The organism is Novosphingobium sp. PhB55, assembly GCF_004368805.1.
In the GTDB taxonomy this organism is placed as follows: Bacteria; Pseudomonadota; Alphaproteobacteria; order Sphingomonadales; family Sphingomonadaceae; genus Novosphingobium.
The window spans coordinates 399,545-457,215 of the sequence record NZ_SODQ01000006.1; the positions used below are offsets into that span (position 1 = coordinate 399,545).

At 66.5% G+C, this 57,671-nt stretch carries 45 protein-coding genes (2 of these 45 running past the window's edge); 11 read left to right on the forward strand and 34 right to left on the reverse strand.

All coding sequences use genetic code 11. The features are described from left to right. From EDF57_RS17135 to EDF57_RS17145, 3 genes are all read left to right on the forward strand, one after another. A protein-coding gene (locus EDF57_RS17135) for a group II truncated hemoglobin (protein ID WP_134095134.1) crosses the window boundary here: on the forward strand, positions 1-277 show its 3' portion. Its footprint begins 158 nt before the window's first position; only the last 277 of its 435 coding nucleotides appear in the window; the start codon falls outside the window, past its left edge; the stop codon is at positions 275-277. Between the two features lie 89 nt (positions 278-366). Next, positions 367-1,041 (forward strand): 4-carboxy-4-hydroxy-2-oxoadipate aldolase/oxaloacetate decarboxylase, encoded by a 675-nt coding sequence (ligK, locus tag EDF57_RS17140; protein WP_134095135.1) that lies wholly within the window; start codon positions 367-369, stop codon positions 1,039-1,041. Beyond that, a complete protein-coding gene (locus EDF57_RS17145; protein WP_134095136.1) occupies positions 1,034-1,909 on the forward strand; it encodes an amidohydrolase family protein in 876 nt (291 codons plus the stop codon). The genes ligK and EDF57_RS17145 overlap by 8 nt, the downstream gene beginning before the upstream one ends. Positions 1,910-2,212: 303 nt before the next feature. On the opposite strand, the gene fghA is transcribed toward EDF57_RS17145, so the two are convergent. Next, positions 2,213-3,055: an S-formylglutathione hydrolase gene (gene fghA / locus EDF57_RS17150; protein ID WP_134095137.1), complete on the reverse strand. Its 843-nt coding sequence runs from the start codon at positions 3,053-3,055 to the stop codon at positions 2,213-2,215. After that, on the reverse strand, positions 3,055-4,167 hold the full coding sequence (locus EDF57_RS17155; protein ID WP_134095138.1) for an S-(hydroxymethyl)glutathione dehydrogenase/class III alcohol dehydrogenase: 1,113 nt from the start codon (positions 4,165-4,167) through the stop codon (positions 3,055-3,057). Before EDF57_RS17155 ends, fghA begins: the two co-directional genes overlap by 1 nt. A gap of 95 nt (positions 4,168-4,262) precedes the next feature. On the opposite strand from EDF57_RS17155, the gene EDF57_RS17160 reads away from it, so the two are divergent. Beyond that, positions 4,263-5,150: a LysR substrate-binding domain-containing protein gene (locus EDF57_RS17160; protein WP_134095139.1), complete on the forward strand. Its 888-nt coding sequence runs from the start codon at positions 4,263-4,265 to the stop codon at positions 5,148-5,150. Positions 5,151-5,189: 39 nt separating this feature from the next. Here EDF57_RS17160 and mdoH read toward each other — a convergent pair whose 3' ends face one another. The 5 genes from mdoH to pobA all read right to left on the reverse strand — a co-directional run bounded on the left by mdoH (position 5,190) and on the right by pobA (position 12,593). Further along, a complete protein-coding gene (mdoH, locus tag EDF57_RS17165) occupies positions 5,190-7,010 on the reverse strand; it encodes a glucans biosynthesis glucosyltransferase MdoH (RefSeq protein ID WP_132261699.1) in 1,821 nt (606 codons plus the stop codon). Next, positions 7,007-8,575: a glucan biosynthesis protein gene (locus EDF57_RS17170; RefSeq protein WP_134095140.1), complete on the reverse strand. Its 1,569-nt coding sequence runs from the start codon at positions 8,573-8,575 to the stop codon at positions 7,007-7,009. The genes mdoH and EDF57_RS17170 overlap by 4 nt, the downstream gene beginning before the upstream one ends. Before the next feature lie 84 nt (positions 8,576-8,659). Then, positions 8,660-9,835, reverse strand: a complete 1,176-nt coding sequence (locus tag EDF57_RS17175) for an efflux RND transporter periplasmic adaptor subunit (protein WP_243654002.1) — start codon at positions 9,833-9,835, stop codon at positions 8,660-8,662. Next, positions 9,828-11,024, reverse strand: coding sequence for a TolC family protein (locus tag EDF57_RS17180; protein ID WP_134095141.1), 1,197 nt, complete (start codon positions 11,022-11,024; stop codon positions 9,828-9,830). Before EDF57_RS17180 ends, EDF57_RS17175 begins: the two co-directional genes overlap by 8 nt. 387 nt (positions 11,025-11,411) lie before the next feature. Further along, on the reverse strand, positions 11,412-12,593 hold the full coding sequence (gene pobA, locus EDF57_RS17185; protein WP_134095142.1) for a 4-hydroxybenzoate 3-monooxygenase: 1,182 nt from the start codon (positions 12,591-12,593) through the stop codon (positions 11,412-11,414). Between the two features lie 141 nt (positions 12,594-12,734). On the opposite strand from pobA, the gene EDF57_RS17190 reads away from it, so the two are divergent. Further along, positions 12,735-13,604, forward strand: a complete 870-nt coding sequence (locus EDF57_RS17190; protein ID WP_134095143.1) for a helix-turn-helix domain-containing protein — start codon at positions 12,735-12,737, stop codon at positions 13,602-13,604. Positions 13,605-13,693: 89 nt separating this feature from the next. Here the strand turns inward: EDF57_RS17190 and EDF57_RS17195 are convergent, their stop codons facing one another. The 3 genes from EDF57_RS17195 to EDF57_RS17205 form a co-directional block, all read right to left on the reverse strand. Further along, complete coding sequence (locus tag EDF57_RS17195) at positions 13,694-17,122, reverse strand: glycosyl hydrolase (RefSeq protein ID WP_134095144.1); 3,429 nt, start codon at positions 17,120-17,122, stop codon at positions 13,694-13,696. 157 nt (positions 17,123-17,279) lie between these two features. Continuing rightward, positions 17,280-18,572 carry an L-rhamnose catabolism isomerase gene (gene rhaI / locus EDF57_RS17200; RefSeq protein WP_132261687.1) on the reverse strand — a complete coding sequence of 431 codons (1,293 nt, stop codon included), beginning with the start codon at positions 18,570-18,572 and terminating at the stop codon, positions 17,280-17,282. A gap of 64 nt (positions 18,573-18,636) precedes the next feature. Next, positions 18,637-20,760 carry a bifunctional rhamnulose-1-phosphate aldolase/short-chain dehydrogenase gene (locus EDF57_RS17205; protein WP_134095145.1) on the reverse strand — a complete coding sequence of 708 codons (2,124 nt, stop codon included), beginning with the start codon at positions 20,758-20,760 and terminating at the stop codon, positions 18,637-18,639. A gap of 125 nt (positions 20,761-20,885) precedes the next feature. Between EDF57_RS17205 and EDF57_RS17210 the strand changes: the two genes are divergently transcribed. From EDF57_RS17210 to EDF57_RS17225, 4 genes are read left to right on the forward strand one after another with little or no spacing between them, the layout of a single operon-like run. Further along, a complete protein-coding gene (locus EDF57_RS17210) occupies positions 20,886-22,313 on the forward strand; it encodes a carbohydrate kinase (RefSeq protein WP_134095146.1) in 1,428 nt (475 codons plus the stop codon). Beyond that, on the forward strand, positions 22,313-23,461 hold the full coding sequence (gene lldD / locus EDF57_RS17215; protein ID WP_134095147.1) for an FMN-dependent L-lactate dehydrogenase LldD: 1,149 nt from the start codon (positions 22,313-22,315) through the stop codon (positions 23,459-23,461). The genes EDF57_RS17210 and lldD overlap by 1 nt, the downstream gene beginning before the upstream one ends. A gap of 2 nt (positions 23,462-23,463) precedes the next feature. Next, positions 23,464-24,768 (forward strand): MFS transporter, encoded by a 1,305-nt coding sequence (locus EDF57_RS17220; RefSeq protein ID WP_132261680.1) that lies wholly within the window; start codon positions 23,464-23,466, stop codon positions 24,766-24,768. Further along, on the forward strand, positions 24,741-25,517 hold the full coding sequence (locus EDF57_RS17225) for a DeoR/GlpR family DNA-binding transcription regulator (RefSeq protein WP_134095148.1): 777 nt from the start codon (positions 24,741-24,743) through the stop codon (positions 25,515-25,517). The genes EDF57_RS17220 and EDF57_RS17225 overlap by 28 nt, the downstream gene beginning before the upstream one ends. A 245-nt stretch (positions 25,518-25,762) precedes the next feature. Here the strand turns inward: EDF57_RS17225 and EDF57_RS17230 are convergent, their stop codons facing one another. The 18 genes from EDF57_RS17230 to cyoA all read right to left on the reverse strand — a co-directional run bounded on the left by EDF57_RS17230 (position 25,763) and on the right by cyoA (position 45,068). Continuing rightward, positions 25,763-27,088 (reverse strand): family 1 glycosylhydrolase, encoded by a 1,326-nt coding sequence (locus EDF57_RS17230; RefSeq protein ID WP_134095149.1) that lies wholly within the window; start codon positions 27,086-27,088, stop codon positions 25,763-25,765. Between the two features lie 10 nt (positions 27,089-27,098). Continuing rightward, positions 27,099-27,968 carry an alpha/beta hydrolase gene (locus EDF57_RS17235; protein WP_134095150.1) on the reverse strand — a complete coding sequence of 290 codons (870 nt, stop codon included), beginning with the start codon at positions 27,966-27,968 and terminating at the stop codon, positions 27,099-27,101. Then, on the reverse strand, positions 27,965-28,423 hold the full coding sequence (locus EDF57_RS17240) for a hypothetical protein (RefSeq protein ID WP_134095151.1): 459 nt from the start codon (positions 28,421-28,423) through the stop codon (positions 27,965-27,967). The genes EDF57_RS17235 and EDF57_RS17240 overlap by 4 nt, the downstream gene beginning before the upstream one ends. Beyond that, the gene (locus EDF57_RS17245) at positions 28,420-29,412 is read right to left on the reverse strand and encodes an MBL fold metallo-hydrolase (RefSeq protein ID WP_134095152.1); all 993 of its coding nucleotides are present in this window, start codon (positions 29,410-29,412) and stop codon (positions 28,420-28,422) included. The genes EDF57_RS17240 and EDF57_RS17245 overlap by 4 nt, the downstream gene beginning before the upstream one ends. Before the next feature lie 79 nt (positions 29,413-29,491). Beyond that, positions 29,492-31,825: a TonB-dependent receptor gene (locus EDF57_RS17250; RefSeq protein WP_134095153.1), complete on the reverse strand. Its 2,334-nt coding sequence runs from the start codon at positions 31,823-31,825 to the stop codon at positions 29,492-29,494. 66 nt (positions 31,826-31,891) lie between these two features. Further along, positions 31,892-32,725, reverse strand: a complete 834-nt coding sequence (locus EDF57_RS17255) for a fumarylacetoacetate hydrolase family protein (protein WP_134095154.1) — start codon at positions 32,723-32,725, stop codon at positions 31,892-31,894. Between the two features lie 48 nt (positions 32,726-32,773). Beyond that, positions 32,774-33,658, reverse strand: coding sequence for a VOC family protein (locus tag EDF57_RS17260; protein ID WP_134095155.1), 885 nt, complete (start codon positions 33,656-33,658; stop codon positions 32,774-32,776). Further along, entirely contained in the window at positions 33,655-34,086 is a 432-nt protein-coding gene (locus EDF57_RS17265) for a heme-binding protein (protein WP_134095156.1), read from the reverse strand. The genes EDF57_RS17260 and EDF57_RS17265 overlap by 4 nt, the downstream gene beginning before the upstream one ends. Further along, complete coding sequence (locus tag EDF57_RS17270; protein ID WP_134095157.1) at positions 34,083-35,606, reverse strand: bifunctional 3-(3-hydroxy-phenyl)propionate/3-hydroxycinnamic acid hydroxylase; 1,524 nt, start codon at positions 35,604-35,606, stop codon at positions 34,083-34,085. Before EDF57_RS17270 ends, EDF57_RS17265 begins: the two co-directional genes overlap by 4 nt. A gap of 27 nt (positions 35,607-35,633) precedes the next feature. Next, positions 35,634-36,866, reverse strand: coding sequence for an amidohydrolase family protein (locus EDF57_RS17275; RefSeq protein WP_134095158.1), 1,233 nt, complete (start codon positions 36,864-36,866; stop codon positions 35,634-35,636). Between the two features lie 111 nt (positions 36,867-36,977). Further along, on the reverse strand, positions 36,978-37,913 hold the full coding sequence (locus EDF57_RS17280) for a LysR family transcriptional regulator (protein WP_243841118.1): 936 nt from the start codon (positions 37,911-37,913) through the stop codon (positions 36,978-36,980). A gap of 160 nt (positions 37,914-38,073) precedes the next feature. Beyond that, positions 38,074-38,625: a response regulator transcription factor gene (locus EDF57_RS17285; protein WP_132263983.1), complete on the reverse strand. Its 552-nt coding sequence runs from the start codon at positions 38,623-38,625 to the stop codon at positions 38,074-38,076. Continuing rightward, positions 38,625-39,950 carry an ATP-binding protein gene (locus EDF57_RS17290; protein WP_132261660.1) on the reverse strand — a complete coding sequence of 442 codons (1,326 nt, stop codon included), beginning with the start codon at positions 39,948-39,950 and terminating at the stop codon, positions 38,625-38,627. The genes EDF57_RS17285 and EDF57_RS17290 overlap by 1 nt, the downstream gene beginning before the upstream one ends. Then, complete coding sequence (locus EDF57_RS17295; protein ID WP_243841119.1) at positions 39,938-40,720, reverse strand: SURF1 family protein; 783 nt, start codon at positions 40,718-40,720, stop codon at positions 39,938-39,940. Before EDF57_RS17295 ends, EDF57_RS17290 begins: the two co-directional genes overlap by 13 nt. Before the next feature lie 22 nt (positions 40,721-40,742). Further along, entirely contained in the window at positions 40,743-41,120 is a 378-nt protein-coding gene (gene cyoD / locus EDF57_RS17300) for a cytochrome o ubiquinol oxidase subunit IV (protein WP_208324890.1), read from the reverse strand. Further along, on the reverse strand, positions 41,120-41,758 hold the full coding sequence (gene cyoC, locus EDF57_RS17305) for a cytochrome o ubiquinol oxidase subunit III (RefSeq protein WP_132261656.1): 639 nt from the start codon (positions 41,756-41,758) through the stop codon (positions 41,120-41,122). The genes cyoD and cyoC overlap by 1 nt, the downstream gene beginning before the upstream one ends. A gap of 3 nt (positions 41,759-41,761) precedes the next feature. Then, complete coding sequence (cyoB, locus tag EDF57_RS17310; protein WP_132261655.1) at positions 41,762-43,768, reverse strand: cytochrome o ubiquinol oxidase subunit I; 2,007 nt, start codon at positions 43,766-43,768, stop codon at positions 41,762-41,764. A 7-nt stretch (positions 43,769-43,775) separates the two neighbouring features. Beyond that, the gene (gene cyoA, locus EDF57_RS17315) at positions 43,776-45,068 is read right to left on the reverse strand and encodes a ubiquinol oxidase subunit II (protein ID WP_134095160.1); all 1,293 of its coding nucleotides are present in this window, start codon (positions 45,066-45,068) and stop codon (positions 43,776-43,778) included. Positions 45,069-45,263: 195 nt separating this feature from the next. Here cyoA and EDF57_RS17320 point away from each other — a divergent pair, with 195 nt between their 5' ends. Together EDF57_RS17320 and EDF57_RS17325 are read left to right on the forward strand one after the other, a co-directional pair. After that, positions 45,264-46,577 carry an MFS transporter gene (locus EDF57_RS17320; protein ID WP_132261652.1) on the forward strand — a complete coding sequence of 438 codons (1,314 nt, stop codon included), beginning with the start codon at positions 45,264-45,266 and terminating at the stop codon, positions 46,575-46,577. A gap of 286 nt (positions 46,578-46,863) precedes the next feature. Further along, entirely contained in the window at positions 46,864-49,314 is a 2,451-nt protein-coding gene (locus tag EDF57_RS17325) for a TonB-dependent receptor plug domain-containing protein (RefSeq protein ID WP_134095161.1), read from the forward strand. 75 nt (positions 49,315-49,389) lie between these two features. On the opposite strand, the gene EDF57_RS17330 is transcribed toward EDF57_RS17325, so the two are convergent. The 6 genes from EDF57_RS17330 to EDF57_RS17355 form a co-directional block, all read right to left on the reverse strand. Beyond that, positions 49,390-50,805 (reverse strand): TolC family protein, encoded by a 1,416-nt coding sequence (locus tag EDF57_RS17330; protein WP_166675301.1) that lies wholly within the window; start codon positions 50,803-50,805, stop codon positions 49,390-49,392. Between the two features lie 11 nt (positions 50,806-50,816). Further along, complete coding sequence (locus EDF57_RS17335) at positions 50,817-54,002, reverse strand: multidrug efflux RND transporter permease subunit (protein WP_134095163.1); 3,186 nt, start codon at positions 54,000-54,002, stop codon at positions 50,817-50,819. A 66-nt stretch (positions 54,003-54,068) separates the two neighbouring features. After that, on the reverse strand, positions 54,069-55,358 hold the full coding sequence (locus tag EDF57_RS17340) for an efflux RND transporter periplasmic adaptor subunit (protein ID WP_243841120.1): 1,290 nt from the start codon (positions 55,356-55,358) through the stop codon (positions 54,069-54,071). Beyond that, positions 55,355-55,756 (reverse strand): hypothetical protein, encoded by a 402-nt coding sequence (locus tag EDF57_RS17345; RefSeq protein ID WP_132261645.1) that lies wholly within the window; start codon positions 55,754-55,756, stop codon positions 55,355-55,357. Before EDF57_RS17345 ends, EDF57_RS17340 begins: the two co-directional genes overlap by 4 nt. Before the next feature lie 479 nt (positions 55,757-56,235). Next, positions 56,236-56,847 (reverse strand): TetR/AcrR family transcriptional regulator, encoded by a 612-nt coding sequence (locus EDF57_RS17350; protein WP_132261643.1) that lies wholly within the window; start codon positions 56,845-56,847, stop codon positions 56,236-56,238. A gap of 95 nt (positions 56,848-56,942) precedes the next feature. Continuing rightward, positions 56,943-57,671: the 3' portion of a ferredoxin--NADP reductase gene (locus EDF57_RS17355; protein WP_132261641.1), read on the reverse strand. 84 nt of this gene lie beyond the right edge of the window; the window shows 729 of its 813 coding nt (coding positions 85-813); the start codon falls outside the window, past its right edge — the gene reads right to left on this strand; the stop codon is at positions 56,943-56,945.

Below are 57,671 nucleotides of genomic sequence, written 5' to 3' on the forward strand. Positions count from 1 at the left end.
CTACCTCTCCGAATGGCTCGGCGGACCGGCGCTGTTCTCCCCGGTACGCGGCCATCCGCGCATGCGCCAGCGCCATATGCGCGTGGCGATCGACTCCGCCGCGCGCGATGCCTGGCTGCTCTGCATGCGCGGGGCCCTTGCCGAGACCGTGGCCGACGACGCGGCCCGCGCCGCCATCGACGATGCCATGGCCCGCCTGGCCGACTGGATGCGCAACGTGCCCGACAAGGAAGGGCCGGATCAGGACCCCGCCGAAACCACGATTAGCCAGAACTAATATCCTCTCAGGCCAATCCCCTTCGCCTTTCCTGCGGCTGGGGTCCTAGAATGACGGCCTGAAATTTTGATAATGCAGGAGAGCACGTGATGAGTGGTATCGTCGTCCAGAACATCGAGCGGGCCGATCCCGCGGTGATCGACGGCCTCGCCAAGTGCGGCGTCGCAACCGTCCACGAAGCCCAGGGCCGCACCGGCCTTCTCGCCAGCTACATGACCCCGATCTATCGCGGCGCGCGCATCGCCGGCTCGGCCGTGACCATCAGCGCGCCTCCGGGCGACAACTGGATGGTCCATGTCGCCATCGAACAGCTCAAGGAAGGCGACGTGCTGCTGCTCGCGCCGACCAGCCCTTGCGAGGACGGCTACTTCGGCGATCTCCTCGCCACCAGCGCCATCGCGCGCGGCTGCCGGGGCCTGATCATCGACGCGGGCGTGCGCGACGTGCGCGACCTGACCGAGATGGAATTCCCGGTCTGGTCCAAGGCGATCTACGCGCAGGGCACCGTCAAGAACACGCTCGGCTCGGTGAACGTGCCGGTCGTCTGCGCCAATGCCGCCGTGAACCCCGGCGACGTGATCGTGGCCGACGATGACGGCGTGGTCGTGGTGCCGCGCGAAAAGGCCGCCGAAGTGCTCGCCGCCGCGCAGGCCCGCGAAGCCAACGAAGGCGAAAAGCGCGAGAAGCTGGTCGCCGGCGTACTCGGCCTCGACATGTACAAGATGCGCGAGCGCCTGGAGAAGGAAGGCCTCAAGTATGTCTGAGCGGATCACCTCGTGGCATGCGGCCCCGAGCAAGCCGCTCTACACCCCGCCCGCAGGCGCCGTTGACGCGCATTGCCACGTCTTCGGCCCGATGGCTGAGTTCCCGTTCAGCGCCAAGGCCAAGTACCTCCCCGAGGACGCCGGGCCGGACAAGCTCTTCGCTTTGCGCGATCACCTGGGCTTCGCCCGCAACGTGATCGTGCAGGCCAGCTGCCACGGCACCGATAATGCCGCGACGCTCGACGCCATCGCCAAGTCCGATGGAAAAGCGCGCGGCGTCGCCGTGGTCGATCCGGCGATCTCGGATGCGGACCTCGCCAAGCTGCATGAAGGCGGCATTCGCGGCATTCGCTTCAACTTCCTGAAGCGCCTCGTCGACGATGCTCCGAAGGACAAGTTCCTCGAAGTCGCCGGTCGCCTGCCCGAGGGCTGGCACGTCGTGATCTACTTCGAAGCCGACATCCTCGACGAAATGCGCGCCTTCATCGACGCGATCCCGGTGCCGGTCGTCATCGACCACATGGGTCGCCCGGATGTGACCCAGGGCCCGGACGGCGTGGACATGAAGGCCTTCCGCGCCCTGCTCGACAGCCGCGAGGACGTCTGGTTCAAGGCCACCTGCCCCGACCGCCTCGACCCCACGAACGACCCGTGGGACAAGTTCGCCGAAGCGGTCGCGCCGCTGGTGGCGGACTATCCCGACCGCGTGATCTGGGGCACCGACTGGCCGCATCCGAACATGCAGGACAACATTCCCGACGACGGCCATCTGGTCGATATGATCCCCCGTATCGCGCCCACGGCCGAGCTTCAGCAGAAGCTACTGGTGACCAATCCGATGCGGTTGTACTGGCCGGGAGAGGTTTAAGCTGAGGGTGGGGCGAATTCCGGCCCCACAACTCCACACCTCGTCATTGCGAGCGTAGCGAAGCAATCCAGGGGCGGTCTTGCGCCGCTCTGGATTGCTTCGTCGGCTTCGCCTCCTCGCAATGACGAAGGAGTGGTGGGCGCTCGACAGCGGAAATGTACCGGCGCACGCCGCATTCGCGGTTAGCGCGCCGCTTGCGTCGGAAGACATCAAAGCCTCCACCGCAAGGAGCGCGCATCAGATAGGCGGCGCGCGGCGTAGACATTCCGAGGGTCCGGGGGATCATCCCCCGGAACTTCCCTTCTACTTCAGCCTTTCCGCATGCCAGCCAATATGCTCGGCCATGAAGCTGGAGATGAAGTAGTACGAATGGTCGTACCCCTCCTGCATCCGGATCGTCGCAGGCTGGCCAACCTCGGCGCAGACCTCTTCCAGCAGGTAAGTCTTGAGCTGCCCTTCCAGGAAGCCATCCGCCGTACCCTGATCCACCAGCAGGTCCGGCAGGCGAGCACCGTCCTCGATCAGCGCGCAGGCGTCGTATTCCCGCCAGGCCGCCCGGTCCGCACCGATATAGCCCGTCAGCGCCTTCTCCCCCCAGGGGCAGTTCAGAGGCGAGACGATCGGCGCGAAGGCGCTGACCGAACGGAAGCGTGAGGGATCGCGCAAAGCGATAGTCAGCGCGCCGTGGCCGCCCATCGAGTGGCCGGTGATGCCCTGCCGCGCCATGTCGGCGGGGAAGTGCTCGGCGATCACGGCGGGCAGTTCGATCTCCAGATAGGAGCGCATGCGGAAGTTCGCGCTCCACGGCGCCTGCGTGGCATCGACGTAGAAGCCCGCGCCCTTGCCGAAGTCGTAGCCTTCGTCGTCCGGCACGTCATCGCCGCGCGGGCTGGTATCCGGCGCGACGAGGATCACGCCGTGCTCGGCGCAGGCGCGGCGGAACTCGCCCTTTTCGGTGACGTTGGCGTGAGTGCAGGTGAGCCCCGAGAGATACCACAGCACCGGCAGCTTCGCGCCCGGAGCGTGCCCAGAAGCGACGTCCGGCACGAAGACCGAGAAGGTCATCGGCGTGCCCGTCTCGGCGGAGGCGTGGGTGTAGACACCCTGCACGCCCCCGAAGGCCTTGGCGGTCGAAACCGTCTCCATCAGAAGACGACGACCGAGCGGATCGACTTGCCTTCGTGCATCAGGTCGAAGGCGGTGTTGATCTCTTCCAGGCCCATGACGTGGGTGATCATGGGGTCGATCTCGATCTTGCCGGTCATGTACATGTCGACGATCTTCGGCACGTCGGTGCGGCCCTTGGCGCCGCCGAACGCGGTGCCGCGCCAGTTGCGCCCCGTTACAAGCTGGAACGGGCGCGTCTCGATGGTCTTGCCCGCTTCGGCCACGCCAATGATGATCGAAGTGCCCCAGCCGCGGTGGCAGGCTTCCAGCGCGGTGCGCATAACTTCGGTATTGCCGGTGGCGTCGAAGGTATAGTCCGCGCCGCCATCGGTCATCAGCACGATCTTGGCGACCACGTCCTCGCGGCTCATGCCCTTGGTGTTGAGGAAGTCGGTCATGCCGAAGCGGCGGCCCCATTCCTCGCGGTCGGGGTTGATGTCGACGCCGATGATCTTGTTCGCACCGGCAAGCCGCGCGCCCTGGATCACGTTGAGACCGATGCCGCCGAGGCCGAAGATCACCACGTTGTCACCCACCTGCACTTTGGCGGTGTTGATGACGGCGCCGACGCCGGTGGTGACGCCGCAACCGATGTAGCAGGACGACTGGAACGGCGCGTCTTCACGGATCTTGGCGACGGCGATTTCCGGCAGCACGGTGAAGTTCGAGAAGGTCGAGCAGCCCATGTAGTGGTAGATTGGCTGGCCCTTGTAGGAAAAGCGCGTGGTGCCGTCCGGCATCAGGCCCTTGCCCTGCGTGGCGCGGATCGCGGTGCAGAGGTTGGTCTTGCCCGAAAGGCACGACTTACACTGGCGGCATTCCGGGGTGTAGAGCGGGATCACATGGTCGCCCGGCACCACCGAAGTCACACCCGCGCCCACTTCGCGCACGATGCCGGCGCCTTCGTGGCCGAGCACGCTGGGGAAGATCCCCTCGCTGTCGAAACCGTCCAGCGTATAGGCATCGGTGTGGCAGATCCCGGTCGCCATGATCTCGACCAGAACCTCGCCCGGCTTGGGGCCTTCGAGGTCCAGTTCGACGATTTCGAGCGGCTTCTTGGCCTCGAAGGCGACGGCGGCGCGGGTCTTCATGGGGTATGCTCCTAAATCTCTGAAGGCCTTTGTAGGACCGCGCCTTGCTGTGATAAAGCGGCCAGTCTGAAAAGGATTATAACCATACGGGGACAATGATGCTCGGCCAGTGGGACGGGATCGAGGAGTTCGTGATCGTGGCGCGGCTCGGCAGCTTCACCCAGGCGGCCGAGGCCTACGGCGCGTCGGTCACGCATATGAGCCGGGCGCTGGCGCGGCTGGAGGGGCGCCTGCAGGTCCACCTCCTGCACCGCACCACGCGCTCGCTGCGGCTGACGGAAACGGGGCAGATCTTCCTCGAAACCTGCCGCCGCCTGATCGAGGAGCGCGACGAGGCCATCGCCGCCATCACCGCGCAAGGCGAGCCGCGCGGGCACCTGCGGGTGACGTGTTCCTATGCGCTGGGCGAGAAGTTCGTGGCGCCGCTGGTGCGCGAACTGTCGCAGGCCTATCCGGCGATTTCGGTGACGCTGGACCTCGACAACGGCCTCGTCGACCTGATCGCCGATGGCTACGATCTGGCGATCCGCACCGGGCACCTCGAAGACTCCCGGCTGGTGGCGACACGGGTGGCATCGCGCGCGCTGGTCACCCTCGCCTCCCCTGCCTACCTCGACGCGCACGGGCGCCCTGCTGATATCGCGGAGCTTTCCCGCCACGAATGCCTCGTGGGCTCGGCGGTGCAGTGGCATTTCCGGGGCGGCAAGACCTTTCGGCCGCAAGGGCGCTGGCGCTGCAACAGCGGCAATGCCCTGCTCGAAGCGGCGCTGGCCGGCATGGGCGTGTGCCAGTTGCCGGCGTTCTACCTGGGGGATCACGTCACGACGGGGCGGCTGGAGCCCGTGCTTGCCGCGCTGGCTCCGGAAGAGGAGCCGATCTGGGCGGTCTATCCCCAGCGGCGCCACCTCTCGCCCAAAGTGAGCGCGCTGGTGGCGCACTTGCGCGCGGAGCTTCCGACCAGACTGGCCAGGGCGAGCGCCTGATCGTCGTCCCGGACCCCATCCGGGACGACGCAAGGGGGCTTAGCCGATTACCAGCGGCGGCGTGCCGCCTTCTTCCACATCGTCATTGGCATGTTCGACGGGATCGTCGATCGTCGGTTCGGGAACGCGGAAATAGCCGTGCCGCTCCGCCCGCTCGCCGATCTGCTGGCTCGACGTCAGGCTGATCAGCCAGGGCGAGGCCAGCAGGCCCAGCGTCAGCGGCGAGAGCCAGAGCGCCGTCACCGGGTCGATGAAGGCCGTGGCCGCGAAGACCAGACCGAGCGCTATGTGTTCCTTCAGATCCGGCAGCACTTCGCGCACGGAAATGCGGCGGGCATCGCGCTCCTGCGTGTTCCAGTGCGCGGGGATGCCCAGGGCCAGGCCGAACAGCGCCTTGACCTGCATGACCATGGTCACCGGCGCCAGCAGGATCGCCAGCGGCACTTCCAGCGCCACCGAGCGCAGAACGCCGCCGAAGCCGCCGAAGCTGCGGCGACGCGTCCTGTCGGCCAGAACCCAGATCGTGCCCATCAGCTTCGGCCCGAACAGCAGCAGCACGGTCAGCCAGAGCACGCTCGGCGGCGTGCCGACGCCGAGGAGCTGCCCGCCCTTGCTGGCGGCCGCCTGGACGATCGAGGTGATGAGCAGCAGCAGCCAGCCCGGCGAGGTGAGATAGGCCGAGGCGCCGATCAGCAGGTGCAGGCGGCTGGCCCAGTGCAGGCCAGAGGCGTCGAGCAGGCGCATGTGCTGGAGGTTGCCCTGCATCCAGCGCCGGTCGCGGATGGCGTGATCGACGATGGTGGGCGGGAATTCCTCGTAGCTGCCGTCGATCATCACCATGTGCACGGCCCAGCCGCGCCGGCGCAGCAGGGCGGATTCGAGCATGTCGTGGCTGAGGATGTGCCCGCCGAACGGCGGCTTGCCCGGGAGTTCCGGCAAGCCGCAGGAATCCGCGAAAGCCCGCGTGCGAACGATGGCGTTATGGCCCCAGAAGTTTGATTCCGCGCCCGACCACCAGAGCAGCCCGGCCGAGGCGATCGGCCCGTAGGCTTCGCTCGCGAAGCGCATCCAGCGCTGGAACACGGTCTGCGCATTGATGATCATCGGCACGGTCTGGAGCAGGCCGATCGAGGGCCGCTCCTCCATGATCGCCGCCATGCCGACGATGGCATCCCCGCTCATCAGCGAATCGGCATCGAGGATCAGCATGTTCTCATAAGCGCCGCCGAAGCGCTGGACCCATTCGGCGATATTGCCGGGCTTGCGCGCGATGTTCTTCTCGCGGCGGCGATAATAGACGTTGATCGGCGCTTCCGCCGCGATCTCGCGCCAGGCCGCTTCCTCGCGCTTGCCGTGGAAGGCGTTGGAATCGCTGAGGACGAAGAAATCGATCCATTCGGCCGCGCCCGAAGCTGCGATCGAATTGGTCATGGCCCGGACGCGGCCGAAGGTGGCTTCCACGCTTTCGTTGTAGACCGGCATGAGCACGGCCGTGCGATGGCGCAGCGAGGAGGCAGGGCTGGGAATCGCGGTGAAACCGGGATGCTTGCCGCTGATGAGCTGCAGGAAACCGATGGTGGACGTGACGAAGCCGAAGGAAATCCAGCAGAACAGCGGCACGAAGAACAGCAGCAGGATCACTTCGATCACGTCCAGCCCGTCGCGGGAGAACGCGAAACGCACTTCGCTGGAGGCGGCCAGGCCGATCGTGGCGGTGAGCGCGATCAGCAGCAGGCGCTTGACCAGCATGCCGTGCGGGCTGGTCGGCACGGCGATGGTGCCGGGCGCGATCCCGTCGAGATCCTGGACCGGCATGGCCAGTGGCGCTTCGGGCGGGAGCGGATGCAAGGCGCGGTTCATGGCTGGACTCCCTGGATCACCGTTTCACTGAGCGCCTGCTCCCCGCGCTTCAGATATACCCTGAATTCGGGCGAGGGGACAGCGGAAGGCCGCACGTCCAGCGTCACGCGCCAACGCCCCTCCTGCCCGGCCACCGGATAGGCGGCGGAATGGAGCAGAGCCTTGGCGGGAAGATTGGTGTCCGCCGTCACGCCGCTGTCGCGCGTCAGGCCCTTCAGCGCCGGCCCTTCGAAATCGAACACGAACTTGCGGGCTTCCTGCGTTGTCGGCGTGTCGCCCGGTCGTCCCGCCGCACCTTGCCAGCTATCGACGCAGCGCGCCGCTGCGCCTGCACCCGTGGCGACACTGGGATCCTGCGAGGTCCAGGTGAGGCGATAAGAGAAGTCGCGGCTCTGCCCTGCCCTGGCGGGTTGGTCGGAGACCCAGAAGGCGGCGATATTGTCCTGCGTCTCGGCATCGGTGGGCATGCGGTAGAGCATCACGGTGCCGGCGCCCCAGTCGCCCTGGGGTTCGATCCAGAGCGAAGGGCGGCGGTCGTAGAAGGCCCCGTCGTCCTGGTAATGGTCGAAGGCCTGGTCGCGCTGGAGCAGGCCGAAGCCCTTCACATGGTCCGCGCGCATGGCATTGGTGCGGTTCACCGAGGGGTTGGAGAGCGGCACCCAGATGCGCTCGCCGCTCCCGGACCAGAGCGCAAGACCGTCGGAATCGTGGATCTCCGGGCGCCAGTCTCGCCGCTTGGCGGAATCGGACTGGTCGTACCAGAACATGCTGGTCATGGGCGCGGCGCCCAGCCGCTCGATGTCGCGGCGGAAGAAGAGCGAGACCCTAACGTCCTGCGTCACCGCCGCGCCGGACGCGCCCTTGCGGCAATCGAAGGCATAGGCGCCGGTGAGACTCGGTCCGTCGAGCAGCGCATGGATGCAGACGTGGTCGGCGCCGAGATTCTCTATCCAGAAGGCCGTGAAGGAGGGAAATTCCTCCGCCTTGGGCAGTCCCGTGTCGACGGCGATGCCGCGCGCCGAAAGGCCGTACTGATCGCGCGAGCCGGACGCGCGGAAGTAGGAAGCGCCGAGATAGGCCATCCAGTCCGAATGCTGTTCGGCGGTCATCACGCGGAAACCGGCGGGATCGCCCTGCTTGCCGCCCACGAACAGCCCTCGGGCATCGATCAGCTCGCGCGCGGAGCCGCCCTCCACCAGATGCAGCTTCACCGCATGGGGCGACGTGCCGCGCGCGGTGGGAAACAGGCGGACATTGCCGCCGAGCGCCTGGGCCTGGCCATATGTCAGCTTGCCCACGGCATCGAAGTCGGCCACGGCGTGGGGCGAGGTCTGCGGCTCGGCCCAGGAACGGGCGGCCAGGGCGCGGGCCTGCTCTACCAGGATATCCCAGGAAAACGGCTTGGGCGCGGCGAATTTGGGTTGCACCGCAGCCTCGGCCAGGCGCGGAAAGGCGGCAAGACCCGCCATCAGCGCCAGGAGCCCGGAAAACTCACGGCGAGCCAGCGAGCGTTCCGTAACGGGAACGCCGGCTTCCAGCCCCACTTCTGGGCTCTCGCCCCTCATGTTCGTTCGGTTCATGCGGTCAATACGCATAGACGAAACCAAAGTTTCGTTGCGCAGCAGGGGTCCCTCTATTGTTTCGCGCGATCACTTGCCCGGCGGGTTGCGCCATCCGATGATGACTTCGTCGCCCGGCTTGAGATCGTTGGCGAAGACTTCGGTGCGCTTGCCATCGCCGGCGCCCGTGGAAACATAGACCCGGCGCGGTTCTCCGTCCGGGGAAACGAGATAGATGCGCGCCCTGCTGCGATCGGCCGAGTTCTCCGGTTCGAACGTCAGGGCGGCATCGGGCACCAGCATCACGCCCTTGCGCGCCGGCAAGGCGATCTCCACCGTGGCGGCCATGCCGGGGCGCACCGTTTCGGCGGGCTTTTCCAGCGTGAAGGCCGCGCGGCGCGATCCCGGGGCATCGGCGCGGTCCACCAGCACGCGGGCGAGCGTGGCCTGCTGCACTGCGTCCGGCATCGCATCCAGCCGCACGCGGGCGAGCGTGCCGGTGCCGATCTCGGCATTGCCGGCCTTGGCGAGGGGCACCTCGATCTCCAGCGTCTCGTCGCTGGCGGCCAGCGTGAACAGGCGCATGCCGCTGCGCACGCGCTGGCCGGTGCTGATATTGCGATCGACCACGAAGCCCGAGAACGGTGCGCGCACCACGGCGGCGGCCAATGTCTCGCTATGGGCCTTGAGGCTGCTCCTGGCCGCGGAAAGTCGCGATTCCGCTGCGGAAACCTCACGCGTCGCGCGGTCGACGGCAGCGCGGGCGGTCTCCAGTTCATTGATGGCGGGAACGCGGTGGCCGGAGCGGCGCCATACGTCCTCGAAGCGGCCCAGCCGCCCCGCCGCGTCTTCCCGCGCGGCGCGTGCGGCGGCAAGGTCGGATTCGGCGGCCGAGACCAGCGAGCGATCCGCCGCCATCGTGCTGCGCAGCGGTTCGGCGTCGATCGTGGCAAGGACCTGCCCCTCCTCGACCCGCCCACCGGCCGGCACGCCCTCGGCCGAGACCGTGCCATCGAGCGCAGCGGCCAGGACCACTTCCCCGCTGCCATGGATGGTGCCGCGTTCGGACACGAGCGGAACCACGTCGCCCTGTTCGACCATGGCGGTGTAATAAGGAGAATCCGTGCCGCTCAGAAACCGCACGAGCAGCAGGATCGCGGCAATCGCCGCCACCGTGAGCAGCGCAAGGCTGAGCATATGCCCCCGGCCCCGCCGGGCGCCGGCTCCCAGGAAAGTATCGAGCGCACCCGCTTCGGCGTCAGTCACAGGCCGCAGTCCCCATCGGCGGATCGAGATCGGCGGCCGACCAGCCCCCGCCTTCCAGCTTGTGCAGGCGGATGATCGCCGCGGCCCGGTCTGCCTTCAGGCCGACGCGCGCCTCGTCGGCGGCCAGGGCGGCTGCTTCGGCCACATAGAGTGTCGCGAAATCGCCGAAACCGGCCTTGTAGGCGGCGCGGGCATCGGTGACGGCGCGTTTGGCCTGCGCCGCGGTATCGTCCAGCCCGGACTGGCGGGCGTCGAACGCCGCCATCGCCTGACGGTGCGACGCGATCTCGGCGCGGGCGCCCTGCTCGGCCTTGTCCAGCTTCTGCAGGGCCTCTCGCAAGGCCGGCGCGGTCTCCGCGTCTTCCGGCGCGGCGCGCGCGGCGTCGAGCTGGGCCTGAGTGATGGAATCGCGCGCCAGGCTGGCTTCGAGGCGGCTCTGCAAGGCCAGTAGGTCGGCGCGGTGAAGCGGTGCGTCTGCGGGCAGCGCGGCGCCGGGCGCCAGCGCCGGTACCGGCGCGCTTTCGCCCAGCGCGGTCAGCAATTCGGTATCGGTCATCCCCGTCAGCCCGGCGAGATTGGCCCGCGCGGCATCGAAACGCGCGCGGGTGGCGGCAACGTCGGCATCGACCACGCCGGCCATGCTGTTGCCCAGCCCGCCGTCGATGGCCGTCACCAGACCGGCCTGGCGGCGGAATTCGGCGATCACGGCATTGTCGCGGAACTGGTCGAGCCGCTCGGTGCGCAGGACGAGGATCTGCTGCAGGCGGCGCACCTGCACATAGGCGAGCGCCACTTCGGTCGCGCGGTCGGCGCGGGCCTGCGCATAAGCATAGGCCCAGGCCATGCGCGCCGCGTCACGCTCGGACGACTGGTCCTTGCCGACCAGCGCGCGCACTTTGCCCGCCAGCCGCCGGGAAGCGGCCGCGTCGGTCTCCTCCTGGGTGTGGAGACGGGCGGCGCGGCAGGCCAGATCGGTATCGGCGGCAATGCCGCGCTCGATGAGGTTGATGAGCAGCGGATCGCCGCCGTTCTTCCACCAGTCGCCGTCGGCAGGCGCCTCGACCGCGGGCGCGATCGTCAGGTTGGTGTGGGTTTCCGGCACGGCAGACGTGGCGCACCCGGCCAGCGCACAGGCCAGGACCAGTACGAGGGGGCCGCCGCCGCGGCGCAAGACAGTGTGGTTTCGCACATGGGCTGCGATAGCAGCAATGTCCGCAGAGGCAATCGTGCTGCGCATGCGAAGCCACCAACTTCTTGTGCCAAGGGGCAAAAACGCATCAATCCGGCCGCTGTGGACGACCTCCCGGCCTCCAGCCGCTTTCCGAACCATTTCCCGTTGTCCCCTCAATGCATTTCGGTCGAACGCTGCCGAAACGCATGGAAGTGCTTTGGGTTGTCGAAGGTTGCGAAAAGAAGAAATTGCAGGAGATCGGTAACCCCCTGCATCCGCGATACCATAGGTGCCGTCTGGAAAGACAAAATGTGGGCAGCGGCAGGCCGCGCCCTGCCAATAACCACGCGCCGGGTCTGTTCGGAAAGGCCCGGGGCGCGCCCCGGGCCTTCCTCGCGCCTGTTGTCAGACCGGCAAGCCGACGTAGTTCTCGGCAATCACCCTCCGCGCGTGTTCGCTCGACGCGATGTAATCGAGTTCAGCCAGTTGCATGCGGCGTTCGAACGGACCGTCTTCGGGGAAGCGGTGCATCAGCTTGGTCAGCGACCAGCTGAACCGTTCCGAAGCCCAGACCCGGCGCAGCGCCTTGGCCGAATAGCCCGCGACGGCATCGTTGTCGCCCGATTGGAAGAAGCCGGTCAGGGCCTCGCAGGCGTAATAGACGTCGCTGGCGGCAAGGTTCAGGCCCTTGGCGCCGGTCGGCGGCACGATATGCGCGGAATCGCCGCAAAGCAGCAGGCTGCCGTGGCGCATCGGCTCGAAAACGAACGAGCGCAGCGGCGCGATGGACTTTTCGATCGAGGGACCGCGGGTGATATGCGCGGCAGCGTCCGGGCCGAGACGGATCGCCAGTTCATCCCAGATGCGGTCGTCGCTCCAGTCCTCCAGCTTCTCGGTCAGCGGCACGTCGATGTAGTAGCGGCTACGCGTGTGGCTGCGCTGCGAGGCGAGCGCGAAGCCGCGTTCGTGGTGCGCGTAAATCAGCTCATGATTGCAGGGCGGCACGTCGGCCAGGATACCGAGCCAGCCGAAGGGATAGACGCGCTCGAAAGTCTGGCCGACACTGGCGGGGATCGCTGCGCGCGAAGGGCCGTGGAAGCCGTCGCAGCCGACGATGAAGCGCGCGTCGATGCGGTGCTTGGCGCCGTCTCCGGAACCCCCTGCCTTGTAGGTGAGGTAAGGTGCGTCGCTCTCGATGTCGTGCAGCGCGACATCGGCGGCCTGGTAGATCACCTCAAGCCCGCGCTCTTCGCTCGCTTCCATCAGGTCGCGGGTCAGTTCGGTCTGGCCATAGACCATGACCTGCTTGCCCGTGAGCGCCTTGATGTCGATGCGGATCAGACGCTCGCCATCGGCGAGGTTGAAGCCGTCGTGCGGCAGGCCTTCCACCTTCATGCGCGCGTCGAGGCCGAGGCGCTCCATCAGCGCGACCGTGCCTTGTTCGAGCACGCCGGCGCGAATGCGCGAAAGCACGTACTCACCGGTCTGGCGCTCTACCACGACGCAGTCGATGCCTTCGGCCCGCAGCAGATGCCCGAGCAGGAGTCCGGCCGGTCCGGCGCCGACGATGGCTACTTGAGTGCGCATGATCGCTATCTCCCAATCCATGCCTTGCGGGCTCTCTCGCCGAAACTTCGGGGAGCACCGCTTCGCCATCCGGATTGACAGGACGCGCGGGTTGGCGGAATGCACCGGACGGCCTTTCTTACGGTACTTTCGAGACACGCCATGACAACAGCCCGGCCCGTTCCCTCTTACGTCCTTTACGGGGAGGACATCCCCGATAGCTCACCGGAATTCGGGCATATCGAGACGATCGCTGCGCGAAGTTCCCTGCATGACTGGGAAATCGCCCCGCATCGCCATGTCCGCGGAGTACAGGTCATGCTGGTATCGAAGGGACAGGTCACGCTCACCATAGACGACACGACCGAGACGCTGGAGGCCCCCTGCCACATCGTGATTCCCGCCGGCAGCATCCATGGCTTTCGCTTCCGGCCCGAGACGATCGGCTATGTGCTGATGCTCAGCAGTGGTTTCGCGGAGCGGCGAAGCAGTTCCGGCGACCCCTTGCTCCACGCCGCAACCCATGGCCGCTTCGCGCCGACGCCGGTGGAAATAGTGAAGCGGGTGGAATTCCTCTGCGCCGAGATGCTGGCGATCCCACAGGACTGGCGGCGGCCGAACGCGCTGTTCCTGTCTATGGCCGAAGCGGTGCTGCGTTCGCTGCTGCCGGAAGATGAAGCGGCGGACGAGGGCAGCGGCGACCAGCGCATTTCGCACTTGCGCCACCTCGTCGAACTGCACTTTCGGGACCAGTTGCCGCTGGGCTGGTACGCCGAGCGGCTGGGCATGACCACGCGCACCCTCACCCGCCTGTGTCGCGCCAAGCTGGGCTGCTCACCGCAGGAACTGCTCCACGCCCGGCTCGCCCTGGAGGCGCAGCGGCTGCTCTGCTTCGCCAATGCCAGCGTCGTGCAGGTCTCCAACGAACTCGGCTTTTCCGATCCTTCGTACTTCTCGCGGTTCTACCTGCGGATGACGGGGCATCGGCCGCGCCTGGACAAGTCCACGCATGCGCATGGGAGTGAAGACTAGAGGAAAAGCAGGGGAGCATAGGCCCCCTGCAACGCGCAAGTTCGACATTCCCAAGTCCTGGAGGATGATCCCCCAGGACTTCCTCTTCCTCACTTGCCCAGAGTAACCGGCCCGATCAGCCCCGAAGGCCGAAGCGGCGCATCGGCGCGATACGTCGGCATCGCCGTCCAGGTGATCGCCTTGGCGCCCGGTTGAGCGTCACCGACCAGCCGGTTGACCCAGAGATTGGCCACTTTCACCTCGATGGTGTTGCTGCCGCTCTTCACCGCCTTGCCCACGTCGATCCGGTAAGGCGCATGCCAGACCGCGCCGACCGGCTTGCCGTTCACCGTGACTTCCGCCAGATCGCCCACCTGCCCGAGATCGAGCCAGAGCGGTTGCCCGGCCTTGGCACCCCTGGGCAGCGTGAAGCTGCGCGAATACGTCGCTTCTCCGGAGAAGTACTTCACGCCCGCTTCCGCGTTCCGTTCGAGCGGAGCCAGCTTCGCCATCTCGATCGAGGCCGGCGCGCCGCGGTCTGCCTGGAAACGCACGGTCCAGCCGTCATCGAGCGAGGCCAGGGTCTGCGCCGGCCGGGCGGGGAGCGTCAGGCTCTGCTTCGCGGCGGCCTTGCGGAACACCACGAAGAGGGCATCGCCTTCGACCAGCGAGAGCGGCACGATGGTTTCGCCGTTCTCGATCCGGTAGCCGACCGGCTCGCTCGTCCCGGTCTCGGGATGCCAGAGTTCCGGTGCCTTGCCGGTGACGCGGAAGTGCGCCTCGATGGACTGGGCGCCCTGGGGGTTGGAGAGGTAATAGATTTCGCCTTGCGCGTCGCGGCGGTGGACGAAGGGGATCTTCGCACCCGCCTGCGTACTGGTGAACCGAAAGTCCGGGGCCACGCCCAGCGTCTTCAGGGCACCTTCCACATCCTTGCCGGCCATTACGCGGCCCTTGCCCACCGCGGCATCGCCGCTTCCGGGCCAGAGTTTCGCCACCAGTGCCGACCACTCGCCGTCCCTGACGCTCGCCGCGCCGCCCATCATACTGGGCGTTGCGGTCGGCGCGTCGCCGATCACCGTGGCCCCGCCTTCGACGAGCGCGGCCAGCTTCTTCAGTGCCCCCAGCGTCATGCGCTGCGAGGAACCGCCGAGGTAGATCGCCCGGTACCGCGCCCCGCTGGGCGCGACGACTTCGCTGCCGTCGTTGGAAAGCAGCCCGGTCAACGCGTCGAAGCTCAGGAAATCGTAGGCATGCGAAACCGGGGCATCGGCCACCGGCTTGTCGCCATAAAGCCCGGTCAGCGGCGCTTCTTCGCCGTAGAAATAGGCGACGTCCGCCACGTTGCGCCCCGCCTGAAGCAGCAGCGAGGAACGCGAGATGTAGTCCACCCAGGGTTTCGCCATCTCGCCCCAGCTTTCCATCCGGTTGAAATACTGGCCGAAGATGAAGAGCGAGAGGCCGGGCTTCTTGTCGTCGACCGGAACGTGCACCGAGGTATGGACAACCGGGCGGTTGACCCCGTTCACGAACTCCATGTCGATGAAGCGCTTGAGGTCCTTGGGCGCGAAAGCCCAGGGCGACATCGAGGCGGTCATCGATTCCGCCGCGACGAGGTTCTGCCCATAGAGATGCGCGACCGAGGCGGCACCCTTCATGTCGGCGATCAGGGTCTGGCGCGGGCCTTCATCGCGGAAGGTCCACATCGCGGCCATCGGGATATCCGTGTGGCTGCGCATGGTCATGTCGTCGCCCAGCATCGGGCGCTTGTCCTCCAGCGCCTCGCCATAGACCTTCAGGCCGTTTTCATGCGCTACCTTGGCGACTGTGCCATAGTGCTCGCTGGCCAGCAGGTCGGCCAATGTGCGGCGATAATCGTAGAGGAACTTGTCCGCCTGCGCCCGCGAGCCGACCAGCACGCCGGTCAGGGTGGGCAGCCAGGGCCGGGCGTCATAGCCGCGCAGGCGCTGGAATTGCTCCAGCATTTTCGGCGTCCAATTCGCCTCGCCCACTTCGATCGAGTCCGTCAGCAGCGCGCGCACCCCGCGCTGGCCGATCATGTCCGGCCCGGCGGCTTCCTTGTACAGGCCAAGGTAGTGATCGAGATAGCGGCGCACGGCGTCACCGTCGAACTTGTCGACCTCCAGCCCGGTCGCCTCGGGCGGTGCTGGGTGGTTGGTGGTGCCGAGCAGCGAATAGCCCATGCGCAGCACCCGCCAGCGTTGACCCTTGGGGAGCGCCGGGGCCTGCCAGTCGAGCGTACCATCGGCCTTGAGCTTGCCCGTCAGGTCCAACACGCTGTCAGGCGTAACGCCGGTGGCGCCGTCCTTCGGCTCTTCCAGGGCGTAATAGTCGCGGCTCATCACGAAGCCGGCCTTGGTCTCGAAACGGTCGACCTTCGCCCCTGCGGTAAGCGCGAAAGTGCCCACGATCAGCGGCTTTTTCGCCAGCATCGCGCCGACGCCGTCGAACAGCCCGCCCATGGCAATGCCCGGCGCCGGCGAGCCGAGCCCGCCGTCAGGCTTGCGGGGATTAAGCACCAGCCGGAAATGCGCGGCAGTGACGGTGGGGAAGCTGACGGTCGTCGGCACCGCGCCAAGCGTGAGCGTGGTGATCGGCGTCCATGCCTTGCCGTCGGCGCTCGATTCCAGCGTGCCGGTGAAAGCGGCTCCGGCGAACGGCACCGTCACCTCTGGCACGAAGATGGTCGCGGAACCGATGCTTGCGGGCCTGGCATAGTCCAGCCGCAGGCTCGGCGCCTCGCCTTCCTTGCGGGCGAGCGTCACGCCCTTGCCGATGTCGCTGTCCGAAAGCGCGACGGCGGAAAGCGCATTGCCCAGGCCATCGGCTGCCCGCGGCAGCGCCAGAGCGGGCTCGGCGGCCTCCGGGAAAGCGAAGACGCCCACCTCGCCGTAGTAGGACGGACCCGGCGGGGCGGGATGGCCGGAGATCATTTCCTCGATCGAAAGCGCGGCGCCAAGCGCCTGGTACGGGCCTGTGGCCGAAGGCGGCGCGGCCAGCTTGCCGGAGAAACGCTGCCCGGCCGACACGGAGGTCTCCGACCAGACCAGCTTCTTCAGGCCGTCCTGCGGCTGCACCCAAGGGCCGCCGGTCTCCGACCAGCCGGGCGAAGCGGCGATGGCGAGTTCGAGGCCCTGGCGGTCCGCCTCATGCGCGGCAAAGCGGAAGGCGTCCTTCCACTCGGGCGTCATGTAGACGAGGCGATGGTCGACCACTTGCGGGGTCTGGAGATTGGCGTCGAAGTTCTGGAGGCCGCCGATGCCGACCCGCTTCATCCAGGCCATGTCCTTGGCGATACCGTCCTTGGAGATATTGCCGTTCATCCAGTGCCACCACACGCGCGGGCGGGCGGAACCCGGCGGATCGCGGAACTGGTCCTCCAACGGGGCGGCGGACGGTTCGGCAGATGTTGCAGCGGGGGCAGGCCCCTGTTCCTGCGCAAGGGCCGGCACGGCGACAAGCGTCGCGGCCAGTGCAGTTGCGGAGCACAGCACGGTACGAAGTGAATGGATCGGCATAGTCCCTCCCGGATCCAGATGGTTGTCGGATTTATCGTTGTGATTGTTTTAGTTTTGTTTTTGCCCTCGCCGCCGGGACGTGATGTCCCGGCGAGGAGAGGTTTCCGGGGAGGCTTGCTGCCCCTGTCCCGGCGGTATTTTCAGGTAGTGTGAAGTCTCAGACGATCCCGGCGCCCAGGCCCACGGCCTTGCGTTCCTGCGCCTTGCGGTCGCGCCAGCGGCTTTCGCGGTAGGCGCCCAGCACATCCGCCGCACCGCCCGCCTCCACGCGCGCCTTGGCCAGGATCGGGCTGACATCGACATTGTAGGCCCGACGCAGCGCCTGGAAGGCCATCATCGTGTCGTTGGCTTCCTGCGAGAGATGCAGCGCCTCGCGGTCCACGAGCAGAGCCTTGGCGTAGCACGAACCGATGGCTTCGGCGGAGGACAGCATGGATTCGATCGGGTCGGTCACGTTGTGCGACTGGTCGATCATGTAGCTGGGCTTGAAACCGTCACGCGGGGCCAGTTCGGCCTCGACCAGTTCGTTGAACACCAGGAACAGCTGGTGCGGGTTGATCGAGCCGGAATCGAGGTCGTCGTCGCCGTACTTGCTGTCGTTGAAGTGGAAGCCGCCCAGCTTGCCGAAGCGGTGGAGGCGGGCCACGATCTGCTCGATGTTCACGTTGGGCGCGTGATGGCCCAGGTCGACGAGGCACTTGGCCTTGGGGCCCAGTTCCTGCGCGGCGAGGATCGACGAACCCCAGTCGCTGATGACGGTGGAGTAGAACGCCGGTTCGAACATCTTGTGCTCGAGCAGCATGCGCCAGTCGTCCGGCAGCGCGGCATAGACCTCAGCGGCGGCGTCCAGATAGCGGTCGAGGCTGCGGCCAAGGTCCTGCTGGCCGGGGAAGTTGGTGCCGTCACCCACCCACACGGTCAGGTCAGTGGAGCCGAGCTGACGGCCGATCTCGATGCATTCGATATTGTGCTCGACGGCCTGCTGGCGGGTCGCCTCGATCGTCGAGGAGAGCGATCCGGTGGCGTAAGAGTGGGCCTGGTCTTTCTGGTCCTGGAAGGTGTTGGAGTTTACCGCGTCGAAGCCGAGGCCAAGGCTGGCCGCTTCTTCGCGCAGCGCCTTGTAATCGCTCACCTTGTCCCAGGGGAAGTGCGGCGAGACGCGCGGGGTGAGGCGCGAAAGCTGGTTGATGACGGCGCAGTCTTCCAGCTTCTCATGGATATTGGTCGGTTCGCCCGCGATGGGGAACTTGGCGAAGCGAGTACCGCCCCGGCCCGCGCCCCACGAGGGGACCGCGACCGAGAAGGCGGCGACCTTGTCCTTGATCGCGTCGATGGCGATGCCCGAACGCTCCAGCTTGCGGCCGAGCGAGGCATATTCGTCCTCCAGCGCGTCCGCCGCGCGGGCATTGGCTTCGGCGATCAGTTCATCCGAAATCGGCAGTCTGCTCATTCTTCTATCCTCTAGCCCGTGCGGGGGAACGCGCCGGTTCGCGCCTTCCCCCGATACATATCTCTTAGCGCGTGAACGCCTGCGCGTTACCCGCATCGACATTGATCATGTTGCCGGTCGATTTCGCCGACTGGTCGCCCGCGAGGAAATAGACGGCCTCGGCAATGTCCGAAGGCAGCACGTCGCGCTTCAGCATCGAGCGGTTGCGGTAGTGCTCTTCCAGCTCCTTGCCGGTGTCGATGCCGTGAGCGCCCGCGCGTTCCTTGCGCCAGTCGCCGTCCCAGATCTTGCTGCCCTTGATGACGGCATCGGGGTTGACGACGTTGACGCGGATGCCATGCGGCGCGCCTTCCAGCGCCAGGCAGCGCGCAAGGTGGTTCGCCGCCGCCTTGGCCGAGGCATAGGCCGAGGCATTGGTGGCTGCCGCCACGCCGTTCTTCGATCCGATGAAGACGACCGAGGTACCGCCCTGCTCCTTCATGCCCTTCAGCAGCGGCCAGGCGGCGCGGCTGGTGAGGAAGTAGCCCTGCGCCAGCACGTCATAGTTGCGGTTCCACAATTCGATCGTGGTTTCCTCGATCGGGGCCGAGGAAGCGATGCCGGCATTGGCGACGAGGATGTCGAGCCCGCCGAATTCGCGCGCGGCGACGGCAAAGGCGTCGGAGACTTGCGCTTCGTCGGTCACGTCACAGACGGCGGCGCGGACCACGTCCTTGCCGAACTGCTTCGCGAAACCGGCGCGTACTTCCTCGACGGCATCGGCGTCACGGTCGGCCAGCAGCACGCAGGCGCCGTCCGCCATCAGGCGCGCCGCCGTAGCGGCACCGATGCCGCCCGCACCGCCGGTGACGAGCGCCACGCGGCCGACCAGCGGCTTCGGCGCGGGCATGCGCTGCAGCTTGGCTTCCTCAAGCAGCCAGTATTCGATGTCGAACGCTTCCTGCTCGTCCAGCGCGATATAATCGCCGATGGCTTCGGCGCCGCGCATCACGTTGATGGCGTTGCCGTAGAATTCCCCGGCGAGGCGGGCGGTGGTCTTGTCCGTGGCGAAAGTCATGCGGCCCACGCCCGGCACCAGCACGACCACCGGGTTGGCATCGCGCATCGCAGGCGAGTTCCCACGCTTGCAGCGCTCGTAATAAGCCGCATACATGTCGCGATAATCGGCAATCTTCTGAGCCAGATAGTCCTGGTCCTGAAGACGCGAAGGGTCGAGCGTCAGGGGAGCGATCTTGGTGCGCAGGAAGTGATCGGGGCACGAAGTACCCAGCCCGGCGAGACGTTCGAACTCCACCGAGTTCACGAATTCCAGCGCCTCGGCATCATCCGAGAAATGGCCGACCTTGCGGCGTGCGCCGGTCATCAATCCGCGCAGGCGCGGCATGAGATCGGCGGCAATGGCGGCGCGGTCTTCGGAAGTGCCGTAGGCGCCGCCGCCGAAGGCCGGCTTTTCGCCGAGCTTGGCATTGAGGTACTTCGCGGCATCGGCGATCAGTTCGACGGTGTGCTCGTAACAGGACTTGGCGCTGTCGGCCCAGCAGATGATGCCGTGGCCCGCGAGCATGACACCCTCCACGCCCGGATTGGCGGCCACGTAGTCACGAAGCTGCACGCCCAGCGTGTAGCCCGGACGCTTCCAGCCGAGCCAGCCGATCTTGCCGCCCCAGATCGCCTGAGTCGCCGCTTCGCCGCCCGAGCTGGCGGCCAGCGCGATGATCGCATCCGGGTGGACGTGATCGACATGCGCGAAAGGCAGAAGCGAGTGCAGCGGCGTGTCGATCGAGGCGGCGCGGCCGTTGAGGTTGAACGTGCAGTGCGGCAGGTAGCCGACCATCTTGTCGTCGTCTTCAGGCCCGGCGTAATGCGCTTCGAGGCCGAGCAGCTTTTCCTGGTAGAGCGTGGCGAAACCATCGAGCTTCATCGAACCGATGTCGCCGCCCGAACCCTTGACCCACAGCACTTCCACCTCGCCGCCGGTCAGCGGGTCGATTTCGGTCAGCTTGGCCGAAGTATTGCCGCCGCCGAAGTTGGTGACGGTAAGGTCGGAACCGAGCAGGTTGGAGCGGTAGAGCAGCAATTGCTCGGGCGAAAGCGTCGCCGCCACCGAGTCGTCCCAGCGGCTGGTCGGAACGGCAAAAGGTATCGCGGGCGGCATCGCAGCCGGGCGGGAAGCGGTCATGGTATCCATAGTCATCCTCTACCAATTCGTGCTTGCATGAGCAATCTGTTTCGCTACAAAACGATCACGTTCGATCACCAAAGTCAATCATAATTGGTCAGAACGCATTCGGGATTGAGGATGGTTGGAGAGCCATGACGGGTACGGGTACATTCATCGTCGTCGATATCGGCAAGACCCTCAGCAAGCTGACGCTGTGGACACGGGGCGGCCGCATGCTCGACCGTCAGGTGCGCCCCAACGCCGCCTGCGAGCAGGACGGTCTGCGCGTTCTCGATGTCGAGGGTATCGGCCAATGGCTGCGCGCCACGCTCCGCGGCTGGTCGGGCCATCCGGTGGAAGCGATCATTCCCGTGGCGCACGGCGCAGGCTTCGCGGCGCTGGACGGCGCCGATGGTAATGGGGGCCTGCTGTTCCCCCCGCTCGACTACGAACAGGCCATTCCCGAAGACGTGATGGCGGACTACCGCCGCGAGCGTGACGCGTTCACTCTCACCGGCTCGCCCGCCCTGCCGGACGGCCTCAATCTGGGCACACAGGTCTACTGGATGTCGCGCCGGTTCCCCGAGGAAATGGCCCGCGCCACGCTGGTGCCCTGGGCGCAGTACTGGGCCTGGTTCCTCACCGGCCGCACCGCCAGCGAAGTGACCAGCCTGGGCTGCCACACCGACCTCTGGTGCCCCGCCGATGCCCGGTTCTCGCCCATGTCCGAACGGTTCGGCTGGGCCGAGCGCTTCGCGCCGGTCGTCAAGGCGAGCGACGTAGTGGGCACTCTCCGCGCGGATATCGCCGCCGAAACCGGCCTGCCCGCCACGGCGCAAGTGCTCGCGGGCCTCCACGATTCGAACGCCGCCCTGCTCGCCGCCCGCGGTTTCGCCGAGATTGCACGGCAGGAAGCGACGATCCTCTCCACCGGCACCTGGTTCATCGCCATGCGCCTCGCTGCCGAGACGTTCTCGATCGCCGCGCTGCCCGAGGCGCGCGACACCCTGGTCAATGTCGATGCCTATGGCTGGCCGGTACCTTCCGCGCGCTTCATGGGCGGGCGCGAGATCGAATCGATCATCCAGATCGACACCCGCCGCGTCGACATCCGCCCCGACCAGCCCCGGCTCATGGAAGCCGTGCCCGGCCTGCTCGCGCGCGGCACGATGATGATGCCCACTCTGGCGCCGGGCTTCGGCCCCTTCCCTCACGGCGCCGCCGAATGGGTCGACAAGCCCGAGGAATGGGCGGGAACCTGGTACGCCCGCCGCGCCGCGATCTGCCTCTATGCCGCGATGGTGGCGGATACTTCACTCGACCTGATCGGCTCGAAGGAGCGGCTGCTGATCGAGGGCCGCTTCGCCGATGCCGAAGTCTTCGTGCGCGCGCTGGCGGCACTGCGCCCCGACACCGAAGTCTATGTGGCCAACGCTCATAACGACGTGTCGTTCGGCGCGCTGCGGCTCATCAATCCGCTGCTGCAGGCGCAAGGCGGCCTGCGCCGGGTCGCACCGCTCGAAGGCGATCTTGCCGCCTACCGCGCGAAATGGCGCGCGCATATGCGAGAGCTTGCCTGATGATCACCGCCTCGATCCCCGATTTCCGCGAGGCCGCCCGCCGCCGCCTGCCGCGCTTCCTGTTCGAATATATCGACGGCGGCTCCTATGCCGAAGCCACCTTGCGGCGGAACGTCTCCGACCTCGCCGACCTCGCCCTGCGCCAGCGGGTGCTGCGCGACGTGTCGCAGCTCGACCTCTCGACCGAGCTGTTCGGCCAGAAGCTGGCCCTGCCGGTCGCGCTCGCGCCGATCGGCCTTGCCGGCCTCAACGCCCGGCGCGGCGAGTGCCAGGCGGTGTGCGCGGCGGATAAGGCGGGCATTCCCTTCACGCTTTCCACCGTGGGCGCCTGCACCATCGGCGAAGTGGCATCGGCGGCGGCCAAGCCCTTCTGGTTCCAGCTCTACATGATCCGCGACCGCGCCTTCATGAAGGACCTGCTGGCGAAAGCAGTTGAGGCGGGCTGTTCCACCCTGGTCTTCACCGTCGACATGCCGGTGCCGGGCAGCCGCTACCGCGACTATCACACCGGCCTTGCCGGAACCGGCGGCCTGAAAGGCGCGGCCTGGCGCTTCGCGCAGGCGGCCGCGCGGCCCGCATGGGCCTGGGACGTCGGCATCCACGGCCGCCCGCACACGCTCGGCAATGTCGCCCCGGTGCTTCAGGGACGGACCGGCATCGAGGACTTCTTCGCCTGGATGCGGAACAACTTCGACCCCTCGATCAACTGGCGCGATCTCGATTTCATCCGCTCGGAATGGAAGGGGCCGCTGGTCATCAAGGGCATTCTCGACCCTGAGGACGCGAAGGAAACCGCCGCGCTCGGCGCGGACGGCCTGGTCGTGTCCAACCACGGCGGCCGCCAGCTCGACGGCGTGCTGTCCAGCGCCCGCGCCCTGCCGCCCATCGCCGACGCCGTGGGAGACCGCATGACCGTGCTGGCCGACGGCGGCATCCGCTCCGGCCTCGACGTGGTGCGCATGCTCGCGCTCGGCGCCAAGGGCGTGCTGCTCGGCCGGGCCTGGGCCTGGGCGCTCGCCGCGGGGGGCGAAGCCGGCGTCACCAAGATGCTCAAATTGATCGAAGCCGAGATGCGCGTCGCCATGGCGCTCACCGGCACGACGAAAATCGCAGAGATCGACAGAACGATCCTGACGGGAGGGACCTGACAATGACGGAAACCGCAGAGCAAGAGGACAACTGGCGCAACACCATACTCGCCGGCCTTGCCAACTATATCGACGCCGGCTCGATCGTCGCCGGCTCCGCCGCGCTCGCGCTGTGGCAGGAGAGCTATCACCTCTCCAACGACTTCGTCGGCCTGATCGCCGCCTTCGGCCCCAACGCCATCGGCGCGGGCGTGGGCGCGCTGATCGGGGGCTGGCTCTGCGACAAGCTGGGCCGCAAGAAGATCTACCAGTGGGACATGCTGATCTACGCGCTCGGCATGTCGATGCTGGTCTTCGCGGTGGCGCCGTGGATGATCGTCGTCGGCTTCCTGATCGTCGGCCTGGCCGTGGGCGCGGACATTCCCGCCAGCTGGTCGCTGATCGCGGAGCAGGCGCCGGACAACAAGCGCGGCAAGCATTCCGGCGTGGCGCAGGCGCTGTGGTATCTCGGCCCGGTCGTGGTCCTGCTGATGAGCCTGGCGCTCACCTCGCTCGGCGTGCTGGGCGCGCGGATCGTCTTCGCCCATCTCGTGGTGATCGCGCTGGGCCTCACCCTGCTGCGCTCGAAGATGAAGGAATCGGAGCGCTGGGTGGAGGCGCAGAAATCGGACGTGAAGCGCCCGCCCTTCTCCTCGCTGTTCAAGGGCAAGTATCTCACCTCGATCCTCGGCCTCGTGGGCATGTACGGGTTCTGGAACCTCTGGGCCGGCACCAACGGCTTCTTCTTCCCCTACATCCTGCGCACCATGGGCGCGGCCACCCAGGCGCAGAGCGTCGCCATCCAGGCGGTCTCGTTCTTCGTCGCCATGATCTCGGTCACGTTCGTGTTCATGCGCCTGTCGGACAAGGTGAACCAGCGCACGCTGTTCATCATCTCGGCCGTGATCCAGATCGCGGGCATGATGCTCCTGGCCATCCTGCCGCTGACGATCCCGGTCGCCCTGCTCTATGTGTTCCTGCTCCAGTTCGGCGGCGGTTTCGGCGCGCAGAGCTTCTTCCAGCTCTGGAGCTCGGAGATGTTCCCGACGATGCTGCGCTCCACCGCGCAGGGCGTCTGCTTCGCCATCGTGCGTATCTCGCTGGGCGTGTTCAGCTTCTTCGTGCCCATGCTCAATGCCACGGGCTTTACGAACCTGGCCTGGATTCTTACCGGCTTCCTTGTCATCAGCGGGATCATCGGCGCACTCTGGGCGCCCCGCAACGAAGGCAAGTCGCTGGAACAGCTCGAAGCGGAACAGGCCAATCCCGGCCTGGCTCCCCAGAAGGAAGCACAAGTCGCATGCACGCCGAGGAACGCGAACGCCTGATACTGGAGGCCGTCGCCGACACGGGCTTCGTGAGCTATCGCGCTCTCGAAGCCCAGCTCGACGCCTCGCCCGCAACGATCCGGCGCGACCTGACGCGGCTGGAGGAATCCGGCCGCATCCAGCGCGTCCATGGCGGCGCCAAGCTGCCGGAAGACGACAAGCCGGAAAACCCCCTGGGTCTGGCGGGCACGCCTTTCGAGCAGTCCATCACCCAGCACCTGCCCGCCAAGCAGGCCATCGGTCGCGCCGCGGCCAGGCTCTGCCGGCCGAGCGAAGGGATCATGATCGACGGGGGCACCACCACGCTCCAGATGTGCCCCTATCTCGACGGGCTGGACATGCAGGTGCTCACCAACTCTCTGCACATCGTCCACGCCCTGCTTCCCCAGACGGGAACGCGCGTGCTGCTGCCCTCGGGCACGGTGTTTCGCGAGCAGAACATCGTCCTGGCCCCGGCGGGCGAAGACTCGATGCCGCGCTTCCACGCGCCCAAACTGTTCATGGGCGCGGCAGCGGTAGGCCCGCAGGGGGTGATGCAGCAGGACGTGATCCTGGTCGCCGCCGAGCGCCGGTTCATGGACCGTGCGGAGGAAGTCGTGCTCCTCGTCGACAGCTCGAAGTTCCGCTCCTCGTCGGGCGCGATCGTCTGCGGGTTGGACGAAGTGGATACCATCGTCACCGATGAAGGTATTCCGCAGGACATGGCGGATCGGCTGCGGGAACTCGGGGTGAAGTTGATTATAGCCTGAGGGCAGGAAGACCTGGGGGATGATCCCCCAGGACCTCAGAATTTGGCGGGCTTGGTGTGCGCGGCTTACCGTTGCGGGCGGCGCCGCGTTCGATGGTCTCCTGACGGAAATGGCACGCCAGCCCGATGAGGCAGCATGCCATGTTCCTCGTCATTGCGAGGAGGCGAAGCCGACGCGGCAATCCAGAGCCGCGCCGAGCCGCCCTGGATTGCTTCGCTGCGCTCCCAATTACGAAGTGCAGGCGTTCAAAGTGAATTCCGCTTCGCAATCCCGCCCAGCACCGCAGCGCTCGGCTTGGGCGTGCGGGCGAACGTGGTGCGATCCACGCTGCACAGGCCGAAGCGCGGCTTGTAGCCGAAGATCCACTCGTAATTGTCCAGCAGCGACCAGTGCATGTAGCCAAGCACCGGCACGCCGTCGTCCATCGCCTGCTTCAGCCCCTCGAGCGCCGCCGGAATGAAGCGCGCGCGCAGCGTATCGTCCTCGGTGCCGACGCCGTGTTCGGAGACCAGCACCGGGACCTTGGTCGCGGCGTGGACATAGCGCACCGCGCCCGCCAGCGAAGGCGCCCAGACTTCGGTGCCGGACCAGTTGCGGTCGGCGCTATCCGGCGCGGGCAGGCGGCCCTTGTCGTTCCAGACCGCGCGTTCGTAGTTCTGCACGCCGATGAAGTCGTCGCCCTTGGCGATCTCCAGCCAGTCGCCGTAAAGCTCGGCGCGGACCTTGTCGCGCATCGAGTTCTTGCCGGAAGCCTGGTCGTCCAGCACCGAGAGCGTGAAGCCCACCGGCAGATCGCCCCGCACGGCCTTGATCGCGGCGCGGGCGGCCTTGTGCCCGGCCATCTGGCCCCGGACGATGACATCCACGTCCTCGCGCCCGGCGACATTGGCGCAGAGGAAACGCTCGACGCCGAGCCGCTTGGTGGCGGCCTCCAGAGTCTGGCGCTGCATGTCCCATACGGGCGGGGGCAGGATGTTCTTGAGGATGAGCAGGATGTTCGGCTCGTTCAGCGTCATGGCCATGGCGATGTCGGCACCGATCGCGCGAGCCACCTTGTCGCAGTAGCGGCCGAAGAGCTGGGCGGATTCCGGATTGCTCCAGCCGCCCTGCGCGCTGAACCAGCGCGGCGCGGTGAAGTGGTTGAAAGTCACCAGCGGGGCCAGGCCGCGGGCGTGGCAGCCTTCGACGATCCGCTTGTAGTGATCGAGCATGGCCTGCGAGAACAGGCCCTTCTCCGGTTCGATTCGCGCCCATTCCACGCCGAAGCGGTAGGAGGTGAGGCCCAGCGACTTCACGATATCCAGATCGGTCGCCCAAAGTTCCAGGCTGTTCACGGCGTCGCCCGAAGGCTCCGCGAAGATGGTCGGCTTCTGGTTTTCGACGAACCAGAGGTCGGACGCCAAATTGTTGCCTTCGATCTGGTGCGGCGCGGTGGCCGCGCCCCAGAGGAAGCCCTTGGGGAAGGCCGGGTCTGGACGCTTCGTGGCGGCGCGTGCCATGACCGGCGCGGCGGCGGCAAGTGCTCCAGCGGCGAGCAGGCTTCGGCGGTCGAGATTCGCAATCTTGGTCATCGGATGCCCCTCAGGAATGGTCGGCGAAGAAGGAAAGCAGTTCGTCGGACAGCCGGCGGTCGGACGTGCCGAGATGCATGGCCATCGAATAGTGGTTGTGCCCGGAGGCGTAGTGCGCGCGCGGCAGATGGCCGTGGCGGCCGAGGCGGGCTTGCAGGAGGCTGGCCCATTCGGCCTGGAAGCGCGGCGGGTCGAACTCGGCGCAGGCGACCATGAGCGGCAGGCTGGTCGCCATCACCGCGCCCATCGGCATGCGCAAGTCGTAGCAATCCTGCGGGCCGTAATAGAGCATGTCGCGCTCATCCAGCGGTGTGAACCCATAAAGCCCCGAAAGCAGCGCGGCCCCGCGCACCAGCTTGCCGTGATCCTCGCTCGCTTTCAGAAAGGCCGAGACATGGACCGCGCCCGCCGACGTGCCAAGCAGGAAGATCCGGTCCGGATCGCCGCCATGCCCGGCCACGTTCGCGCGCAGCCACTCGACCGCGAGGCTCACGTCCTCCGCGCCCGAAGGCCACATGTGCGCAGGCGCGAGGCGGTAGTTCATCACCGCGCCGATCAGCCCGTTCGCGGCCGCCCAGCGCCCGACATGGGCATTGGTCCAACCGCTTTCGCCGCCGCCCGCTTGTCCACCTTTGTCGCCAACGAGGAAGCCCCCGCCATGAACGAACAGCACCACCGGACGAGGATCGCCTCCCTGGCCATAGAGGTCGAGGCGGTTGCGGGGATCGGGACCATAGGCGCAGTCGAGCGCGACCGGCGCGATCTCGGCGGCGAGCACCTGCTGCTCGGCCTGGAACAGACCCCGGCACGCCGCGACGACATCGGGACCGAGCTTCGTACCCATCGCAGCGATGGCGCGTCCCGTTTCACGAGCGGTCATGCCACTTCACTCCCTCGATGCGCGAACAGGCGGGTCAGCGCGTAAGTCGTTCCGGCCACGCCCAGCCCGGTTCCATAGACCAGCTTGAGCACGAGCGCGACTGACCAGCCGATCTCGCGCCATGGCCCGAAAAGACCGATCGCGGCGAGAACCGCAGCGCTCGCCAGGCCCGCCAGCACGACGGTGAGAACGGTCCGCGCGATGAAGCCGCGGCTACCTGTGCGCACTCCGGTCTTGCGAAGACTGGCCGAAACCACCAGCAGCGGCACCAACGAGGACATCAGGGCGATGGCCGCGGCCTGCGGCAGGAAATCCAGCGCGAAACTGTTGGGCGCAGCGAAATGCAGCGGGCGGTTCGCAAAGCCGAAAACGCCGAAGAAGAACGCCGCGCTCAGCACCAGATTGATCGCGCCGCTGGTCACCTGCTCACGCCGCAGCCGGGCGGCGATGTTCATGGCCGGCATCCGAGATCGAAGCTCTGGAGATCGCGCGCGAGATCGACCGGCCCGGCATAGCGCGCGGCGATTCCGGAGCGGATGGCGGGTTCGAACTGCGGCAATGGCCCCGGCGGGACCGCGAAGTGAGTCAGCACCACCCTGCCCACCCTTGCGTCGGCGGCGATCTCGCCGATGGCTTCAGGCTTGAGGTGATGGGTGGAAAGGTGGCGCTCCATGCCGGCCAGCATCTCGCGCGAGGCGTCCTTGCGGCGCTGGCGGATTTCACCAAGCAGAGCGTCGAGGGCGATGATCTCGGTCACGAACATGTCGCTGCCCTTGGCCAGCGCAGTAACGGCAGCGCTTGGGCCGGTGTCGCCGGTGTAGGTAATGCTGCGGGTGCCCAGCGCGAAACGGTAGCTGAGCGAGACGTTGGCCGCATCCGGCTTGCCGTCATGGTCGAAGTGACTGTTGGCGGCGGTCTTCACGCTCACGCCCTGCCCGAGGTCGAGTGCCTGACCACCCGCCAGTTCGATCACGCGTACCGAGTCCGCCGGGCGCGGCGGCGGCGTGCCGAGACCGAAGCCGATGCTGCCCGGTGTCGCCAGGGAGGCGACGATGCCTTCCACCACGGCCCGCGTACCCACCGGGCCGTAGACGGTCAGGACGCCGGGAAACTGGTTCATCCAGCGCAGGCCGATCACGGCGGCGAGGCCGCCGGTATGGTCGAGATGATTGTGGCTGATGAATACCGTGTCGATGGCGCCAAGGTCGAGCCCGATCCGGGCGAGCTGGTCCACCGTGCCGTCGCCCGTGTCGACGAGCATCCGGTGTTCACCGATGGTTAGGAGATTGGCCGGCTCCGAGCGCTCGGCCGTAGGCACCGGGCCGCCGGCCGTTCCCAGCGTCGTCCAGCGCAGCGCCGGGCAGGTCGTGGCCGCCAGCGCGGGAACGGCGGACATCGCCGCTACCGTAAGCGCCAGCGACGTCATTGCACGTTGAACCTGCATCATCACCCCTCTGTTGGCCGCCTCTTGAGGGCGCCTCGATGAATTGGGCCGGGGCCTTGCGGACCCCGGCCGGATACGATCAGAACTTCGTTTCGGCCTGGACGCCGATCGTGCGACGGCCTTCGCGGGTGAGCCAGTTCACGTAAGCCCCCGAGTCCGCGAACGGCAGGTGGATGACCGAGGCGTGGAAGCGTTGGTCGAGCAGGTTGCGCACGAAGGCGCCGACCCGCCAGTTGCCGTCCGGATGGCCGATCCCCATGCTCAGGCCGATCGTGCCGTAGCCGTCCTGATAGGCATAGGCATTGGCCACCGCGTACTGCACGCGGCTGCGGTAGTAGATATTGGCCGAGGTATCGAACTGGAGGCTGTCGTTGATCGGCAGCTTCACGTCCGCGCCCAGCGTGGCGCTGTACTTCGGCGCGCCCGACAGCGGCTCGCCCTTGGCCTGGACCAGGCTGGTGACGCCGTCGGCTGCCAGGAAGCAGGAATATCCGGCCTTCACGTCCTCGGGGCAGGCGGTCACGTAGTCGGTGAACTTGGTGTCCGAATACGTGAACCCGCCGCTGAACGAGAGCACCGGGGTGACGCGCCAGGACGCGTCGATCTCGAAGCCCTTGGCGGTGAAGCCACCGGCGTTCTCGGTAACGAATTCCACGCCGTTGAACACAGAGGTCTGGAGGTTCTTGTACTTGTCGTAGAACAGGTTGGCGTTGAAGGTCACGGCCTTGTCGAACAGCTGCGACTTGATGCCCACGGTAATGTCGCGGACGGTCTGCGGTTTCACGTTGGTGCGCGTGCCGGTCAGGCCGGTGAAGGTCACCGTCGGGCCGAGGTAACCACGCGCGATGGTGCCGAACAGCATGACATCGGGCGTGATCTTGAACTCGGCACCGCCACGGCCCGACCACGAACCCTTCTTGGTGCTGCCGGTCTGGAGCGAGGTGGGCGTGTAGGGCGTCACGAAGCCTGAACCGTCGGCGGCAGGCGTAGCCGGCGCGAAGTTGGGATCGATGATAGAGAAGTAGGACGCCTTCACCCAGTCGTACTGATAGCGCAGACCGCCGATCAGGCTGAACTGGTCGGACACGTGGAATTTGCCGTCGAAGAAGCCGGCCAGCGAATCCGAGCGCGTCTGGGTGTTGCCCTGCCCGCCGGAGATGTTGACGATGAAGCTCTGGAAAGGGTTGGCGGGACGAAGCTGGGCACGGTTGAAGTCGTTGTCGTCGCCCACCTTGCGCCGCGAGGCATAGACGCCCGAGGTGAATTCGAGTTGGCTGCCGCTCGGCGAACTGATGCGCAGTTCCTGCGAGAGGAACGACTGGTCCGTGCCGGTCTGCTGCGCGGTGAAGACGGGAACGCTCGAACCGTCGATCGAGAAGACCTGCGGGCCTTCGTCGAGGCGGCGATAGGCGGTGATCGAGGTCAGGTTGTAATCGCCGAGCGCGTAGTTGATCTCCATCGACCCGCCGAAGTTCTGCTCCGAGCTGTACCCGGCGTAGTCCTCCACCGACTTGGTGTTGTCGAAGCCTGCCGTCACGCCGAGCGCGGTGAGGTTACCGAAGCGCGCGGCCATGAGCGGATTGGCGAAGCTGGGCAGGCGATTAAGCGTCCAGAGCTGGCCGGGGCCCTTGCGGCTGATCTTCGAATAGTCGCCGATCAGGTAGATCGAGAAATCGTCCGTGGGCTCATAGAGGAACTTGGCGCGGCCGCCGTAGCTTTCCTCGCCGCCCCAGGTCTCGTCCCGGTAGACGTTCTTGAGGAAGCCGTCGTTGCGGCGGTAGAAGCCGAACACGGCAAGCGCCGAATTCTGGGAGACCGGCACGTTGGCGCTGGCATTGGCGTTGACTTCGTTCAGCTGGGCATAGCTCAGGAAGGCCTTGCCGAAGAAATGCGAGGGATCGGGCTTCTTGGTCGTGATGTTGATGACGCCGGACGAGGCGTTCTTGCCGAACTGGGTGCCTTGCGGCCCCTTCAGCACTTCGACGCGCTCCAGGTCGCCAAGGCTGTTGATCGGGTTGCCGAAGGGAATGACGACGTTGTCGACCACGGTGCCGACGTTCTGCTCGGACGAGCTGGAGAAGCCGCCGGCCGAGCCTACGCCGCGCAGGCGGAAGCCGGAATCGTTGGGCGAGGATCCGAACTGCACGCCGGAGAACTGGTACTGGATATCGGTCAGCTTCTGGAAACCGCTCTCGGTGAGCTGGGCGCCGGAGATGGCGGAGACCGCGATCGGCACGTCCTGAAGACGCTCGGCGCGGCGGGAGGCGGTGACGATGATGTCGGTGCCGGAAACCTGCGGGGCCTCGGCTGCCTGAGGCGCGGCGGCCTGAGGGGCCTCCTGGGCCTGGGCGGAAACGCTGACGGCGCCCAGGGCGATGCCGGAAAGCAGGCTGAACTTGCTGATGGTGTTCATATTGGTCTCTCCCCAAACTGATTGTTTATAGCCGGTTTTTATGGCCGATTTTATGGATGCGACCCGTCAGGTCTCGTTGATGACGGGGTTGGAAAGGGTGCCGATCACGCCCACGGACACTTCGACCGTGTCGCCGGCCTTGAGGTAGAGCGGAGGCTTGCGCTTGTCGCCGACGCCGCCCGGGGTGCCGGTGGCGATCACATCGCCGGGCTTGAGGTCGGTGAAAGTCGAGCAATAGGCGATGACCGTGGGGATATCCCAGATCATGTCGGACACCGGCTGGTCCTGCACCAGTTCGCCGTTCACGCGGGTCTGCACGCGCTGCGAGGCGAGGTCTTCCACGTCCGAAGCGGCCACCATCGAAGGGCCGAAGCCGCCGGTGCCGGGCCAGGTCTTGCCCGGCGTGAACTGGATGTTGTGCCGCTGCCAATCACGGATCGAGCCATCGTTGAACGGCGCGAAACCGGCAACGTGCTCCCATGCGTTCTCGGGCGCGATGCGGCGGCCGCCCTTGCCGATCACTACGGCCAGTTCGCCCTCGTAGTCGAAGCGTTCGCTTTCGGGCGGGCGGACCATGGGCTCGCCATCGGCGATCAGGCTGTCGGCCCAGCGGGTGAAGATCGCCGGGTGTTCCTTCTGCTCGCGGCCGGTTTCGGCCACGTGGCTGGCGTAGTTGAGGCCGACGCAGAGGATCTTTTCGGGGTTCGGCACGACCGGCAGCAGGGTCACGGCATCCGCGGCGAACGCGCCCGTCGCGGGCAGCGCGGCAAGGTCGCCTGCCAGCACGTCCTTCAACCATGCGTCCACGCCGGATGCGCCGAGATCGATCACCTTGTCCCCTTCGAGGCGGCCGAAGCTCTTGCTGCCATCGGGACGTTCGAAGCTGATGTAACGGTTCATGCGTAGTCTCCCCTGCCCCCCGCGATTTCAGCGGGAGCGGTCAAATGGTCAGAGCGGTGCGGCTTCCCAGTCGCGGCGGAAGCGGAAGCGTTCCTCGGCGCGGCGAAGGCCATCGAAATCCTTGTCGGACACGCCCCACTGGTCGATGCGACCCGCGGGCCAGGTCCAGTCGTCCGGCGCGCCGACCTTGTAGTCCTCCGGCACTTTCTCCACGGCGGTCGAGAATTCGATCACCGGGCCGAACGGGGCGATGAAGTAGGCGTAGACATTGGCGCCGGGGCCGTGGCGACCGGGGCCCCAGGCGGGCACCAGCGCATGATCGCGCAAGCGGCCGATACCGCGCATCACCGCGTCCATGTCCTCCATCTCGAAGGCGACATGGTTGAGCGAGGCGAAGCCGGCGCGGGCAAAGGCGGTGGAGTGGTGGCTGTCGTTGCAGCGCACGAAGACCATGCCCTTGGTGCGGTCCGACACGCGGAAGCCCAGCACGTCCTCTACGGCATCGCCGCAGGCTTCGGCATCGGCGGCGTTGAAGACGACGTGGGTGAGCTTTACCGGCAGATCGCGCCCGGCGATCGGTTCGACTTCGGCGGCATCGACGAGGAAGCGCAGGATCGTGCCTTCGGGCAGTTCCACCAGCACGCCCTGCCCGCCGCCGAGATCGTCGCTGGTGGTCGGGCTCGCCGTCCATCCGGCGGCAGCGACGCGGGCTTTCAGGGCTTCCAGTTCCTCGGCGGTGCAGACGAACGTGGTGGAGCGGACGAATTCGTCCTCCGACTTCTCGAAAGCCACGAGGTAGGGAAACGGGCCGGAGCCGCGCAGGTACTGCGTATCGCCTTCAGCTTCCGCAGCGGCCATGCCCCAGATTTCGGTCATGAACGCGGCGGCGGCGGCCGGGTCGGGCAGCGCCAGTTCGATGCTGCGCAGTTTCATGCTTCTGTCTCCTGAGAGAGCCCCGCCGCGCGGATGCCGGCGCGGGCGCAGTCGGCATCACACTCGCCGGTGTCACCGCTGACGCCGACGGCGCCGATCAAAATGCCGGCAGCATCGCGGATCACCACCCCACCCGGGGAGAACGCGATGCGGCCGCCGACGGCAGCGGTGACGCTTTGAAAGAACACCGGGTTGCCCTTGGCCCGCTCGGCCAGGACGGCGGTATCCGCATCCATGCCCACGGCGCCTTCGGCCTTGGCCTTGGCAATGTCGAAGCGATAGAGGCTCGCCCCGTCCTCGCGCGCGAAGGCAACCGGGTGGGCGCCCGCGTCGAGCACGATCACCGCGAGCTGCTTGGCACCCCGCGCGCGCGCTTCGGCAAGCGTGGCGGTGACGATGGTCTGGGCCTGAGCCAGCGTGAGAGTCATGCGGCAAGCTCCTGATGGCTGAAAAGCTGGGCCGCGCGGGCGGCAAGCAGGTCTTCGGCGCTGTGGCTGGCGGTTCCGAAGACGTAGTGGTCGGGGCGGATCAGCACGGCATCGACGCCGTGGTCATCCAGCCATGCGGTCACCGCGCCATTGTCCGGCAGGGTGCTGGCGGCGACGCGGGTCACGCCCTCGGCTTGTCCCGGCACCGCATCGTCGCGAACGAACAGACGCCAGTCGCCGCCGGTCAGGTCGTCGAGCTTGCGGCCATCGGTGAGCACCGGCTGCACGAAGCGCGCACCCGCGCCGGTCGTGCCGGGCAGCACTACGCCCTCGGCAATCGCCGGGATCAGGTCATGCGCGGTCTCGCCGGACTTCTGCCGCGCTTCCTCGCGGATGCGGGCATCGCGCGCGGCGGCCGTGGCGGGATCGAGTTCGCAGATGTAGCGCCCGGCGGCAACGGCAGCGCCGATCACCGCGCGGACATGCGGGTCGCGCTCGGGCTGGTAGCTGTCGAGTAGGGAAGCGTCGGCGCCATTGTTAGCCACGGCGTCCATCTTCCACGCCAGATTGGCGACATCGCGCAGGCCATGGCACATGCCCTGCCCAAAGAACGGCGGCGTCTGGTGCGCGGCATCGCCGGCGAGGAACACGTTGCCGACCTGCCACTGATGCGCGACGAGGCCGTGGAAGCGATAGGTCGCGGCGCGCACGATCTTGTGCGGCACATCGGCCATCCACGCGCCGACCAATTCGGCCACCTTCTCCGGCGCCGACATTGCGACATCGTCTTCACCGGGAAGCAGCATGAACTCCCACCGGCGGTGATCGCGGCGGCCGGGAACCACGGTGGCGGGGCGCGAGGGATCGCACATCATCACCGAGAGGCGCTGGAGGTCGGCCCCCTCGGGCACGCCGGAGAGCGGCGGGAACGCGACCGGCCCCTCGACCTCGGCGTCGACGACGAGCCAGGGCTCCTCGAAATCGAGATCGTCCAGTCCGACGCCCAGCGCCTTGCGGACCGAACTGCGGGCGCCGTCGCAGGCAATCACCCAGCGGGCCTGCGCGCTGCGCGTTTCGCCATCTTCGCTATAGTCGACGGTAACGCCGCTCTCGCCCTGCGTCAGACCGAGGAACGTCGCGCCGAGCACGAGTTCGACGTTGTCCCTGCCTGCAAAGCCTTCGCGCAAGTGGGCTTCGAGTTCGGGCTGGTAGAAGAAGTAGTCGTTGGCCCAACCAAACGGGCGCGGCTTGCCCACGGTACCCATGTAGCGGATCACCCCATGGTCGGCGCCGACATGCAGGTGGCCGTCGGTGGCGATCATGTCGCCTTCCACCCGATCGATCACCCCGGCCGACTGGAACAGGCGCATCATCTCATGATCGAGATGCACCGCGCGCGGCAGCGGATAGTGTTCCAGTTCCCGTTCGAGAACCAGCACGTTGAGCCCTTTCAGGCCGAGAAGGTTCGCAGCCAGCGCGCCCACAGGGCCGCAGCCTACGACAACCACGTCGTACGACATCTTGTAAGCCCTTAATAAACCTGGTCTTCAGCTCGGTTCGATCTCGGCAGGCGCCTTATGGAGCACGCCGCCCTTCATGATCATCTTCAGCCGGTCCTTGTCCTGCAGGATCGCGACGTCCGCCGTGGGATCGCCGTCGACCAGCAGCAGGTCGGCCAGCCAGCCTTCCTTCACCAGCCCGACTTCAAGGCCCATCAACTCGCCGCCATACTGGGTGGCGGAGCGCAGCGCCTCGGCAGGCGTGAAGCCGTAATGCTGGACGAAGTGCTCCAGATCGCGGGCGTTGCGGCCATGCGGATTGAACGGGAAGCCATAGTCCCCGCCGGTCAGGATGCGCACGCCGCGTGCCTTCAGTGCGGGCACCAGCTTGCCTTCCAGGCCCATGCGGACGTTGGCGCTGGCCTTCATGTGCGTCATGTCGACATGCGGCGGCGGATTGGCCTCGATCGCGGCGATGGAGACGCCGGGACCGGGTGCGTAGAAGAACTTGTCCTTGTCCGCCGCCATGCGATCGACGGTGGCGTCATCCGCGAAGGAGCAGTGGTAGAGCACGCGCGCACCGGCATCGAGCGCGAGGCCGATGGCCTCGGGGGAATAGGTATGCGCGGCGATCCACAGGCCGGCCTCGCGCGCGGCCTCTCCAGCGGCTTCCAGTTCCTCGCGGGTGTAGAGCACATCCATCGCCGAGTTCGGCTTGAGCGCATCCTCGCCGGAAACGACCAGCTTGACCGACTTGACGCCCTCGTCCTTGCAGTAGGCCACGAAATTGCGCATCGCCTCGGGCCCGCGCCCGTTGAACACGTCGCCGGTATCGACACCTTCGTCGCCTTCCGGGCTGCGTTCGAGGGTGGAGGGCACCATGCGCGGCCCGGGCGTCTCACCGGCGGCGATGGCCTGCGCCAGTTCCGGCTCGATCATATCGCCCAGCGCGCCGGCCGAGTAGATCGAGGTGAAGCCATGATCCAGCAGCACCCGCGCATTGCGCCAGGCAGCGACTTTCAGCTCGTCGGCCGGGAGGATGAACTGGTGATAGATCTTCTCGACCGACGACCCCCAGGTGAGGTGCGTGTGGGAGTCGACCAGGCCGGGCATCAGCGTCATGCCGTGGCCATCGATCACGGTGTCGGCCGCTTCCCCCGCCAGCGCGTCTGCGCCAAGGGCCACGCGCTGGATGCGCTCGCCCTCGATCAGCACCGCACCGGCCTGCGGCGCGGAGCCGGTGCCGTCGAAAATGGAAACCTGGCGGATCAGGGTCCGCATCGCTCTCTCTCCCGCGCTTTGTCGTTCGGCCGGTTGCCGGCTTGAGAGAGGTTTTGCCCCCTATTGGCCCTCAAGTAAAATAATGAGTTTTCTATTTGCCATAGATGCAAACTATGGAACGACGGGCAAGGCCTTCAGCATGGCTTCCGCCAAAGGAGAGAGCCTCCGCCGGGCGAGGCGCAGCACGCCGACGCTGCGTTCGAACACGGCTTCCTTGATGGCGATGGCCCGGATCGATCCGTCGGATGCGCCGTCGAGCGCCACCGTGCGCGGAAGCACCGTGACGCGGTCCGTCTCGCGCACGATGGCGCGGGTGGTGAGCAGCGAATCGCAGCGGATCGTGGTGCGCGGCACCGAGACGCCGGCGGCGATGAACAGCGCGTCGACCTGCCGGCGAAAGGCGCCGCGCGCCTCGGGCAGGACCCAGGGATAATGCTCGACATCGCGCAGGGACACGCTGTCACCCAGGTCCGCATGGCGCGGGCCGACGATGAGCGCGAACGGATCGCGGGCAGAGGTCACTTCCTCGACATCGGAAGGCACGTTCTGGATGCGGGTGGTGACGAAGGCCAGTTCGATCTCACCCTTGCGCAGCATGTCCAGCAATTGCTCATCGGGCCGCTCCACCGCGCTCAGCGCAAAGTCTCCCACGGCCTGCTCGACGCGCAGGATCGCGCCAGGCAGCAGCGTGAGCAGCGCGCCGGGCGTGCCGCCGATCCGCAGCGGCCCCGCTATGCGATGGCGCGCATGCTCGACATCGCTCACCGCGTCGGACAGCAGCCGCGCCATGGCCTCTGCCGGGCGGCGCAGCACTTCCCCCTCGCGGGTAAGCACGATGCCGCCGCGCCGCCGCTCGAACAGGACGACGCCGAGCCGCCGCTCCAGCAAAGCGATGGTGTTGGAGACGGATGGCTGCGAAAGGTTGAGCATCCGCGCGGCGGCACTGATCGAGCCGGTCTCGCAGACGATGCGAAAGGTCATCAGGGCGCGGGGATCGATGGCCGGCATGCGCGCCAGCGGCAGGGAGGAAGCGGGTTCGTCCGTCATTCAGTGTTCCTCTCGTCGGCCCTGCTGGACCTTGCGGCGGCTTCGACTTCGCCGCTCTCCTGGCCGCCCTCCCGCCGAACGGATTGCTGCTGCTGTCGAGAAACGGAACCTGAAAGGGGCCGGGACGGCGAGCCCGGTCCCGCGACGCGATCGCCGCGTCCTAGATCTGCCGCTTCTCCAGCTTGCGCGCGAGCGTGCGGCGATGGAGGCCGAGGCGGCGGGCGGCCTCGGAGATGTTGAATTCGCATTCGACGAGGGTGCGGTGGATATATTCCCACTCCAGCGTCTTGATCGAACTGCGCCGGCCGTCGACCGGCACACTGGCATCGCCCTCGCCGCTGGTGAAGGCGGCCTCGATGTCGTCGGTGTTCGAAGGCTTGGCCAGATAGTGCGAGGCGCCGAGCTTGATCGCCTCCACCGCGGTCGCGATCGAGGCATAGCCTGTCAGCACGACGATGCGGGTTCCCGGCGAGCGGGCGTGGAGAGACTGCACCACGGCCAGCCCCGAGGATGCCCCGAGCTTGAGATCGACCACGGCATAGTCGAAGACTTCGTCCACGCTCAGTGTCTCGGCCTCGTCCGGGCTGCCCGCCGAACTGACGCGGTAGCCGCGCCGCTCGAAGGAACGGCGCAAGGTGCGCGCGAAAGTGGGATCGTCCTCGACGATCAGCAAGCTGGCACCGCCGGGCTCGTTCGCAACTGTTTCCGTCATCATGCCCCGGCTGTATCCTCGCCCTTCCTGGGCTCGTAGGCCAGTGTAGCAAGGGGAATCGCAAGTTGCACCCTTGCCCCGCCATCGGCGAGATTGTCGACCGCAACCTTGCCGCCGAGCTTGCGGATCACGTTGACGACCAGGAACAGCCCCAGCCCCCCGCCGTCACGCCCCTTGGTCGAGGCATAGGGCTGGCCGACCCGCGGCAGCATGTCGGGCGCGAAGCCGGGTCCACGATCGCTGACGGTCAGGACCAGCCCGCCATGGTCCACCCGCGCCTCGATCACGACGAGGCCGGGCGAGACTTCCACCGCATTGTCGATCACATTGCCGATCACCTGCCGCAGGCCGGGATCGGACACGATCGAGCGGTCTTCCTCGATGCGGTCGATGAAGCGCAGTTCGCCGGGCATGCGGGCGCGCCATTCCTCCACGATCTCGCCCAGGAAGCCGCGCAGGGTCGTGACGGCCGGGTCGATGCCGCGGATCTCGCCGGCCGACATCAGGATGCCGCTGACGATGTTCTTGCAGCGCGCCAATTCGCGGCGGACGTCGGCGAGGTCGGCCGCCATGTCGGGATCGTCGGCAATGCCCGGCTGGCGCGCCCAGTCGCCCAGGATCACCGAGATCGACGACAGCGGCGTGCCCAGTTCATGCGCCGCGCCCGATGCGAGCAGCCCCATGCGGATGATATGGTCTTCCTCCACCGCCTGCTGGCGCAGCGCGGCGATCTTGGCGTCGCTCTCGCGCCGTGTGAAGTCCAGCCGCGCCACGAAGACGATCAGCAGCACCGCCGCCAGCACAAAACAGAACAGGCTGCCGTAGATGTAGAGTTCGAAGGGATGCTGGGCGTAGCGCTCGGGCAATTGCAGCGGCACGTAGAAATAGGTCAGCAGCAGCATGCAGAGGCAGGCGTTGATCGCGACCAGCGAACTCCAGCGCAAGTCGAGGATCACCGCGGCGATCACGATCTGAAGCAGGAACAGGAAAGTGAAGGGATTGGTCGCGCCGCCGCTGTGGTAAAGCTGCCAGCAGAGCGCGATCACGTCCACCATCAGCGCCGAGAACAGCTCGCCTTGCGTGAAGTCCCGCCGCCGCAGCACCACGCTGGCGGAGGCAAGGTTGACCACGATCAGCAGCAGCGGCGCCAGCAGCAGCGGCGCCAGTTCCAGCTTGACCCCCAGCCCTTGCGACACGATCACGATCGTCGCCAGCTGCCCGAAGACCGCCGTCCAGCGAAGCTGGGTGAGCAGCACGACATTGGCGCGGCTGGCCGATCCTCCGGGCAGTCCGTGCGGGGCGAACAGCTCTATCAGGCGGTCCATCGCCCGCGCCGCCAGACGAAGATCAGCGCCATGACCGACATGGCCGCCATGGCGAACCACGTCAGCGCATAGCTCAGGTGGCTGTCGGGGAAGTGGACCTGGGTGAGACCGGGTACCGGGCGCAGGCCCTCCACCGGGGCGGCCTGCTCGACTTGCGCGTCGATGAAGGCCGGTGCGACCGCGCCGATCTCGCGCACCAGCGCCAGCGCCTTCACATCGCGCGAATACCAGCGGTCGGCGGCGGGCTGGTTGGACTGGAGCACGCTGCCGCCCGGCTCGGTGGGGCGAAGCAGGCCGGTCACTTCGACGGGGCCCGGCGGGGTCGTGGCCGCAGCCGCCTCTCGCCGGGTACCGGCGGGCACGAAGCCGCGGTTGATCCAGACCTGCCGACCCTCGGCGGTCCTGATCGGCGTCATGGTCCAGTAGCCGGTGCCGAGTTCGGTGGCCGCCCGCACGAGCGAGGTTGCCCCCGCCTCGTAGCTGCCGGAAATCCTCACCCGCAGGTAATCGAGATCGCGCGTGCCCTCGCCGGCCGCGCCGCCGCCGTTCAAGCGCGCATCGTCAGGAACCGCGACCGGGGCCGCATGGACGCGGGCCTCGACACGGGCGATCAGCGCGTGTTTCCAGTGCATGCGCTGCACCTGCCACACGCCGAGCGCCGCGAACATCGCGAAGGCCAGCAACAGAAACGCGGCGAGCCCCCAGGGCCGCCGCGCTTCCGCTTGATCCGTTACTGTCCGCATTGCTTCGGTCAGGTTGGTATCGTTCATTTCGCCTCGATCACGACGAGAGTCAGGGCAACTGGCCCATGTCGTGGGCGGTCATCGGCATCATGTTGTGGTTCAGGTGGTACATCACCCAAAGCGAGCCGGAAAGCGTGATCACGAGAATGACGATCGTGAAGATCAGCGCCATGACCGTCCAGCCGTTCTCGGCCTTCGTGTTCATGTGCAGGAAGTAGATCATGTGGACCACGATCTGCACCGCGGCGAAAGCCATGATGACCAGGGCCGTGGTCGACTTGTCCGCGATCGCGCCGGTCATCACCAGCCAGAACGGAATGGCGGTGAGGATGACCGAGAGGATGAAGCCGATCACATAGTCGCGGAGCGAACCGTGGCTGCCGTGATCGTCGTCGAGATGGTGGTTGGGGTGAACGTGGTCGCTCATCACAGCATTCCCATGAGATAGACAAAGGTGAAGACGCCGATCCAGATCACGTCGAGGAAGTGCCAGAACAGCGAAAGGCACATCAGGCGGCGCTTGTTGGCCGGGATCAGGCCCTTCTTGCCGATCTGGACGACCAGCGTGAACAGCCAGACCAGGCCGAACGTGACGTGAAGGCCGTGCGTGCCCACCAGCGAGAAGAACGCGGTGAGGAAGCCCGAGCGCATCGGCGTCGCGCCCTCATGGATGAGGTTGGCGAATTCGTAGAGTTCGATCGCGAGGAACGAGGCGCCGAACACGGCGGTCACGAGCAGCCAGAGCTGCGTCGCGCCCTTCTTGTCCTTTTCCATGGCGAGCATGGCGAAGCCGTAGGTGATCGAGGAGAACAGCAGCATCGCCGTGTTCACCGCCACCAGCGGCAGTTCGAACAGGTCCTTCGGTCCCGGCCCTGCCGCGAAGCTGCCGCCGAGCACACCGTAGGCGGCGAACAGCATCGCGAAGATGAGGCAGTCGCTCATCAGGTACATCCAGAAGCCCAGCATGGTGCTGCCGCCTTCGGGATGGTCGTGCTCGTTCAGGTCGTAGAAGGCGGCCTGAAGTTGCGGCTGGGACAGTTCCGTCTTGATTGCAGTCGCAGTCATCGATCAGGCTCCTGCGGCTGCAAGCTGGCGCGTACGCGCGGCCTCGGTCGCTTCGACCGTCTCGACCGGGATGTGGTAATCGCGCTTGTAGTTGAAGGTATGGAAGATCGCGTAGCCGATCACGCCCAGGAACGACACGGCTGCGAGCCACCAGATGTACCAGATCATCGCGAAGCCGAGGACGGTCGACAGGCCGGCCAGGATCAGGCCCGTTCCGGTGCCCTTGGGCATGTGGATCGGACGGTAGCCGGTGGTCGGACGCTCCACGCCGCAGCGCTTCATGTCTTCCCAGGCGTCGATGTCGTGGACGATCGGCGTGAAGGCGAAGTTGTACTCCGGCGGCGGCGACGAGGTCGACCACTCCAGGGTACGGCCGTTCCACGGATCGCCCGTTTCGTCCTTCAGTTCCTCACGCTTCCAGATCGACACGGCGAACTGGACGAGCATGGCACCGATGCCGCCTGCAATCATCAGGGCGCCGAAGGCGGCGATGATGAAGAAGATCTGGATCGACGGATCGTCGAACACGCGCATGCGGCGGGTCACGCCCATCAGGCCGAGGATGTAGAGCGGCATGAAGGCGAACCAGAAGCCCGGGACCCAGAGCCAGAAGCTGACCTTGCCCCAGAATTCGTTCAGGCGGAAACCGAAGGCCTTGGGCCACCAGAAGTTGATCGCCGCGAAGATGCCGAACAGCACGCCGCCGATGATGACGTTGTGGAAGTGGGCGATCAGGAACAGCGAGTTATGGAGCACGAAGTCGGCAGGCGGCACCGCGAGGAGCACGCCGGTCATGCCGCCGATGGTGAAGGTGAGCATGAAGGCCACCGTCCACATCATGGGCAGGTCGAACCGGATGCGGCCACGGTACATCGTGAACAGCCAGTTGAAGAGCTTCGCGCCGGTCGGGATCGAGATCACCATCGTGGTGATGCCGAAGAACGAGTTGACGCTCGCGCCCGAACCCATCGTGAAGAAGTGGTGCAGCCAGACGAGGTACGAGAGGATGGTGATGACCAGCGTCGCGTAGACCATCGAGGAGTAGCCGAACAGGCGCTTGCCGCTGAAGGTGGCGGTGACTTCCGAGAAGACGCCGAACAGGGGCAGGATGAGGATGTAGACTTCCGGGTGACCCCAGATCCAGATCAGGTTCACGTACATCATCGGCGAGCCGCCGAAGTCGTTGGTGAAGAAGTTGAAGCCCAGGTAGCGGTCGACGGTGAGCATGGTCATCACGGCCGTCAGCACCGGGAAGGCGGCGACGATCAGGATGTTGGTGCAGAGCGCGGTCCAGGTGAAGATCGGCATGCGCATCATGGTCATGCCCGGCGCGCGCATCTTGACGATGGTGGCGATCAGGTTGACGCCCGAGAGCAAGGTGCCGACACCGGCGATCTGCAAGGCCCATATATAGTAGTCTACGCCGACCCACGGGCTGTAGGCCAGGTTGGACAGCGGCGGATAGGCCAGCCAGCCGGTCTGCGCGAACTCACCGATGAACAGCGAGGCCATGACCAGCACGGCGCCTGCCGTCGTCATCCAGAAGCTGAAGTTGTTCAGGAACGGGAAGCTGACGTCTCGCGCGCCGATCTGCAGCGGCACGATGTAGTTCATCAGGCCGGTGACGAAAGGCATCGCCACGAAGAAGATCATGATCACGCCGTGGGCGGTGAAGATCTGGTCGTAGTGATGGGCGTTGAGGTAGCCCTCGTTGCCGTTGAAGGCGATCGACTGCTGGATACGCATCATGACCGCGTCGGCGAAGCCGCGCAGGAACATGATGAGACCCAGAATCATGTACATGATCCCGATCTTCTTGTGGTCCACGCTGGTGAACCACTCCTTCCAGAGATAGCCCCAGAGCTTGAAGTAGGTCAGCGCCGCCACCAGCGCCGCGCCGCCAAGGGCGACGACGACGAACGTGGCGAGCACGATCGGTTCCTGTGGCATGGCGTCCCACCACAGGCGGCCCAATAGCGGGCTCCAGTGCGAATGGTCTACAACTTCCATTGTTCTATCAGTTCCGGGAAATCTGAGAGGAGTGCGCGGCTTCGTTGGCGGCCACAGGCTCGCCCTTCGGTGCGGAGAGCGCCTGCTCGTCCTTGCCGAAGAGCGGCAGCGACTGCGGGGCCGCCATGCCGGCACCGGTCAGCGAACGCAGGTTGGCGGGCGCCTTGACCGTCTTGTCGGGCGCGGAGCCCGGCATCTGGCGGCAGAGCGCGCGAACCCAGGCCAGCTCGCGCTGGATGGCCGCGTTCGGGTTGGCATTGGCCGTGGCTGCAGCTTCGCGGCCGTGCTTGTCGTAAGCGAGCATCTCGACGTTGCGGATGCCGGCCTTGCCGAGGCCGCCGCGCGCGTCGAGCGCCATCATTTCGCTCATGCACATCTTGCCGGGCTCGACGCACATGTCGACGATCGCGTCGTAGAGGTTGGGCACGACGGTGGCGTAGCGCGTGGCCGGGACCTTCTCGCTCGGCTTTTCAAGCTCGAGATAGGCGGCGCGGTCAAGGTTGCCGCCGGTCTCGCCGTTCGTGGCAGGCGTGCCGGCCTTCACGTCGGCCGTCCACTTGGCGAAGTCCGCCTCGGTAACGGCATGCGTGGCGAAGCGCATGTTGGAGAAGCCGGCGCCAGAGTAGTTGGCCGAGAAGCCGACGGTTTCGATCGGCTTGTTGACCACGGCGTGCAGGCGCGTTTCCATGCCCGGCATCGCGTAGATCTGGCCGGCCATGGCGGGCACGTAGAAGGAGTTCATCACGCTCGAAGAGGTGATCTTGAACTGGAGCGGACGGCCGGTCGGCACGACCAGCTCGTTGACGGTGGCCACGCCCTGCTCGGGATAGATGAACAGCCACTTCCAGTCGAGCGCGACGACTTCGACTTCCAGCGGCTTGGCATTGGCGGCGACCGGGGTGGTGGCGTCGATGCGGCCGATGGTGCGGTAGGGATCGAGAAGGTGGGTGGTCACCCAGGTCAGCGCACCCAGGCAGATGATGATCAGCAGCGGGGCCGTCCAGATCAGCAGTTCGAGCTGGGTCGAGTGATCCCAGTCCGGCTGATAGACGGCCTCCTTGTTCGACGCGCGATAACGCCACGCGAACAGGACCGTCGCAGCCATGACCGGGACGATGATCAGCAGCATCAGCAGCGTGGAGATGACGACGAGGTCACCCTGCTGACGCGCGACATCGCCGGCCGGGTTCAGCACGACGGTGTTACAAGCGGAAAGCGCGCCAGTCAGGGACAAGGCGGCAAGGACTTTGGCGAGCGCGGTCAGCTGCCGCGGCTTCGGTCTGGACTCGGGTGGGCGCATGGGTGGAGCGCCTAGGCTCATGCCGCGAGTGCGAACATAGGACATTTTGTCCAATCCCCTTGACGGCCATCAATGACGATAGGGCCTCACCATGTAGCCGGGCGTTTCGCGCGCCCGCCTTGATTCGTCCGCATCCGGCAGGCTTTATCCAGGGCCGGCCGCGCGCGGACCCGAAACGAAGGCCGCAGAATCGAAATGACCAGCATCCCCCAGCCCCGCGAAGCCCTGGGCCTGCCGACGTTCAAGGAGCATCACCAGCCGTCGCCCGGTGAAATCGCCATCGGCGTGATCATCGGCCGAACGTCGGAGTTCTTTGACTTCTTCGTTTACGCCATCGCCTCGGTGCTGGTGTTCCCGAAGCTGTTCTTCCCCTTCGTCGACGCGCTGACCGGCACGCTCTATTCCTTCGCGGTCTTCGCGCTGGCCTTCGTGGCCCGCCCGTTCGGCTCGCTGATCTTCATGGCGGTCGACCGCGCCTATGGCCGCGGCACCAAGCTGACGATCGCACTGTTCATGCTCGGCGGCTCCACCGCGGCGATCGCGTTCCTGCCTTCGTATGAATCGGCCGGAAACACCGCGATCGTCCTGCTCTGCCTGTTCCGTCTGGGCCAGGGCTTCGCCCTTGGCGGCACCTGGGACGGCCTGGCCTCGCTGCTCGCGCTGAACGCGCCCGAGCACAAGCGCGGCTGGTATGCGATGATCCCGCAGCTCGGCGCGCCGTTCGGCCTGATCGTGGCCTCCACGCTCTTCGCCTTCATGATCGCCGCCCTCCCCGCCGCCGACTTCCTCGACTGGGGCTGGCGCTATCCCTTCTTCGTGGCTTTCGCGATCAACGTCGTCGCGCTCTTCGCGCGCCTTCGCATCGTCGTCACCGAAGAGTTCGAGAACCTGTTCGCCAGCCGCGACCTTCAGCCGGTCAGCGTCGGCGCCACGCTCCGCAACGAGTGGAAGACCATCGTTCTGGGCGCTTTCGCCCCGCTCGCCAGCTTCGCGCTGTTCCACATGGTCACCGTGTTCCCGCTCTCGTGGGTGTTCCTCTTCACGCCTGATTCGCCGATCAGCTTCCTGCTGATCGAAGCGCTCGCGGCCGCCTTCGGCGTCGTCGCGGTGATCGCTTCGGGGCGCATTGCCGACCGCTTCGGACGCCGTAACCTGCTGGGCAGCTGCGCCGTCGCCATCGCGGTGTTCTCGGGCTTCGCGCCGCAGCTCCTCGATGCCGGTCCGGCAGGCGAAATCGCCTTCATGATCATCGGCTTCATCCTGCTCGGCCTCGCTTTCGGCCAGTCCTCGGGCGTCGTCGCCTCGGCCTTCGCCAGCGAGCATCGCTACACCGGCTCGGCGCTCACGAGCGATCTGGCCTGGCTGTTCGGCGCCGGCTTCGCCCCGCTGGCAGCGCTGCTGCTGTCCAGCCACTGGGGCCTGATCGCCTCGGGCGGCTACCTGCTCTCCGGCGCGATCGCCACGCTGGCGGCGCTATGGCTGAACAAGGAACTGGCCAGCCGTAACTGATCGGCTGCCCATGGCGGGCCGCTGTCGGCGGCCAGCCATCCTATCGATCGGCATGGGGGCGCTTCGGCGCCCCCTTTTCGTTGCGGCGGACAATCTCCCAAGCCCGACCAGACCCCGCCGCAAGAGCGAATCGGGCGATTTCAGCGGCTTCGCGAGAATTTGGGCGAGTGTTCAAATAACGCCATGCCGTAGTTTGTCAGAAATGAAGCCATTTCATTTGACAAAAAGGGCCTCGCGCAAGCACCCATTCTCCCAATCAAGAGCAAAGAAATCGGAGGGAGAGTCAATGCGTGCGTTCAAGCAGCTGATGCTGTGTTCGGCGGGCCTGTCGGGTATGTGCGGCCTGGGGTGGGTTGCCCCTGCCCTGGCCCAGGAAGCGCCCGATGCGGTGTCGGCCAACGAAGCCAACGTCATCATCGTCCAGGCCCGTCGCCGCGACGAAGACGTGCAGGACGTTCCCGCCGTGATCGACACCGTCACCGCCGACGAGATCGGCAAGCTCAACTTGCGTGACTTCAAGGAAGTTTCGACGCTGGCGCCGGGTCTCCAGCTCGACACCAATGCCAACGGCATCGGCGGCAACGCCAAGATGCGCGGCGTCAACTTCGACGTGAACGCCAGCGGCAACAACCCCACCGTCGAATTCTACATGAACGACGCGCCGATCACTGCCGGCATCGTGCTGCAGCAGATGTACGACATCGGCCAGATCGAAGTGCAGCGCGGCCCCCAGGGCACGCTGCGCGGCCGCGCCTCGCCCTCGGGTTCGATCACCGTCACCACCAAGAAGCCCGACCTCTATTCGCTGGGCGGTTTCGTGGACATGACGGCCAACGACATCGGCACGCAGAACATCAAGGCCGGCCTTAACATCCCCGTGATCGAGGGCATCGCCGCGATCCGCGCCGCCGGCGTCTGGGATGAGAACGAGCTGGACCGCGTCCGCTCGATCTACACCAACCGCGATCCCTGGTCGCGCACCAAGAGCGGCCGTATTTCCGGCCTCGTCACGCCTACCGACTGGCTCCGCTTCGAAGGCATGTACCAGCGCCTCGACCGCGACCAGCGCAGCTACGACCAAATCGCCTCCTTCTCAGAGGTCAATCCGGACGCCGCGCCCAGCCCGGTCTACATCTCGTCGAAGGACCGCCTCTCGAACTACGAGAGCCCGCGCCTCGTCAACCAGGCCTTCGATGTCTACAACTGGCGCGCGGAAGCCAGCGGCTGGGGCCAGCGCCTGATCTATCAGGGTCAGTACTATACCCAGAAGATCCACTCGACGGAGAACTTCGACAAGGGCAACGCCTTTGCCGGCAATGTCGACCAGATCACCGATACCCGTTCCACCTCGGAATCGCATGAAGTCCGACTGCAGAACGAAGCGCGCCTGTTCGGCATGGTCGACTACGTGGCCGGCTTCTTCGACAGCCACAACAAGCCGCATACGGACCTGACCAACCCGACGATCGTGGCCCTGCCCGCGGCCTTCGGCGGCGGCATTGCGCAAGTCGTGCAGACGCCGATCACCAGCCAGGGCAAGACTCACGAACAGTCGATCTTCGGCAACCTCACCGTGCATATCGGCGATGCTACCGAAATCTCGGGCGGCGCGCGTCATATCGATTACAAGGACGAGAGCCAGCTGATCGTCAACGGCGCCACGATCTCCAACAATGCGCAGAAGGCGAAGAAGTGGATCTACAGCGGGTCGATCAAGCACAACTTCACGCCTGACCTGATGATCTACGCCGCCACCGGCAGCTCCTGGCGGCCCGGCATCAATGTCGTGGGCGATTTCAACATCACCCCTTCGCCGCTGGAAAACTCGTTCCTTCACCTGCCGGCCGAAACCTCGGAATCCTATGAAATCGGCCTGAAGTCCACGCTCATGGACGGCCGCCTGCGCTTCAACCTCACCGGCTACCACCAGAAGTTCAAGAACTACCCCTACCGCGTACCGGGTTCGGGCGTGTTCTACGTCAACACCGTCGCCCTGCGCGATCCCACCACGGGTGCGGTCACCGGGCTGGCCCAGCAGGTCAACAACTTCAACTTCGTCGGCGCCGTGCCGGTTGAGGTCAACGGTGTCGAAGGCGACGTCTCGTTCGACATCACGCAGGGCTGGACCTTGAACGCCTCGGCCAGCTACTCGCTGGGCAAGATCAAGGGCGGCAGCGTGCCGTGCAACGATCTGGACGGCGATGGCGTGCCCGATGCAACCACCAGCGCGCCCTCGCTGGCGGACCTTCAGGCCGCTGTCGGCGCCAACAACATCGCCGCCTGCAACGTCTCGCAGCGGGCCTCGTTCATGGCGCCCTTCTCGGCCACCGTGCAGAGCGAATATTCGTTCCCGGCCTTCGGCGGTAACGATGCCTACCTTCGCGGCCTCCTGACCTACACCGGCAAGTCGCAGGGCGACCCCGGCAACGCCTGGGACGACGTGAGCGACTATGCCCTGCTGAACCTCTTCGCGGGCCTGCGCTCGGGCGACGGGGCATGGGAAATCGGTCTCTACGCCAAGAACGTCTTCGACACGACGAAGACGCTCACCCGCACCAACCCGCTGTTCACGGCCTATCAGCAGCTTGGCTTCGCGGGCCAGTTCAACCCCGCCACCGGTCGCCCGGTCTTCACCGGACCGACGGGCGCCACGGCCACGAGCACTTATACCGGCGTGACCACCACGGCCCCGCGCGAATTCGGCATCAACGTGCGCTACGCCTTCGGCTCGCGCTGACCGCAACGGCCGATACGAAAAGGGGGCGGCAAGGCATCACCTTGCCGCCCCCTTTCGTTTGGGCCGCGAAGCCCGTCAGGTTTCCTGCCAGCTGCCACCCAGCGCCCGGAACAAGTCCACTTGCGCGAAGGCCACGGCGCGGGTCGCCGCTGCATAGTCGGCTTCGGACTGGGCCAGCGTGCGCTGGGCGTCTAGCACGTCGAGCGCATCGATCTGGCCCCTGGTCTCGCGCGCCAGGCTGACGTTCGCCGCCCGCTCCGCCGCATCGCGGGCCGAGGCGAGGCGCGCCTTGCGCAGCAGAGCGTTGCGATAGGCCGAAAGCGCCGTCTCGGTCTCCTCCAGCGCGCGCAGCACGGTGCCGTCGAAGCTGGCAAGATCGGCCTTGGCATCGGCCTTGGCCCCGCCGATCCGCGAACGGATCGCTTCCTGGTTGGGGAAAGCCCAGGAAATCATCGGCCCGAGCAGCCAGCGCAGCGGTCCGCCGCCGAAGATGTCGGTCGCGCCCACTGCCGTGGTGCCGATCGATCCGCCCAGCGTGATCTTGGGATAGAGATCAGCCGTGGCCACGCCCACGCGGGCGGTGTCCGCCGCAAGACGGCGCTCGGCCGCCTTCACGTCGGGACGGCGCGCCAGCAGGGTGGCGCCGTCACCCACGGGAATCGGGCTGCTCACGTCCGGCGTGGTGGTGCGGGTCCGCGCCGCCTCGGGCAGGTCCTGCGGGGTGCGCCCGGTCAGGGTCGCGAGGCGGAACAGCGCCGCATCGCGGGCGGCCTGGAGGCTCGGGATCATCGCCGCCTGCTGCTCGCGAAGCTGGGTAACGCGGATCACATCGAGCTTCTCGTTGAGGCCGCGCTCGAAGCGGGCATTGGTGATGCGCGCCGAACGGTCGAGCAGGTCCACCGTGCGCTGCGCGACGCCAAGCTGGTCGGCGGCGCTGGTGGCATCGACATAGGCGCGCACGGTATCGGCGACGACCGTCACCCGCACCGCATCGGCATCTTCCTGCGCGGCACCGAGATCGCCGCGCGAGGCCTCGACCCCGCGCGAAACGCGCCCGAACAGGTCGAGTTCGTAGCTGACCGCAAGCTGGCCATCCACGCGGCGCCCTTCCCGATCGAAACCGGGAAGAGCCTGCGCTTCGGAAACGCGGCCATATGTCCCGCTGGCGCTGACGTCGGTCTGCGGCAGGCGGTCGGAGCGGGCGCCGCGCAGGCTGGCACGGGCCTTCTCGATCCGCGCCACGGCCACCCGCACATCGGTATTGGCGGCCAGGGCATCGGTCACCAGGCCGTCTAGCACCGGGTCGTTGTAGAGCCGCCACCAGGTATCGTCCGGCGCGGCGGCCGTGACTTCGGCGGTCTGGACGCCCACGAAGGGCGCCGCTGCCTGGGCCGGCGGCGTCGGCGCGACGTAGTCGGGTCCGACGGCGCAGGCCGAGAGGGTGGTCGCGGCGAGAAGTCCCGCGACCAGGGATTTGATATTCAGGGACATCTTGCGTCCTTTCATTCCGCCGGCACGACCGCGTGGCTGGCGTGATGACCCGCTGCAGGCTTGCGCCGCAGGGAGGCCGCCAGCTTGCGGCAGACGACATAGAAGGTAGGCGTGAACAACAGGCCGAAGGCGGTGACGCCGGTCATTCCGAAGAACACCGCCGTGCCCAGCGCCTGGCGAAGCTCAGCGCCCGCACCCTTGGCGATCACCAGCGGCACCGTGCCGAGGATGAAGGCCAGCGAGGTCATCAGGATCGGGCGCAGGCGGGTGCGGGCCGCGTAGACGGCTGCCTCCACCGGCGAATAGCCCCGTTCCTCTTCGGCCTGCTTGGCGAACTCGACCACGAGGATCGCGTTCTTGGCGGCAAGGGCAACCAGCACGACGAGACCGATCTGGGTGAGGATATTGTTGTCCATCCCCCTGAGGTTCACGCCGAGCATCGCCGCAAAGAGGCACATCGGCACGATCAGGATGATCGCCAGCGGCAGGGTCAGGCTTTCGTACTGGGCGGCGAGCACCAGGAAGACGAAGAGCACGGCCATGCCGAACACCACGCCGGCAGTATTGCCTGCGGTGGCCTGCTGATAGGCGATACCCGTCCACTCGGTGCCGTAGCCCGAAGGCAGGGTTTCGCCTGCGATCTTCTCCATCGTCGCCAGCGACTGGCCCGAGGAGTAGCCCTTGCCGTAGCTGCCGTCGATTTCCACCGCCGGGTGCAGGTTGTAGCGCACCACGCGGTAGGGGCCGGTCTGGTCCTTGAAGGTCGCGACCGAGCCGACCGGCACCATCGCACCCGAGTCAGAGCGGGTCTGGAGGTTGGCGATGTCCGCCGTCGATCCGCGATGCTCGGCATCGGCCTGCGCGGTGACGCGATAAGTGCGTCCCAACAGGTTGAAGTCGTTGATGTAGGCCGAACCGAGATAGACCTGCATCGCCTCGAAGACCTTGGCGGGAGAGACGCCCAGCATGTCCGCCTTGCGGCGGTCGACGTCGGCGAAGACGCGCGGGGTGTTCATGGTGAACAAGGTATAGACCTGGCTCAGTTCCGGGGCCTGGTTGGCCTTGGCGATCAGCGCGCCGGCAGCCTTCTGAAGCTCGGCCAGACCGCGCCCTTCCTTGTCCTCCACGACCATGCGGTAGCCGCCCGGGGGGACGATGCCGTTGATGGTCGGCGGCGGGATCAGCAGGACCTGCGCCTTGTCGTAGCCCTGCATCGCGGCCTGGGCCTGGGCCATGATCCCTTCATAGGTCACGCCGAGAGCTTTCCGCTCCTCGAAGCTCTTGAAGGGGAAGTAGATGGCGGCGGCGTCCGGCGCGGCGGTCTGCGAAGGACCGTGGAAGCCGGCGAACATCACCGCGCCGCGCAGGCCCTTCACCGGCAGGATGCGCTTGGCGACTTCCTGCGTCACTTCGTCCGTGCGGTTGAGCGAGGAGCCCGGCGGCAGGAAGATCGCGGCGAGGAAGTAGCCCTGGTCCTGGTTCGGGATGAAGCCTGCAGGCGTCGCCCAGAACAGGCCCACGGTGGCAGCGATGAGCGCGGCATAGCCCGCCATCATCTTCACCGGGCGCTTCACCAGGGTGAGCGTGAGGCGGGCATAGCCCTCGCTCATGCGTTCGAAGCCGTGGTTGAACTTGTCCGCGGCGCCTTGCAGCGTCCGCTTCCAGCGCGGCGCACCCTCTGGCAGGGCATGGCGTTCCTTCAGCAGCATCGCCGCCAGCGCCGGAGACAGCGTGAGCGAGAGCACCAGCGAGATCACCGTGGCGGTGGTGATGGTGACGGCGAACTGCTTGTAGAACTGGCCCGACATGCCGGTGATGAACAGCGTCGGCACGAAGACCGCGCAGAGCACCAGGACGATGGCGATCAGGGCGCCGGTCACTTCGTCCATCGAGCGGCGGGCGGCCTCCAGCGGAGACATGCCCTCCTCGATGTAGCGTTCCACGTTCTCGACCACGACGATCGCGTCGTCGACGACGATGCCGATGGCGAGCACCAGCCCGAACAGCGAGAGGTTGTTGAGCGAGTATCCGACCGCCGCGAGCATGATCGCGGTGCCGACCAGCGAGACCGGGATCGCGATGATCGGAATGACGGCGGCGCGCCAGTTCTGGAGGAAGACAAGGATGACGAGGACGACGAGGATCACCGCCTCGAACAGGGTATGGTACACCGCGTCGATCGACTGGCCGATGAACTCGGTGGGGTTGTAGATGACGGAGTATTCGAGGCCCTTGGGGAAGTGCGTGGCCACGTCGTCCATCTCGGCGCGCACGGCCTTGGCGGCATCGAGCGCGTTCGAACCCGGGCGTTGCAGCACGGCGATGACGACCGTGGGCTTGCCGGAAAGGTAGGTGTTGGTTGTGTAGTCCTGCGCGCCCAGTTCCACGCGCGCCACGTCACGCACGCGGACCTGGCGGCCCTCGGCATCGGTGCGCACGACGATGTCGCCGAACTGCTCGGGCGTGGTCAGGCGGCCCTGCATCTCGACGCCGACCTGATAGGCGTTGTCGCGATCATACGGCGGCGCGCCGATCGCACCGGAGGAGACCTGCACGTTCTGGGCCTTGAGCGCGGCGACGATCTCGCCCGCGGTCAGGTTCATGGCGGCGGCCTTGGTGGGATCGATCCAGATGCGCATGCCGTAGTCGCGCGAGCCGAACAGCTGCACGTCACCCACGCCGTTCAGGCGCGAAAGGCGGTCCTTGACCTGCGTGAGGGCATAGTTCGACAGATAGTCGCGGTTGAACGTGCCGTCGGGCGACTGCAGGTTCACGACCATCAGGAATTCGGGCGAAGTCTTGCGCGTCACCACGCCCATCGCACGCACCGCGTCGGGAAGGCGCGGTTCGGCAATGGCGACGCGGTTCTGCACGAGAACCTGCGCGGCATCGAGGTCGGTGCCGATCTTGAAGGTGACGGTGATGGTCACCTTGCCGTCGCCGGTCGACTGCGAGGACATGTAGAGCATGTCGTCGACGCCGTTGATTTCCTGCTCGATCGGAGCGGCCACGGTGTCGGCGACGGTTTCGGCGGAAGCGCCGGGATATTGGGCGGTCACCGTCACCGTCGGGGGGACGATGTCGGGATATTGGCTGACCGGCAGGCCGAAGAACGCAAGCGCACCCACCACGGTGAGGATCACCGCGATGACGCCTGCGAAGATCGGCCGGTCGATGAAGAACCGGGAAAATCGCATGGGAATATGCCCCTGTCACGGGGAGCGGTCACTCAGGTCGAGGACCGCTCCCCCGATGGGTGAATGTCAGTTGGCGAGCGTGGCCTGCGCGGCCACGGGCGCGCTGAGACCGGAGACGGCACTGGCCGCCTTGGGATCCACCGCGATCTGGCCGCGGCGGGTATTGACCTTGGCGCCGGCAATGGCGGCCTGGTAGTTGGAGATGACGACGCGGTCGGTCGGGGCAAGGCCGGAACGGATGACGCGAAGGCCGTCCACCAGCGGGCCGAGTTCGACCGGCTTGGCCGCGACCACGCTGTCCTTGCCCACCGTCAGCACCACCTTGCGGGCCTGGTCGGACTGGATCGCATCGTCGGGCACCAGCATGGCCTTGACCGTGCCGCCTTCGGCCAGACGCATGTTGCCGAACATGCCCGGCGTCAGGAAGCCATCGGGATTGTCGAGCACGGCGCGCACGCGGATCGTGCCCGAGCGCGGGTCGAGCCCGTTGTCGGTGAAGTCCAGCTTGCCGTTCCAGCGATAGGCCGCCTCGTCCTGGAGGCGGACCTGGACGTTGGCGGCGTCCTTGTGCTCGGCCTTCTCGCGCTGGGTCTTGAGGAACAGCGCTTCGGAGGCATCGAAGGTGAAGTAGATCGGGCTGACGGCATTGATCGTGGTCAGCAGCGTGGCGCCGGTGCCGTTCTCGCCCGAGACGAGATTGCCCACGTCCACGCGGCGGTCGGAGATACGGCCCGAGATCGGCGCGCGGACGGTGGCGAATTCGACGTCGAGCGAACGCTGGCGCACCCGGGCCTCGGCCCCTGCCAGCGCGGCAGTGGCGGCGCGGACCTTGGCGCGAAGCTGGTCCACTTCGCTGGCGGCCATGGCCTCGTCACCCTTGAGCCCGGCGACGCGGGCATAGTCGGACTTGGCAAGGACGAGCGCGCTCTGGGCGGAGGCCACTTCGGCCTGCGCCTCGGCCAGCGAAGCGCGGTAAGGACGCGGATCGACAGTGAACAGCGGCTGCCCTTCGCGGACGAAATCGCCGTCCTTGAAGAACAGCTGCGTGATCGCGCCCGAGACACGCGGGCGCACTTCCACCGACTTGCTGGGTGCGAAGCGGCCGACATAGTCGTCCCACTCGGTCACGTCGCGCATCAGCGGATTGGCGGCCTGGACGACGGCAGGCGCCATCGGCGCTGCGTCGGCTTCGGAGTGGCTGAAGGTTTTCCAGCCGATGCCCGCCACCGCGACCAGCGCGATGGCGGCAATGGCGGCCTGGCGCCCGCGGGACGGGCGGCCTCGCGGGCGGCTGCGCGGAAGCTCGGCTTCCGCTTCCGCCGCGGCGAGGGTTTCTGGGGATACGGGGAAATTCACGCGGCAAGCCTCCGGAACGGGGCGCGGGAGCGCCCGATAAAATCGATGACGGCGCCGATCTTGGCTTCGCTGTGGCCGGCCGCGCGGGCTTCCTTCATGACGGAAGCAGGCAGCGTGTAGCCATGATGCCAGGCCTGGACCGCCAGGCGGCGCAGCGCTTCCAGCTCCTCGTTGGCGAGCGTGGGCGAAGGCGGCTGCGGGCCGAAGATCAGGCGGGCGAACCAGCCGCGCTTGCGCTGCGGCCGGAGCGTTTCGAGACCATCTCCCCGCGCCAGTTCGACGATCCTGCGCTCGAAGCGCGAGAGGATTTCGGACACGGCGCCAAGGGGCGTCTCGGGAATGGGGCGGGTTACGGGCAGCGCCTGGAGCGCCGCATCGGAAAAGTCGATGAAGGCCATGATTCGTGCTCCCTGGAAAGTGCCCGGCACGCGCCCTCGGGACAGGAGGGGAAAAAGGGCGCGCGCCGGGGTTCTCCGGCGCAAGGGGCGTCGGAAAGTCTTGAGACGCAGAAGGACACTCCCCGGAATCGCACTTCCGAAAACGTCTTCTGCACAGGTTCGTATTCTAGGAGTCACCTGCGGGGACAGGCGGCACCGAGGGGAGGCCCGGTTGACCGGACCCTTGGGAACTTGGCCCCCGCTACTCCCTCAAGCGGCGAGTCGGGTTACCTCGTTCTGTACCAAGCGGTATATATTGCGGTGCAGTATCCCGTCAAGCGACTTTCTGTACCGCTTGGTAAGATTTGTTCGAAAGTGCTCATTTCAAGGCCTGAACGCCGGTTGAATGAGATTTTTTCGAAGGGCCCTTTTACGCGGCGTCATCCTGACACACGTTCAGGATGATCCGGGACAGCGCGCGAATTCGGCGCTTAAGCCGCTTAACGGCCCGGCCACATCGTCAGGTAGGTATCGACGACGCCCTTCAATTCCTGCGCGCAGGAACCGCCCTGGGCCTTGACGGACATGCCTTGGAGCACCGTGGTCAGGCATTGGGCCAGGCAGCGCGGATCGACGGTGTCGGGCAGGTCGCCCTCGGTCTTGCCGCGTTCGAAGCGTTCGATGAGCGCTTCCTCGGTGGCGATCCGGCGTTCGGTGACGAAGTTGCGGATCGAGGGATCTTCCATCGTGCAAGTGACGGTGGACATCACACCCAGGCAGCCATGCGGATCGCTGCCGCCGCAATGCGTGGTGATCGCGCCTTCCAGCAGCCGCTCGGCCACGCCGCGCGCGGTGGCGGCTTCCAGCGCCTTGCCGACATAGGCCAGCTTGTCGCGCTCGTAGAGGTCGAGCGCCTTCTTGAAGAGCGCTTCCTTGTTGCCGAAGCAGGCATAGAGGCTAGGCTTGGTGATGCCCATGGCCTCGGTCAGCTCCGCCATCGACGCGCCTTCGTAGCCGCGCTGCCAGAACACCCGAAGCGCCGCCGTCAGCGCCTCTTCGGGGTCGAACTCACGCGGACGACCGCGAGTCGTAGTGGGGGCCGAACATTTCATACCGGTCGGTATATAGGTAGCACCCTGCCGTCCGTAAAGTGTCACGCTCGATCATAGACCAAGCGTGACAGGCAACGGAAGAAGCCGGGACTTCCTTAACCTACGAACGCACGTTCGATGACGAAGTCGCCCGGCTTGGCATTCGAACCCTCGGTGAAGCCCCAGGATTCGAGATCGGCCGAGAAGTCCTTGATCATGTCCATCGAGCCGCAGAGCATCACGCGGTCGGTCTCGGGGTTGAAGCGCGCATCGCCCTTCAGACCTTCGAACATGCGGCCGCTTTCCACCAGGGCGCCGATGCGGCCGCTGGTATGGAAGGGTTCGCGCGTGACGGTGGGCACATAAGTCAGCTGCACCAGCGCCTGCTCGGCCACCAGCGGATCTTCGGCCAGCTGGCTTTCCAGTTCCTCGCGGTAGGCCAGGTCGCTGACGCGGCGGACGCAGTGGACGACGACGATCTCGTCATAGAGGTCATAGACGTCCGGGTCGCGGATCAGCGACATGAACGGCGCGAGGCCGGTGCCGGTCGAAAGCATGAACAGGCGCTTGCCCGGCAGCAGCGCGTCCGTGACGAGCGTGCCGGTGGGCTTGCGGCCGAGATAGATCTGGTCGCCCGGCTGCACGAGCTGCAGGCGCGAAGTCAGCGGGCCGTCCGGCACCTTGATCGAGAGGAACTCGATTTCCTCGGCCCACGAAGGACTGGCGATCGAATAGGCGCGCAGCAGCGGACGCTTCTCGCCCTGGAGGCCGAGCATGACGAACTCGCCGGAGCGGAAGCGGAACGATGCCGGGCGCGACATCGTGAAGCTGAACAGGTGCTCGTT

Excerpts from the sequence above, each read along its gene's own strand:
- cyoB (WP_132261655.1), bottom strand. The coding sequence starts at position 43,768 with ATGGAAGTTGTAGACCATTCGCACTGGAGCCCGCTATTGGGCCGCCTG.
- EDF57_RS17255 (WP_134095154.1), bottom strand. The coding sequence starts at position 32,725 with ATGAACCGTTACATCAGCTTCGAACGTCCCGATGGCAGCAAGAGCTTC.
- EDF57_RS17170 (WP_134095140.1), bottom strand. The coding sequence starts at position 8,575 with ATGAGGGGCGAGAGCCCAGAAGTGGGGCTGGAAGCCGGCGTTCCCGTT.
- EDF57_RS17280 (WP_243841118.1), bottom strand. The coding sequence starts at position 37,913 with ATGACGGACGAACCCGCTTCCTCCCTGCCGCTGGCGCGCATGCCGGCC.
- EDF57_RS17250 (WP_134095153.1), bottom strand. The coding sequence starts at position 31,825 with ATGAACACCATCAGCAAGTTCAGCCTGCTTTCCGGCATCGCCCTGGGC.
- EDF57_RS17330 (WP_166675301.1), bottom strand. The coding sequence starts at position 50,805 with ATGTCCCTGAATATCAAATCCCTGGTCGCGGGACTTCTCGCCGCGACC.
- mdoH (WP_132261699.1), bottom strand. The coding sequence starts at position 7,010 with ATGAACCGCGCCTTGCATCCGCTCCCGCCCGAAGCGCCACTGGCCATG.
- EDF57_RS17265 (WP_134095156.1), bottom strand. The coding sequence starts at position 34,086 with ATGACTCTCACGCTGGCTCAGGCCCAGACCATCGTCACCGCCACGCTT.
- EDF57_RS17295 (WP_243841119.1), bottom strand. The coding sequence starts at position 40,720 with ATGAACGATACCAACCTGACCGAAGCAATGCGGACAGTAACGGATCAA.
- EDF57_RS17205 (WP_134095145.1), bottom strand. The coding sequence starts at position 20,760 with ATGGATACCATGACCGCTTCCCGCCCGGCTGCGATGCCGCCCGCGATA.
- EDF57_RS17210 (WP_134095146.1), top strand. The coding sequence starts at position 20,886 with ATGACGGGTACGGGTACATTCATCGTCGTCGATATCGGCAAGACCCTC.
- fghA (WP_134095137.1), bottom strand. The coding sequence starts at position 3,055 with ATGGAGACGGTTTCGACCGCCAAGGCCTTCGGGGGCGTGCAGGGTGTC.
- EDF57_RS17190 (WP_134095143.1), top strand. The coding sequence starts at position 12,735 with ATGACAACAGCCCGGCCCGTTCCCTCTTACGTCCTTTACGGGGAGGAC.
- cyoD (WP_208324890.1), bottom strand. The coding sequence starts at position 41,120 with ATGAGCGACCACGTTCACCCCAACCACCATCTCGACGACGATCACGGC.
- EDF57_RS17195 (WP_134095144.1), bottom strand. The coding sequence starts at position 17,122 with ATGCCGATCCATTCACTTCGTACCGTGCTGTGCTCCGCAACTGCACTG.
- EDF57_RS17335 (WP_134095163.1), bottom strand. The coding sequence starts at position 54,002 with ATGCGATTTTCCCGGTTCTTCATCGACCGGCCGATCTTCGCAGGCGTC.
- EDF57_RS17240 (WP_134095151.1), bottom strand. The coding sequence starts at position 28,423 with ATGAACATCGCCGCCCGGCTGCGGCGTGAGCAGGTGACCAGCGGCGCG.
- EDF57_RS17275 (WP_134095158.1), bottom strand. The coding sequence starts at position 36,866 with ATGCGGACCCTGATCCGCCAGGTTTCCATTTTCGACGGCACCGGCTCC.
- EDF57_RS17290 (WP_132261660.1), bottom strand. The coding sequence starts at position 39,950 with ATGGACCGCCTGATAGAGCTGTTCGCCCCGCACGGACTGCCCGGAGGA.
- EDF57_RS17235 (WP_134095150.1), bottom strand. The coding sequence starts at position 27,968 with ATGACCGCTCGTGAAACGGGACGCGCCATCGCTGCGATGGGTACGAAG.
- EDF57_RS17320 (WP_132261652.1), top strand. The coding sequence starts at position 45,264 with ATGACCAGCATCCCCCAGCCCCGCGAAGCCCTGGGCCTGCCGACGTTC.
- rhaI (WP_132261687.1), bottom strand. The coding sequence starts at position 18,572 with ATGAGCAGACTGCCGATTTCGGATGAACTGATCGCCGAAGCCAATGCC.
- EDF57_RS17155 (WP_134095138.1), bottom strand. The coding sequence starts at position 4,167 with ATGAAGACCCGCGCCGCCGTCGCCTTCGAGGCCAAGAAGCCGCTCGAA.
- EDF57_RS17345 (WP_132261645.1), bottom strand. The coding sequence starts at position 55,756 with ATGGCCTTCATCGACTTTTCCGATGCGGCGCTCCAGGCGCTGCCCGTA.
- EDF57_RS17325 (WP_134095161.1), top strand. The coding sequence starts at position 46,864 with ATGCGTGCGTTCAAGCAGCTGATGCTGTGTTCGGCGGGCCTGTCGGGT.
- cyoA (WP_134095160.1), bottom strand. The coding sequence starts at position 45,068 with ATGCGCCCACCCGAGTCCAGACCGAAGCCGCGGCAGCTGACCGCGCTC.
- lldD (WP_134095147.1), top strand. The coding sequence starts at position 22,313 with ATGATCACCGCCTCGATCCCCGATTTCCGCGAGGCCGCCCGCCGCCGC.
- ligK (WP_134095135.1), top strand. The coding sequence starts at position 367 with ATGAGTGGTATCGTCGTCCAGAACATCGAGCGGGCCGATCCCGCGGTG.
- EDF57_RS17350 (WP_132261643.1), bottom strand. The coding sequence starts at position 56,847 with ATGAAATGTTCGGCCCCCACTACGACTCGCGGTCGTCCGCGTGAGTTC.
- EDF57_RS17285 (WP_132263983.1), bottom strand. The coding sequence starts at position 38,625 with ATGACGGAAACAGTTGCGAACGAGCCCGGCGGTGCCAGCTTGCTGATC.
- EDF57_RS17145 (WP_134095136.1), top strand. The coding sequence starts at position 1,034 with ATGTCTGAGCGGATCACCTCGTGGCATGCGGCCCCGAGCAAGCCGCTC.
- EDF57_RS17160 (WP_134095139.1), top strand. The coding sequence starts at position 4,263 with ATGATGCTCGGCCAGTGGGACGGGATCGAGGAGTTCGTGATCGTGGCG.
- cyoC (WP_132261656.1), bottom strand. The coding sequence starts at position 41,758 with ATGACTGCGACTGCAATCAAGACGGAACTGTCCCAGCCGCAACTTCAG.
- EDF57_RS17230 (WP_134095149.1), bottom strand. The coding sequence starts at position 27,088 with ATGACCAAGATTGCGAATCTCGACCGCCGAAGCCTGCTCGCCGCTGGA.
- EDF57_RS17270 (WP_134095157.1), bottom strand. The coding sequence starts at position 35,606 with ATGTCGTACGACGTGGTTGTCGTAGGCTGCGGCCCTGTGGGCGCGCTG.
- EDF57_RS17245 (WP_134095152.1), bottom strand. The coding sequence starts at position 29,412 with ATGCAGGTTCAACGTGCAATGACGTCGCTGGCGCTTACGGTAGCGGCG.
- EDF57_RS17225 (WP_134095148.1), top strand. The coding sequence starts at position 24,741 with ATGCACGCCGAGGAACGCGAACGCCTGATACTGGAGGCCGTCGCCGAC.
- EDF57_RS17220 (WP_132261680.1), top strand. The coding sequence starts at position 23,464 with ATGACGGAAACCGCAGAGCAAGAGGACAACTGGCGCAACACCATACTC.
- pobA (WP_134095142.1), bottom strand. The coding sequence starts at position 12,593 with ATGCGCACTCAAGTAGCCATCGTCGGCGCCGGACCGGCCGGACTCCTG.
- EDF57_RS17260 (WP_134095155.1), bottom strand. The coding sequence starts at position 33,658 with ATGAAACTGCGCAGCATCGAACTGGCGCTGCCCGACCCGGCCGCCGCC.